The organism is Ramlibacter sp. WS9, assembly GCF_003797765.1.
Lineage (GTDB): Bacteria > Pseudomonadota > Gammaproteobacteria > Burkholderiales > Burkholderiaceae_C > Ramlibacter.
On record NZ_RKMB01000018.1, the window covers coordinates 1 to 54,641 of the forward strand.

Annotated in this window: 58 protein-coding genes and 3 pseudogenes (1 of these 61 running past the window's edge); 35 read left to right on the forward strand and 26 right to left on the reverse strand. The window is 64.1% G+C overall.

The features are described 5' to 3' along the window. Nucleotides 1-355 precede the first annotated feature (355 nt). Nucleotides 356-1,030 (reverse strand): hypothetical protein, encoded by a 675-nt coding sequence (locus EEB15_RS22750; RefSeq protein WP_141512241.1) that lies wholly within the window; start codon nt 1,028-1,030, stop codon nt 356-358. 139 nt (nt 1,031-1,169) lie between these two features. Here EEB15_RS22750 and EEB15_RS22755 point away from each other — a divergent pair, with 139 nt between their 5' ends. Next, nucleotides 1,170-1,442 carry a KTSC domain-containing protein gene (locus EEB15_RS22755; protein WP_141512242.1) on the forward strand — a complete coding sequence of 91 codons (273 nt, stop codon included), beginning with the start codon at nt 1,170-1,172 and terminating at the stop codon, nt 1,440-1,442. Between the two features lie 97 nt (nt 1,443-1,539). Continuing rightward, the gene (locus EEB15_RS22760; protein ID WP_141512243.1) at nt 1,540-2,322 is read left to right on the forward strand and encodes a matrixin family metalloprotease; all 783 of its coding nucleotides are present in this window, start codon (nt 1,540-1,542) and stop codon (nt 2,320-2,322) included. Here EEB15_RS22760 and EEB15_RS22765 read toward each other — a convergent pair whose 3' ends face one another. Further along, a complete protein-coding gene (locus EEB15_RS22765) occupies nt 2,323-3,162 on the reverse strand; it encodes a class I SAM-dependent methyltransferase (RefSeq protein WP_199236601.1) in 840 nt (279 codons plus the stop codon). A 142-nt stretch (nt 3,163-3,304) separates the two neighbouring features. Here EEB15_RS22765 and EEB15_RS22770 point away from each other — a divergent pair, with 142 nt between their 5' ends. Beyond that, complete coding sequence (locus EEB15_RS22770; RefSeq protein WP_141512244.1) at nt 3,305-6,466, forward strand: AAA family ATPase; 3,162 nt, start codon at nt 3,305-3,307, stop codon at nt 6,464-6,466. A gap of 34 nt (nt 6,467-6,500) precedes the next feature. Here the strand turns inward: EEB15_RS22770 and EEB15_RS22775 are convergent, their stop codons facing one another. From EEB15_RS22775 to EEB15_RS22785, 3 genes are all read right to left on the reverse strand, one after another. Then, entirely contained in the window at nt 6,501-7,070 is a 570-nt protein-coding gene (locus EEB15_RS22775; RefSeq protein ID WP_141512245.1) for a hypothetical protein, read from the reverse strand. Between the two features lie 14 nt (nt 7,071-7,084). Then, nucleotides 7,085-7,654: an SRPBCC family protein gene (locus EEB15_RS22780; protein ID WP_141512246.1), complete on the reverse strand. Its 570-nt coding sequence runs from the start codon at nt 7,652-7,654 to the stop codon at nt 7,085-7,087. Between the two features lie 186 nt (nt 7,655-7,840). Beyond that, complete coding sequence (locus EEB15_RS22785; RefSeq protein ID WP_158290197.1) at nt 7,841-9,019, reverse strand: Gfo/Idh/MocA family protein; 1,179 nt, start codon at nt 9,017-9,019, stop codon at nt 7,841-7,843. An 85-nt stretch (nt 9,020-9,104) separates the two neighbouring features. Between EEB15_RS22785 and EEB15_RS22790 the strand changes: the two genes are divergently transcribed. From EEB15_RS22790 to EEB15_RS22800, 3 genes are all read left to right on the forward strand, one after another. After that, the gene (locus tag EEB15_RS22790) at nt 9,105-9,386 is read left to right on the forward strand and encodes a hypothetical protein (protein ID WP_141512248.1); all 282 of its coding nucleotides are present in this window, start codon (nt 9,105-9,107) and stop codon (nt 9,384-9,386) included. Nucleotides 9,387-9,458: 72 nt separating this feature from the next. Next, complete coding sequence (locus tag EEB15_RS22795) at nt 9,459-9,932, forward strand: hypothetical protein (RefSeq protein WP_141512249.1); 474 nt, start codon at nt 9,459-9,461, stop codon at nt 9,930-9,932. 125 nt (nt 9,933-10,057) lie between these two features. Continuing rightward, on the forward strand, nt 10,058-10,237 hold the full coding sequence (locus tag EEB15_RS22800) for a hypothetical protein (protein WP_141512250.1): 180 nt from the start codon (nt 10,058-10,060) through the stop codon (nt 10,235-10,237). 55 nt (nt 10,238-10,292) lie between these two features. Here the strand turns inward: EEB15_RS22800 and EEB15_RS22805 are convergent, their stop codons facing one another. Further along, on the reverse strand, nt 10,293-10,520 hold the full coding sequence (locus tag EEB15_RS22805; protein ID WP_141512251.1) for a hypothetical protein: 228 nt from the start codon (nt 10,518-10,520) through the stop codon (nt 10,293-10,295). Between the two features lie 184 nt (nt 10,521-10,704). Between EEB15_RS22805 and EEB15_RS22810 the strand changes: the two genes are divergently transcribed. Further along, nucleotides 10,705-11,763, forward strand: coding sequence for an RNA methyltransferase (locus EEB15_RS22810; RefSeq protein ID WP_141512252.1), 1,059 nt, complete (start codon nt 10,705-10,707; stop codon nt 11,761-11,763). Between the two features lie 22 nt (nt 11,764-11,785). After that, nucleotides 11,786-12,760, forward strand: coding sequence for a tripartite tricarboxylate transporter substrate binding protein (locus EEB15_RS22815; protein ID WP_141512253.1), 975 nt, complete (start codon nt 11,786-11,788; stop codon nt 12,758-12,760). Between the two features lie 28 nt (nt 12,761-12,788). Here the strand turns inward: EEB15_RS22815 and EEB15_RS22820 are convergent, their stop codons facing one another. Next, on the reverse strand, nt 12,789-13,298 hold the full coding sequence (locus tag EEB15_RS22820; protein WP_141512254.1) for a type VI secretion system tube protein Hcp: 510 nt from the start codon (nt 13,296-13,298) through the stop codon (nt 12,789-12,791). Further along, complete coding sequence (locus EEB15_RS22825) at nt 13,270-14,118, reverse strand: nucleotidyltransferase (protein ID WP_141512255.1); 849 nt, start codon at nt 14,116-14,118, stop codon at nt 13,270-13,272. Before EEB15_RS22825 ends, EEB15_RS22820 begins: the two co-directional genes overlap by 29 nt. A gap of 130 nt (nt 14,119-14,248) precedes the next feature. On the opposite strand from EEB15_RS22825, the gene EEB15_RS22830 reads away from it, so the two are divergent. Continuing rightward, the gene (locus tag EEB15_RS22830) at nt 14,249-14,986 is read left to right on the forward strand and encodes a metallophosphoesterase (protein ID WP_141512256.1); all 738 of its coding nucleotides are present in this window, start codon (nt 14,249-14,251) and stop codon (nt 14,984-14,986) included. 17 nt (nt 14,987-15,003) lie between these two features. Here the strand turns inward: EEB15_RS22830 and EEB15_RS22835 are convergent, their stop codons facing one another. Together EEB15_RS22835 and EEB15_RS22840 are read right to left on the reverse strand one after the other, a co-directional pair. Beyond that, nucleotides 15,004-15,645, reverse strand: a complete 642-nt coding sequence (locus EEB15_RS22835) for a GDSL-type esterase/lipase family protein (protein ID WP_141512257.1) — start codon at nt 15,643-15,645, stop codon at nt 15,004-15,006. 1 nt (nt 15,646) lies between these two features. Then, a complete protein-coding gene (locus tag EEB15_RS22840; RefSeq protein WP_141512258.1) occupies nt 15,647-17,437 on the reverse strand; it encodes a peptide ABC transporter substrate-binding protein in 1,791 nt (596 codons plus the stop codon). A gap of 143 nt (nt 17,438-17,580) precedes the next feature. Between EEB15_RS22840 and EEB15_RS22845 the strand changes: the two genes are divergently transcribed. The 5 genes and pseudogenes from EEB15_RS22845 (at nt 17,581) to EEB15_RS22870 (ending at nt 23,289) form a co-directional block, all read left to right on the forward strand. Further along, nucleotides 17,581-18,615 (forward strand): hypothetical protein, encoded by a 1,035-nt coding sequence (locus tag EEB15_RS22845; RefSeq protein ID WP_141512259.1) that lies wholly within the window; start codon nt 17,581-17,583, stop codon nt 18,613-18,615. Then, complete coding sequence (locus EEB15_RS22850) at nt 18,596-19,237, forward strand: NADAR family protein (protein WP_233259585.1); 642 nt, start codon at nt 18,596-18,598, stop codon at nt 19,235-19,237. Before EEB15_RS22845 ends, EEB15_RS22850 begins: the two co-directional genes overlap by 20 nt. Before the next feature lie 371 nt (nt 19,238-19,608). Continuing rightward, a pseudogene (locus EEB15_RS22855) lies at nt 19,609-20,260 on the forward strand (transposase); the annotation flags it as partial. Nucleotides 20,261-20,785: 525 nt separating this feature from the next. After that, entirely contained in the window at nt 20,786-21,673 is an 888-nt protein-coding gene (locus EEB15_RS22865; protein ID WP_141512261.1) for a hypothetical protein, read from the forward strand. Between the two features lie 2 nt (nt 21,674-21,675). Continuing rightward, complete coding sequence (locus tag EEB15_RS22870) at nt 21,676-23,289, forward strand: peroxidase family protein (RefSeq protein ID WP_141512262.1); 1,614 nt, start codon at nt 21,676-21,678, stop codon at nt 23,287-23,289. A gap of 135 nt (nt 23,290-23,424) precedes the next feature. Here the strand turns inward: EEB15_RS22870 and EEB15_RS22875 are convergent. Then, nucleotides 23,425-23,959 (reverse strand): annotated as a pseudogene (locus EEB15_RS22875) (integrase core domain-containing protein); the annotation flags it as partial. Between the two features lie 239 nt (nt 23,960-24,198). On the opposite strand from EEB15_RS22875, the gene EEB15_RS22880 reads away from it, so the two are divergent. The 6 genes and pseudogenes from EEB15_RS22880 to EEB15_RS22900 all read left to right on the forward strand — a co-directional run bounded on the left by EEB15_RS22880 (nt 24,199) and on the right by EEB15_RS22900 (nt 30,280). After that, complete coding sequence (locus EEB15_RS22880) at nt 24,199-26,268, forward strand: peroxidase family protein (protein WP_199236602.1); 2,070 nt, start codon at nt 24,199-24,201, stop codon at nt 26,266-26,268. Nucleotides 26,269-26,280: 12 nt separating this feature from the next. After that, on the forward strand, nt 26,281-26,409 hold the full coding sequence (locus tag EEB15_RS34480; RefSeq protein ID WP_255466381.1) for a hypothetical protein: 129 nt from the start codon (nt 26,281-26,283) through the stop codon (nt 26,407-26,409). A 24-nt stretch (nt 26,410-26,433) separates the two neighbouring features. Beyond that, the gene (locus tag EEB15_RS22885; RefSeq protein ID WP_141512263.1) at nt 26,434-27,819 is read left to right on the forward strand and encodes a cytochrome c; all 1,386 of its coding nucleotides are present in this window, start codon (nt 26,434-26,436) and stop codon (nt 27,817-27,819) included. 338 nt (nt 27,820-28,157) lie between these two features. After that, nucleotides 28,158-28,391: pseudogene (locus EEB15_RS22890) on the forward strand (deaminase); the annotation flags it as partial. A gap of 89 nt (nt 28,392-28,480) precedes the next feature. Continuing rightward, nucleotides 28,481-29,437 carry a hypothetical protein gene (locus EEB15_RS22895; protein ID WP_141512265.1) on the forward strand — a complete coding sequence of 319 codons (957 nt, stop codon included), beginning with the start codon at nt 28,481-28,483 and terminating at the stop codon, nt 29,435-29,437. Between the two features lie 75 nt (nt 29,438-29,512). Further along, nucleotides 29,513-30,280, forward strand: a complete 768-nt coding sequence (locus tag EEB15_RS22900) for a right-handed parallel beta-helix repeat-containing protein (protein WP_141512266.1) — start codon at nt 29,513-29,515, stop codon at nt 30,278-30,280. 109 nt (nt 30,281-30,389) lie between these two features. Here EEB15_RS22900 and EEB15_RS22905 read toward each other — a convergent pair whose 3' ends face one another. Beyond that, nucleotides 30,390-30,728 carry a hypothetical protein gene (locus EEB15_RS22905; RefSeq protein WP_141512267.1) on the reverse strand — a complete coding sequence of 113 codons (339 nt, stop codon included), beginning with the start codon at nt 30,726-30,728 and terminating at the stop codon, nt 30,390-30,392. An 89-nt stretch (nt 30,729-30,817) separates the two neighbouring features. After that, nucleotides 30,818-31,255 (reverse strand): hypothetical protein, encoded by a 438-nt coding sequence (locus tag EEB15_RS22910; protein WP_141512268.1) that lies wholly within the window; start codon nt 31,253-31,255, stop codon nt 30,818-30,820. A 51-nt stretch (nt 31,256-31,306) separates the two neighbouring features. On the opposite strand from EEB15_RS22910, the gene EEB15_RS22915 reads away from it, so the two are divergent. The 4 genes from EEB15_RS22915 (at nt 31,307) to EEB15_RS22930 (ending at nt 33,712) form a co-directional block, all read left to right on the forward strand. After that, nucleotides 31,307-31,954 carry a glutathione S-transferase gene (locus tag EEB15_RS22915; RefSeq protein ID WP_141512269.1) on the forward strand — a complete coding sequence of 216 codons (648 nt, stop codon included), beginning with the start codon at nt 31,307-31,309 and terminating at the stop codon, nt 31,952-31,954. A gap of 175 nt (nt 31,955-32,129) precedes the next feature. After that, a complete protein-coding gene (locus tag EEB15_RS22920; protein ID WP_141512270.1) occupies nt 32,130-32,855 on the forward strand; it encodes a TerC family protein in 726 nt (241 codons plus the stop codon). A 110-nt stretch (nt 32,856-32,965) separates the two neighbouring features. Beyond that, nucleotides 32,966-33,298 (forward strand): GYD domain-containing protein, encoded by a 333-nt coding sequence (locus EEB15_RS22925; RefSeq protein ID WP_141512271.1) that lies wholly within the window; start codon nt 32,966-32,968, stop codon nt 33,296-33,298. Nucleotides 33,299-33,400: 102 nt separating this feature from the next. Then, a complete protein-coding gene (locus EEB15_RS22930; protein ID WP_233259586.1) occupies nt 33,401-33,712 on the forward strand; it encodes a VanZ family protein in 312 nt (103 codons plus the stop codon). On the opposite strand, the gene EEB15_RS22935 is transcribed toward EEB15_RS22930, so the two are convergent. From EEB15_RS22935 to EEB15_RS22970, 8 genes are all read right to left on the reverse strand, one after another. After that, nucleotides 33,709-33,867, reverse strand: coding sequence for a DUF3309 family protein (locus tag EEB15_RS22935; protein WP_141512273.1), 159 nt, complete (start codon nt 33,865-33,867; stop codon nt 33,709-33,711). The two genes, EEB15_RS22930 and EEB15_RS22935, sit on opposite strands and share 4 nt — an antisense overlap. Nucleotides 33,868-33,996: 129 nt before the next feature. Then, nucleotides 33,997-35,034, reverse strand: coding sequence for a nitronate monooxygenase family protein (locus EEB15_RS22940; RefSeq protein WP_255466383.1), 1,038 nt, complete (start codon nt 35,032-35,034; stop codon nt 33,997-33,999). Between the two features lie 6 nt (nt 35,035-35,040). Further along, the gene (locus tag EEB15_RS22945) at nt 35,041-35,382 is read right to left on the reverse strand and encodes a hypothetical protein (RefSeq protein ID WP_141512275.1); all 342 of its coding nucleotides are present in this window, start codon (nt 35,380-35,382) and stop codon (nt 35,041-35,043) included. 16 nt (nt 35,383-35,398) lie between these two features. Next, nucleotides 35,399-35,698: a BrnA antitoxin family protein gene (locus tag EEB15_RS22950; RefSeq protein WP_141512276.1), complete on the reverse strand. Its 300-nt coding sequence runs from the start codon at nt 35,696-35,698 to the stop codon at nt 35,399-35,401. After that, nucleotides 35,652-35,933 carry a BrnT family toxin gene (locus tag EEB15_RS22955; protein ID WP_141512277.1) on the reverse strand — a complete coding sequence of 94 codons (282 nt, stop codon included), beginning with the start codon at nt 35,931-35,933 and terminating at the stop codon, nt 35,652-35,654. Before EEB15_RS22955 ends, EEB15_RS22950 begins: the two co-directional genes overlap by 47 nt. Nucleotides 35,934-36,059: 126 nt before the next feature. Continuing rightward, the gene (locus EEB15_RS22960; RefSeq protein WP_141512278.1) at nt 36,060-36,398 is read right to left on the reverse strand and encodes a hypothetical protein; all 339 of its coding nucleotides are present in this window, start codon (nt 36,396-36,398) and stop codon (nt 36,060-36,062) included. 14 nt (nt 36,399-36,412) lie between these two features. Further along, complete coding sequence (locus EEB15_RS22965; RefSeq protein ID WP_141512279.1) at nt 36,413-36,625, reverse strand: hypothetical protein; 213 nt, start codon at nt 36,623-36,625, stop codon at nt 36,413-36,415. A 168-nt stretch (nt 36,626-36,793) separates the two neighbouring features. Continuing rightward, the gene (locus EEB15_RS22970) at nt 36,794-37,948 is read right to left on the reverse strand and encodes an MFS transporter (RefSeq protein WP_141512280.1); all 1,155 of its coding nucleotides are present in this window, start codon (nt 37,946-37,948) and stop codon (nt 36,794-36,796) included. 124 nt (nt 37,949-38,072) lie between these two features. On the opposite strand from EEB15_RS22970, the gene EEB15_RS33775 reads away from it, so the two are divergent. Further along, complete coding sequence (locus EEB15_RS33775; protein ID WP_158290198.1) at nt 38,073-39,536, forward strand: S9 family peptidase; 1,464 nt, start codon at nt 38,073-38,075, stop codon at nt 39,534-39,536. Between the two features lie 228 nt (nt 39,537-39,764). On the opposite strand, the gene EEB15_RS22980 is transcribed toward EEB15_RS33775, so the two are convergent. The 3 genes from EEB15_RS22980 to EEB15_RS22990 form a co-directional block, all read right to left on the reverse strand. Continuing rightward, nucleotides 39,765-40,745 carry a zinc-binding dehydrogenase gene (locus EEB15_RS22980; RefSeq protein WP_141512281.1) on the reverse strand — a complete coding sequence of 327 codons (981 nt, stop codon included), beginning with the start codon at nt 40,743-40,745 and terminating at the stop codon, nt 39,765-39,767. A 44-nt stretch (nt 40,746-40,789) separates the two neighbouring features. Then, entirely contained in the window at nt 40,790-41,374 is a 585-nt protein-coding gene (locus EEB15_RS22985; protein ID WP_141512282.1) for a dihydrofolate reductase family protein, read from the reverse strand. A 106-nt stretch (nt 41,375-41,480) separates the two neighbouring features. Continuing rightward, on the reverse strand, nt 41,481-42,506 hold the full coding sequence (locus EEB15_RS22990; RefSeq protein WP_141512283.1) for an RNA polymerase subunit sigma-70: 1,026 nt from the start codon (nt 42,504-42,506) through the stop codon (nt 41,481-41,483). A 142-nt stretch (nt 42,507-42,648) separates the two neighbouring features. Here EEB15_RS22990 and EEB15_RS22995 point away from each other — a divergent pair, with 142 nt between their 5' ends. From EEB15_RS22995 to EEB15_RS23020, 6 genes are read left to right on the forward strand one after another with little or no spacing between them, the layout of a single operon-like run. Next, complete coding sequence (locus EEB15_RS22995; RefSeq protein WP_141512284.1) at nt 42,649-43,140, forward strand: (2Fe-2S)-binding protein; 492 nt, start codon at nt 42,649-42,651, stop codon at nt 43,138-43,140. 11 nt (nt 43,141-43,151) lie between these two features. Further along, on the forward strand, nt 43,152-45,545 hold the full coding sequence (locus tag EEB15_RS23000; protein ID WP_141512285.1) for a xanthine dehydrogenase family protein molybdopterin-binding subunit: 2,394 nt from the start codon (nt 43,152-43,154) through the stop codon (nt 45,543-45,545). A gap of 18 nt (nt 45,546-45,563) precedes the next feature. After that, nucleotides 45,564-46,364: a xanthine dehydrogenase family protein subunit M gene (locus EEB15_RS23005; protein ID WP_141512286.1), complete on the forward strand. Its 801-nt coding sequence runs from the start codon at nt 45,564-45,566 to the stop codon at nt 46,362-46,364. Further along, entirely contained in the window at nt 46,361-47,290 is a 930-nt protein-coding gene (locus tag EEB15_RS23010) for a MoxR family ATPase (RefSeq protein WP_141512287.1), read from the forward strand. Before EEB15_RS23005 ends, EEB15_RS23010 begins: the two co-directional genes overlap by 4 nt. A gap of 2 nt (nt 47,291-47,292) precedes the next feature. Beyond that, nucleotides 47,293-48,486: a VWA domain-containing protein gene (locus EEB15_RS23015; RefSeq protein WP_141512288.1), complete on the forward strand. Its 1,194-nt coding sequence runs from the start codon at nt 47,293-47,295 to the stop codon at nt 48,484-48,486. A 10-nt stretch (nt 48,487-48,496) separates the two neighbouring features. Next, nucleotides 48,497-49,084 carry a CoxG family protein gene (locus tag EEB15_RS23020; RefSeq protein WP_141512289.1) on the forward strand — a complete coding sequence of 196 codons (588 nt, stop codon included), beginning with the start codon at nt 48,497-48,499 and terminating at the stop codon, nt 49,082-49,084. 2 nt (nt 49,085-49,086) lie between these two features. Here EEB15_RS23020 and EEB15_RS23025 read toward each other — a convergent pair whose 3' ends face one another. Continuing rightward, nucleotides 49,087-49,779, reverse strand: coding sequence for a beta/gamma crystallin family protein (locus tag EEB15_RS23025; RefSeq protein ID WP_158290199.1), 693 nt, complete (start codon nt 49,777-49,779; stop codon nt 49,087-49,089). Nucleotides 49,780-49,922: 143 nt separating this feature from the next. Here EEB15_RS23025 and EEB15_RS23030 point away from each other — a divergent pair, with 143 nt between their 5' ends. From EEB15_RS23030 to EEB15_RS23045, 4 genes are all read left to right on the forward strand, one after another. Continuing rightward, complete coding sequence (locus tag EEB15_RS23030) at nt 49,923-50,432, forward strand: TIGR02281 family clan AA aspartic protease (protein WP_158290200.1); 510 nt, start codon at nt 49,923-49,925, stop codon at nt 50,430-50,432. Continuing rightward, nucleotides 50,432-52,594 carry a DUF2868 domain-containing protein gene (locus EEB15_RS34290; protein WP_141512292.1) on the forward strand — a complete coding sequence of 721 codons (2,163 nt, stop codon included), beginning with the start codon at nt 50,432-50,434 and terminating at the stop codon, nt 52,592-52,594. The genes EEB15_RS23030 and EEB15_RS34290 overlap by 1 nt, the downstream gene beginning before the upstream one ends. 8 nt (nt 52,595-52,602) lie before the next feature. Then, nucleotides 52,603-52,953, forward strand: coding sequence for a DUF2200 domain-containing protein (locus EEB15_RS23040; protein ID WP_141512293.1), 351 nt, complete (start codon nt 52,603-52,605; stop codon nt 52,951-52,953). 75 nt (nt 52,954-53,028) lie between these two features. Then, a complete protein-coding gene (locus EEB15_RS23045) occupies nt 53,029-53,454 on the forward strand; it encodes a cytochrome c (RefSeq protein WP_141512294.1) in 426 nt (141 codons plus the stop codon). Between the two features lie 28 nt (nt 53,455-53,482). Here the strand turns inward: EEB15_RS23045 and EEB15_RS23050 are convergent, their stop codons facing one another. Then, nucleotides 53,483-54,641 carry the 3' portion of a hypothetical protein gene (locus EEB15_RS23050; protein WP_141512295.1) on the reverse strand. Its footprint extends 158 nt past the window's final position, so the window shows 1,159 of its 1,317 coding nt (coding positions 159-1,317); the start codon falls outside the window, past its right edge; its stop codon occupies nt 53,483-53,485.

A 54,641-nucleotide genomic window follows, 5' to 3' on the forward strand; every position in this document is an offset into this window, starting at 1 on the left:
CGGGGCACTCTGCGCTGCGAATGTCCCCCGTCGCGGCAAGCCGCTCCCTCCTCCTTTATTTCGCTGCGCAGAGCGCCCCACCACCCCGATCCGGGAGACGTTGTCGGTATTCGACCGTCGCGCGCCAACTCGGTCCCCCATGGATGCCGGGTGGCCGATGCGGCGAAATAAAGGAGGAGGGAGGCCGGAGGCCGACGGGGGACATTCGCTGCATCGGCCACCCGGCGTCCATGGCTGCGCACACGGTCGCTGTGCAGCGCTTCGATGAGATCAGACTTCGGGCAACAGTGGGCTCGACCCGCAATCCATGCCTTCGAATTCATGGATGCCGGATCAAGTCCCCGGCATGGCAGATTCAGTTCGACGCGAAGCAGTAGAAGCGCCCGGCGCCGCCGGTGCGCACCAGTGCTTCCTGGCTGCAGCCGGCCGACTGGTGCGAGAAGTTCCAGGACTTGGACCAGTTGTCGGCGTTGGGTCCCGTGCGGTCATGGTGGCCCACGACCGCCGAGCCATCGGTGCTGGACGTCCAGCCCTTGCAGGTGGTGTCGGTCTGCGGAGCGAAGGCGGTGCCGTCCTCGCGTGAACCCGTCAGCATGTCGTGCTCGTTCGGCGTGTCGCCGCGGCCCTTCACCACGTTGCCGCGCTCGTCCAGCGCCACTTCCTTGGTGATGCCGCTGCCGCTGTGCAGGTTCGCCACGTTGCTGGCCACCAGCACGCCCTTGGCATTGAACCAGGGACCCGCGCCGATGCGGTCGCGCGCGTGGACGGCGGCGGCGCCAGGCGAGGTGGCCGAGGGCAGGACGGGTGGCGTGCTCAAATACGCGCGCCAGGCCTTGCCGCCGGCGCCCGCAGCGGCTCCCAGCCGCTGGCAGATGGCGTCGGCCCCGGCGATCCCGCCCAGATCGGCGCCCTTGCCGCTGCCGGCGCTGGTGACGAAGAAACTCATCGGCCCGGTGGCCGGGGTGGTGGCACAGGCGGCCAGCAGGGCCGCGGCGGCGGCAGACGCGGCGATCAGTTTGATTTTGCGCATGGGAGCTTCCTTTTTTGTGGGCGGTGGGACGATTGCGTATTACGCTGCAGCTGTTCGCATGCCACCTCAGGGAGTTTCCCTAGGAACGCCTCGATTGCTCATCCATGGCGTGTAAGTAGACTTTGCTACGGAGCGTCTTATGCCTACGAAACAATTCACCAGCGGCCGCATCCGGAAGGCCCACTACGACGATGCCTCGCGGCAGCTGGACTTGCATTGGGACAACAAGTCCATCACGGCGTACAAGCACGTGCCGCAAGAGGTGTACCGGCGGCTGTGCGCGGCGCCGAACCCGGCGACCTATTGGGAAGACCGCATCGCCGACGAATACCCCAAGGGCACGCCGATGACGTCCACGGCCGACCCGGACGCCGCCAAAAAATTGAGCGACCTCTTCGGCGGCGAGGGCTGATCCCTCCTCAGTTTGGAGGAGGTGAGCGGCGGGGTTCGGCGGTACGCTTTAAGGCGCCACGCACGGCGTGGACAGGATGACACCCAGGAGGATCCGAATGCCCGCAAGCAAGCCCACTTACGCCAAGCAGCCCGCGCCGCCCGCCACAGGGCCGTTCCGCCAGGCCAGCGCGAAGGCGCGCGACCTGGCCAAGCAGGAACATACCCACGTCTACGGCAACTACGTGCGGTGCGCCACCGATACCAAGGGGTTTCCCACGCCGGACAATGCCGGCCGCGCGGAGATCGTCCTCGATGCGACCGAGGGGTTCATCCCGCTCTGGGCAAAGGGCATGACGCTGCGCTGGCGCTTCCAGGCCAAATCGCTGGCGCATTTCGAAGACCCGGAAGCGGCCAAGGCCGCGTTCCGCAAACTGCTGGGTGACGCGATCCTGTTGTGGGGTGATGCCGTGCCCGTCAAATTCGCCGAGCGCAAGGACGCTTGGGATTTCGAGGTGGTGGCGAAGGAATCTGACGACTGCGACATCAGCGGCTGCGTGCTGGCCAGCGCGTTCTTCCCGGACGCGGGGCGGCACGAGCTGACGTTCTATCCCCGGCTGCTCGGCGAATCGAAGAAGGAGCAGGTCGAGACCCTGGCCCATGAGATCGGCCATATCTTCGGCCTGCGCCATTTCTTCGCGAAGGTGAGCGAGAAGGATTGGCCTGCCCAGCTGTTCGGCAAGCACAAGCCCTTCTCGATCATGAACTACGGCGCGCAGAGCAAGCTTTCGGCTGCGGACAAGGCCGATCTGCGCAAGCTCTACCAGCAGGTCTGGTCGGGCGAGCTCAGCGAGATCAACGGCACACCGGTGCGGTTGATGCGGCCGTATCACCTCAGTTGACTAACCCACCTCCACCGTCACCTTCAGGTACGTCGCGGCGATCAGGCAGGTGTTCGGGTACTGGCTCTGGTTCTGGCTCTGGAACAGCGTCACCAGTTCGTTGCGCAGTTCGTCCGTGCGCCCGCTCTTCTCCGCGGCGTCGAAAGCGTTCATCGTCGGCCCGTAGAACTGCCGGAAGGTGTCGACGAATTCGGCCGGCGAGCCCTTGAAGTCGAAGACGTAGCTGTCGCGCTCCCAGCTGATCGCTTCCGATGCGATGCCCACCGCGCCGAAGCGCTCGATGATGTTCGGCGTCGAGCCCCAGCCCATCGGGCTCACGAAGCCTTCGGGCGGCGGCGGCGAATACGACGAGCTGATCTTCAGGATCTGCGCGACCAGCGTCGGGTCGTTCGGAATCCAGTTGCCCATGATGATGCGCCCGCCATGGCGCGTCACGCGCACCATCTCACGGGCCACGTCGAAGGGCTTGGGCGCGAACATCGCGCCGAACATGCTGACGACGAGGTCGAAGCTCTTGTTCTCGAGCCGCAGGTCGCACGCGTCTCCTTCCTCGAACCGGCAGTTCGCCGACAAGCCGGCCTGGGCCGCGCGACGGTTGCCTGCGGCGACCAGGTTCGCTGCGATGTCGACGCCCAGGACATCCGCGCCCAGCTTGGCGGCCGGGATGGCGGTGGTGCCGTCGCCGCAGCCCAGGTCGAGTACTTTCATGCCCGACGTGATGCCAGCCTGCCGCGCGACGTCCTCGCCGCACTCGCGCATGCTTTCGGCGATGCGCGTGAAGTCGCCTTTTTCCCAGAGTGCCTTGTTCGGGTTCATGACTTCATCTTTTGCCATATGCATGATTTGCTCCTTGAGTGTTCCGCGGATGCCATCGGTGCTGCGTCTATTCGTTGCACCCGCCAGATTCGATAGACGGCATACTCATGTTCCACACCGGGCGTTCCTGAAACGTTCCCGAGCCGTGCTGCAGCAAAGGATCGCGATGTCGCCCCCATCCAGCCCCGCATCTGCCGCCGTGTCGATCCGGCTGCTGGGGCAGTTCCGCCTCAGCGTGGAGCCGGTGGCGGGCGAACAGGCGCAGGAGCCGCCGGCTCAGCTGACGCGCCGCGCCGCCGAGCTGCTGCAGCTGCTTTGCTTGCAACCGGATCGCAGTCTCTTGAACGAGCAGGTGGTCGAGGCTCTTTGGCCGCACCTCGACCCGGACGCCGGCAGCGCCAACCTGCGCAAGGCCGCGCACCACGCGCGGCAGTTCGTCGGCCAGCCCGACGCGGTGGTGCTGCGCGGCGGCCGGGTGTTCCTGTTGCCCGACCGTCCCGTCGAATGCGACGCGCAACGTTTCGAACACGCGGCCGACGAGGCCCTGGCCAGCGGCGATGCGCAAGCCTGCAAGACGGCCGCCCAGCTCTACGGTGGCGAGCTGCTGCCGGAGGCCCGCTACGAAACCTGGACCGAGGCGCCGCGCCAGCGGCTGCGCGACAAGTTCTTACGGTTGTTGCGCCATGCGGGCGACCTTGAACGGCTGGTGCGCGAAGACCCGACTGATGAAGCGGCGCACGTGCAACTGATGCGCGAAGAGCTGGCCGCCGGCCGCCGCTCTTCCGCGCTGCGTTGGTACGGGCATTTGCGCGATCACTTGCAGCAGTCCTTGGGCGTGCGCCCCGGCCCGGCCGCTGAAGCGCTGTATCGCGAATGCGTGGCGGGCCTGGAAGGTGCCGCACCGCGCTTCGTCGGCCGCGCGCTGGAACTGGTGCGCGTGCTGTCGCTACTGCGCGCCAGCCTTGCGGGGCGCCCCGGCGGAGCGGTGGTGCGCGCGCCGGCGGGCATGGGCAAGACGGCATTCTGCCGCCGCGTCGCCGAAGAGGCACGGGGCCTCGGTTGGCAAGTGCGCTCGCTGCAGGCAAGCGACTGGTCGCGGCCCTACGGCATCGCGGCCGACCTGGTCGAACCCTTGCTGGGCGAACTGCCCGACGTGGCGCAGGCCATCGGCCTGCATGCGCAGGCCGTGCTGGCAGAGATGACCGCCAGCGACCACGCGAAGCCGTTGGTGTTGCCGCTCGGGCGTCACCAGATGGTGGGCGCGGTGCGTCGCCTGCTGCTCGCCACGGCTTCCGGCAAACCCGTGCTGCTGATCGTCGACGATGCGCACGCGGCGGACGACGCGAGTGCGGAGTTGCTGACGCAGCTGGCGGCGAGCGGCCCGCCCGTTTTCGTGCTGCTGGCCTGCCGGCCGGCGCTGCCGCCATTGCTGGAGCGGAACGTGTCGCGCATGCAGCGTGGCGGGCAGCTGGAGGCGATCGAACTTGGGCCGTTGTCTGAAGAAGAAGCCGCGTTGCTGGCGGCGCGCGTGGCCGACCAGCCATTGGCGGGCGATGCCGCCGCGGCCATTGCACGGCGCGCCGAAGGCTTGCCGTTCGCCGTGGTCGAGCTCGCGCGCGGCGCGGCCCCGGTTGCCGGTTCCGCGGGCCTGTCGCGCAGCGTGTCGGCGGCCTTGGCCGAAAGGTTGTGCGACGTGAACCCGGGTGCGATGGAGGCATTGCGCCGTCTGGCGCTTTCGGCTGAAGATTTCGATGTCGCCACCGCCGTGGCATTGGCGGCAGATGAGGGTGACGATGCGCTTGCGCGGCTCGACCAGGCGTTGGCCGCCGGTGTGCTCGTGGTGGACGACGGCCGCTATCGCTTCCGCCATGCGCTGGTGCGCGAGGCGCTGTCCGAGGGCATTCCGCCGCATCGGCGCGTGCTGCTGCATCGCGACGTGGCTGCGCGCCTCGAACAAGCCGGCGCCACGCCGGGGTTGGTCGCCCGGCACTGGCTCGCGGCGGGCGAACCCGACCGGGCCCTGCCGTGCTCGCTGGCCGCCGCCCGTCAGGCCTTTCGCCTCGGGGCTTATGAGGACGTGTTGCGACACGCCGAGCCGCTGCTCGCGCACCGGCCGGCAGAGCCCGAAGCGCTGGTGCTGCGCGCCGAGGCCCTGGACGCCCTCGGCCGCCCGGGCACGCTGGCCGCGTACGACGCGGCCGCGGAAGTCGCGCCTGAAGCGCAATCGCACGAGCTCCGTGCCAAGCGAGCGCTCGCCCAGGTGAAGATGAGCGACCCGACCGGCGCGCTCCAGTACCTGAAAGACGTGCACCCCACGACCGTGGCGGGGCGGCTTGCAGAAGCGCTCGCCTACAGCGGGGCCGCGGCCCTGGGCTTCGGCGACCCCGCCGAAGGCACGCGCCGCTCGGCCGAAGTGCGGCGCATTGCGCTGGAAACCGGCGACGAAGGCACGCTCGTCATCGCCTCCTGGTCGCAGGCCGCGGCAGCCCACGCGCGTGGCGACTTGCACGGCAGCGTATGGGCCGACCTGAAGGAGACGAGCCATCTGCCGCAACTGGCTGTGCGCGTGTTCGACGGGCACCTGTGCATCACGCAGCGCTTTCTGTACGGATCGAGGCCTTACGCGGATGTGATCTCTTTTGCCGATGCGCTGGCCACGGAGGCGCAGCGGCTGGGTGCAGCTCGCGGCCATGCTTTCGCGGTGACGCTGCGCGGCGAAGCCCGGCTGCTGAGCGGGCAACTCGACGCGGCCGAGCAAGATTTGGTGGCAGGCGGGCGCATGCATCGCGCCATCGGCGGTGCGACGGGCGAGGCGCTGTCGCTGCAACGCCGCTCCGAGCTCGCGCTGTACCGCGGCCAGCCCGACCGCGCGCGTGGTCTGCTGGACGAAGCGCTCGACGTGGCGCGGCAGTCGGACGTCGGCTTCCACTTGTTGGACCGCATCTATGGCACGCGCATCGCCATGGCAACCAATCCTGATACAGCGCTGGGCGTGCTGGAAGAGGCGGAAGCGAGCGTGCGCGGGCCGGTGGAAACCTGCCCGGGCTGTCGCATTACGTTCGCCATCCCGGCCACCATCGCGGCCGCGAGGGCGCATGCGCTCGACGTGGCGGCCGGCCACCAGCAACAGTCCGAATATCTCGCCAACGTGGTGATGAAGCTGCCGGCCTGGTACGCGTCGTTGCACGAAGCACAAGCGCACGTCGCGCTCGCCGCGGGTCGGCGTTCCGCTGCGCGGGAGGGATTCGCGGCGGCGGCGCAAGGCTTCGCCGCGTGCGGGCACGCGCTGGACCAGGCGCGCTGCGAGGCGCTCGCTCGGGGAGCCTGAGCGCTCCCCCGGCAGTCATTGCGGACGAGGGACTCTACTTGCGTGAAACGCGCTTGGCCCGCTTGGTCTTCGCTGCCGCCTTGCGGCGCGGCTTCGCCTCATCCGAAGCGAACGCATGCTGCGCGCTGCCTTCCGAAACCCGCTCCGAGCGGCGCTGTTTCGGATAGACCAGCGCGCCGGCATTGCGTCCGCCGGTCGCCGGCTTTTCACCCCATGACGCGGGCCGCAAACTGTCGCGCACCGCCTGCAGCGCATTGTCCTTGCCGGTGAGCTTGCTGGCCAGTTCCACGCCGGCGCCCGCCGACAGAATGCCGCCGATCGACGACATCCATCGCGTCCAGTTCTGCGCCGCCATGTCCCAGGCCCAGCGCTGCATGTTGGCGATGCCGTCGAAAGCCGTGGCGGCGCTGGTGTCCGCGTCGCTGGCCGTGGAGACGTCGGCAACTTCGTTGGCCTCCGCGCCCGCCACGGCGCGCGCGACACGATCGGCACCGTCGGTGAGATTCTGCGCGGAAGCGATGGTGGCCTCGGCCGCGCGCATTCCCCAGTCGGCCCACAGCAGGAAGGGATTGAAGAGGTTGGGTGTGTCCTTCTGGTCGGCCATCGGGTGCTCCTTGTTCAATGCGGTGCGACGGTGCCGCGCCACGCGCCCGTTTCCACACCACGCCGTTCGACCAGTTCCTTGAACCGCTTCAGGTTGCCCTTGGCGGCGAGCTTGACGCCGCCGACCGCATCGCCGATTTTTTCGGCCGCCGTCTCCGGGTCATAGTCCATGTGCAGCTTGACCCGCGTGCGGTTCTCGCCGATCTTGTCGAAGCTCACAGCGCCTGCGTTGGGCACGCCATCGGTGCTGCGCCATGCGATGTACTGGTCGGGAATCTGTTCGGTGATCTCGGCGTCCCATTCCTTGATCTTGCCGGCCACACTGGCGCGCCAGTGCAGGTGCGTGTCGTCGAGTTGCCGCACTTCCTCCACGCTTTCCATGAACCGCGGGAACTCCTCGAACTGCGTCCACTGGTTGTAGGCGGTGCTGACCGGGACGTTGATGTCGATCATTGCGTCGATCGATGACGAGCGCGAGCCCGGCAAGCGGCTCGTGTCGCGAGCCCTTTGCATCAGCTTCGATGCCAACAGCGCCCCCGCCGCGAGCGCGCCGAGGGTGGCGAGCGCGGCTGTTCTGGTTTTCATTTCCATCTGGTGTCCCCTGTCTGTGAAGTTGAGCCGTGAAATGCATCCGGCAGTCGATGCACAACTTCTATATCGTGCCCCCGGCAACGCGTTCGCAGGGCAACAGGGTGCAAGTCGGGTGAGCAAGCGCGTGCAGGCGCGCCAGGAATTACATGCGGATGCGTGTCGCTCAGCTTGCGCGGGCGGTCAGTGCGGCAGCGTGGCCACGTCGACCCAGCCGCCTTTTGCTTGTGACGCCATGCAAGCCTCGATGAACGCCATGGTGTGTGCGCCGTCCTCAATGCGCGGATACGGAAAATCAGGAACGGATTGGTTCAGCTCGCGCGCCATCCGTTCCTGCGCCACTTCGGCGTAGATGTTGGCGAATGCCTCGCGCAGGCCCTCGGGATGGCCGCGCGGCGTGCGGCCCAGCGCGACGATCTCCGGCGGCAGCGAAGGGTCGCCGCGGCCGATGGTGCGCACCGGCTCGCCGTGCATCGCCAGCTTGAGGTAGCTCGCTTCGCGGTGCGACCAGTCGAGCATGCCGGCCTCGCCGTACACGCGCAGGCGGATGTCGTTCTCGGCGCCGGCCGCGGCCTGCGTGACAGTGAAGGTGCCGCGCGCGCCATTGCCGAACTCCAGCAGCGCCGAGACGTGGTCGATCACCTTGCGGCCCGGCCGCAGCGTGCCGGCATCGGCAGCAACCCGTGCGACCGGCGAGCCGGCCACGAAGCACGCAAGATGCTGCGCGTGGCAGCCGATCGCGCCCATCACCAGTGCCTGCCCGCTGCGTGCCGGGTCGAGCAGCCAGCGCAGCCGGTTGTTGATCGGCCCGTCTTCGATGCGCGTGGCCATGCCGCCCTGGATGTATTCGACCTGCACCAGCCGCACGGCGCCGATGGCCCCGCTTTGCACCAGGTGCCGCGCGTACCGCGTCATCGGGTAGGCCGAGTAGCCGTGGGCGACGGCGAAGATTCTTTGCTGCGCGCGTGCGCGTTGCACGAGGTCGCAGGCCTGCGCGAAGTCGTGCGTCACGGGCTTGTCACTCACCACGTCGAGCCGCGCGTCGAGTGCCGCGGCTGCGTAGCCGTAATGGGTGTCGTTGGGCGTCATGATCGCCACCGCATCGATGCCGTCCGAGCGCGCACGTTCGGAAGCGAGCATCTCGGCAACATCGCCGTAGCTTCGCTCCGCGTCGAGGCCGAGCGTCACGCCCGCACTGCGCGAGCGACCCGCGTCGCTCGAGAAAACGCCCGCCGTCACGCGGAACCAGCCGTCCATCTCGGCTGCGCCGCGGTGCATGCCGCCGATCCACGAATCCGGCCCGCCGCCGATCACACCCAGCCGCAGCGGCCGCCCGAATTTCTGTCGCAATGCCATGGTCATGCGCGGGATCATAGACATAGAACCAAAGGCTAGCTGCGCCTTGGCCGCGAGTGCTGTATGCTCGTACAGCATTGGAGAAGTTGCAGTGAAGGGCTACTACACGGTCAAGTTGACGGGCGGCGATGTGCCCATGGCCGAGCGCATCGCGCTGGAAACGCGCTATGTGCAAGCGCTGGAGGCCGCGCTGGGCGGGGCCGAACGGGTGAGAGACCTGTGCCTGGCAGCAGCCTGCACGCAGCCGCCCGCGCTCGGGCCGGAGCTGCGCGGCGCGTGCGAGCGCGCCCAGGCGATTGCGTGGGGCGCGCAGGGCGCGATTGAAGGCGCACGCTTTCACGTCTCCGCCTGGACAGCGGACGATCTTGCCTAGGCCGGCACCAATGGTTACGATGCAATGATCGAGCATCTGGCCCAGAAAGGAAGCCGCCCCCGCGGAACCCGTGTGGTCTTCAAGAATCTGTTTCGCCAGCCCGCTGCCGACACGCAGATGGAATTCGGATCGTCCAAGCTCGACACGTCCGTGCGCTCCGAATATATGGAGCAAGTCCTCGCGCAGCTGAAGCGCTTCGGTATCCCCCCCGACATGGCGATGGTGGAGATCGGCGAAGCCGGCATGTCCGAGCAGGGGCATCCCATCTTCCACGCCATGCTGCGCATCGTGGCCTGGCAGCGCAAACCCGGTGTGCGTCTGCTGCTGGGCCTGCCTTTGCTGGAGCACAACATCCGCAAGGCGCTGGAAGCCACATGGACGGCCGAAGTCAGTGATTTCGGCGGCGTGTGGCTGCAGCCTTCCGGGCTGCTCGAAGACGGCGCGGCCGCGGCCGAGATCCGCGGGATGATCCATGCGCTGGAGGCCATCGGCTCCGCGCCGCCGCCGGCGGCAGCCAAGGCGCCAGACTCGTCCGCTCGAGATTGACCGGCCGATCGGACTGGTGGCCCCACGTCGGGCAACTCTCCTACAGTGAAAGCGGGGACAAACCACTTTGTGGTGCGGGGCCGTAGCGTCCATCCTGTCTGCATTGACCGTACAGGAGACATGCCATGGCAACCACTCACTCACAGCAGCAAGATTCACAGCAGCAAGACGAAGAAGCGGGCGGCGATCAAGTCGAGGGCCAACCCCCGCCCACGCCCGATGAAGACGGGCCCCACGACGTGCCGGACGATCAGGTGATAGAAAAAACATTGCCCACCGGTCCGGTGGGCAATGTGGGGAGTTGAGGCACTGGCCCGCTCGCGCAAGCGGCGGGCCGTTCCTTGGCGCGTTCCTTGACGCTTAATGCCAGCGCGGGTCGTACGGGTAGCGGTCCACAGCGTTGCTGTAGCCGTCGCCGTCGCTGTCGATCACGGCGGGGCCGGCGCCCAGAACGACCGTGTTCGGCGGCGCCACATAGGCAGTCGTCGCGGGCGCTGCCACGTACGCCACGGCCGGCGTTGCGTGATATGCGCAGCCGCTCATCAACAGGGCGGCGCCCAGGGGGGCAAGAAGGTAGGTCACTTTCATGGTTGCTCCTAGCCGCGCTTGAAACTGCGCGGATGTGAAGCCAGTGTGGCTTTTCCTGCCGGGCAGGGGCATCGGCAAGTGCCGGATAGTGGCGCAAGGCCTTACCTACAGCCCGATTCTTGCTGCGGCTCGGCAATGGCGGCGACGAACACAGGCGTTAAGCTTGCGCGGTGAGAACCCCCCGATGAGCCAGATTCACCAGTTGAGAGAACGATTGCGCGCCGCCGGCGCGAAGCCCAGCCACGAGCGGCGGGTGCTGCGCCTGTGGGTGCAGGCTCTGCCGCAGGACAGCGGGCGCCGCGTGCTGGATGACTTCATGCCCCGGCAGTTGCGTGACGCACTTCCACAGATCACCGCCGAGTTCGATGGTATTGCGCGCATCGCGTCGCAGCATCCCGGTGAGGACGGCTCGATGCGCTTGCTGGTGCAACTGGCCGACGGGCAGACCTGCGAGTCGGTCCTGTTGCCGCGCGACGGGCTGTGCATCTCGAGCCAGATCGGCTGCGCCGTGGGTTGCAAGTTCTGCATGACGGGGCGCGATGGATTGCTGCGCCAGATGGGCAGCGCCGAGATCGTCGCTCAGGTCGCGTTGGCGCGCACGTTGCGGCCGGTGAAGAAGGTGGTGTTCATGGGCATGGGTGAGCCCGCGCACAACCTCGCGAACGTCATGGACGCGATCGACTTTCTCGGAACGGCCGGCAACATCGGGCACAAGAACCTGGTGTTCTCCACGGTGGGCGATGAGCGCGTGTTCGAAAGGTTGCCGCAGGGGCCTGTGAAGCCGGCGCTGGCGTTGTCGCTGCACAGCACGCGCGCCGACGTGCGTGCGGACCTGCTGCCGCGCGCACCGCGCATCTCGCCCGACGACCTGGTGGAAGCAGGGCACCAGTACGCGCGCGCCAGCGGCTACCCGATGCAGGTGCAGTGGACGCTGCTCGATGGTGTCAACGACACGGCGGAAGAAGTCGAAGGCCTGGTGCGGCTGCTGAAGGGCCGGTACGCGGTGCTCAACATGATCCCGTACAACAGCGTGCCGGACCTGCCGTATCGCCGCCCCGCGTGGGACAAGGCCGCCGCGCTGGCGCGCGAGCTGCACCGCAAGGGCGTGCTCACCAAACTGCGGCAGTCGGCGGGGCAAGACGTGGACGCCGGTTGCGGCCAGTTGCGCGCGCGCAGCCTGCCGACTACTTCCGTTGTCCGGGTCATTCCCGGTTCGCGCGATCCCGGGGTGCAAGCAAGATAAGGTCTCCATACAGGAGACATCGATGCAACGTCGCTTCCTTCTTGCCGCTGTGGCGGTGGCCCTTGGCGCCACGGGCACGGCCCTGTACGCGCAGGACAAGTGGCCGTCCAAGCCGATCACCTACATCGTGCCCTTCGGCCCCGGCGGCACCACCGACGTGCTGGCGCGGCTGGTGACACTGAAGGCCGGCCCGGCACTCGGCACCACGTTCGTCATCGAGAACAAGCCCGGCGCCGGTGGCGGCACGGGCTCGGACATCACCGCCAAGGCCCCGCCAGACGGCTACACCATCCAGGGCGGCACCATCAGCTCGCACGCGATCAACGTCAGCCTCTACCCGAAGCTGCCGTATGACCCGGTCAAGAATTTCCAGCCGATCACGCTGATCGGTTCCATGCCCAACGTTCTCGTGGTGCGCGCGGACAGTCCGTACAAGACGCTCCAGGACGTGATCGCCGCGGCCAAGAGCAAGCCCGGTTCGATCAACTATGCGTCGTCCGGCAACGGAACGTCACAGCACCTGTCGGGCGTGTTCTTCGAACAATTGACCGGCGGCAAGATGGTGCACGTGCCGTACAAGAGCAGCGCCGAATCGCTGAACGCCATCCTCGGTGGGCAGGGCGCGGACGTCATCTTCGAGAACCTCGCGCCGGCGCTGCCGCACATCAAGGCGGGCAAGCTGCGCGCGCTGGGCGTCACGTCGGACAAGCGCTCTTCGACGGTGCCCGAAGTCCCCGCCATCGCCGAAACACTGCCAGGGTTCGCCATCGTCTCGTGGCAGGGCATCTTCGCGCCCGCCGGCGTGCCTCAGCCCATCGTCGATCGGCTGGCCACCGAGATGATCAAGGCCGTGAACGATCCCGAGATCAAGTCCAAGCTCGTGGCCCAGGGCATCGAGCCGTCGGGCATCACGCCCGCCGAATTCTCGGCCTTCCAGAAGGCCGAGATCGACAAGTGGGCGCGCGTGATCAAGGCCGGGAACATCAAGGTCGACTGAGCTTTACTGCGGTGCTGATGTTGATCGGTCAGGTGAACTGCGCGATCGGCCGGTTGCGCGCCAGACTCCAGCCGCTGGTGGGGCCGGCTTCGTAGCGCCAAACGATTTCAGTGAAGTTGAGCTTGAATTGCTCGGTCGGCATGTCGTCCGGATGCGTCTGCAGCTGGATCTCGCTGACCAGCGCGTCGCGCAACGCAAAGGTCATGATGGGGACCGTCTTGTCACCGGACGTGCGCAGAATGTAGATGTGCGTCACGTCCTTGTCCTTGCCGATCGGCTGCGCGCGCAGGCAATAGTCATACAGCTTCACCGACACCTTGTCGACGTACTTGACGCAGGTGAACTCCGTGATGACGGGTCGGCCCGACGTGCGCGCGCTGTTGCTCACATCGGTGGTGACCTGCTGCTTCATGCCCTGTTGCAGGGACACCAGTTCGATGCACAGTCCCGCATTGGGGAGGCCGGAGTGGCCCGCGTCGGCATCACTGCCGCTCGGGAACAGTGTCTGGTCACCCGGCTGAAGGAGTATGAGGTCCATTCCCCTTTATAGCATCCGTCCACACCGCAACGTCTTCCGGCGTCATGGTGCTGGCCGGGGTGAGTCGGCCGTCCACATAGCCGAGGCGTTCGACGTCGTGCAGGTACTGCTCGCGCGAGAGCAGTGTGCCGGCGCACACGTGCGGGTCGTCCAGCGGCGGCTGGCGGGTTTCGGCCGCGAGCCGCGACATCAGCGTCTCCATCACCCACGTGGGAACGCGATCGCGCTCGCCCGGATAGATAAAGCCGAACAGCGTGAGGTGGGCCAGCAGCACGCGCCAGTGCGTACCGAAGCGCTCGATCAGCGCCTGCCAGTCGAGATGTTCCGCATTGGCCTGGATCGTGTGGGCCACGTCGGCGCCGTCGTAGCGCTCGCGCTCCATGATGAACGCCTTGGACAAGAGACCGTCTTCCATGTTGGCGATCTGCACCGGCACGCCCAGCACCTCGGCCTGCCGGTTGCCGGTGAACCAGCGCTCGTCCACCGGCGTCACGCCGTTGCCCGAGTTGAAGATGAGGTCGATGAAGTCGGCGCCCGCGTAGACCTTGGCGAGCCAGTGCGGATACGTCATCTCCGCGCGCCACCCTTCGGCCTGCATCAGCGCCGCGACGCGGTCGTAGTCTTCGCGGCGGATGAACAGGTCCAGGTCTTTCGTCGCGCGGCGAATCCCGGTGAAGCATGCGTGCGCGAACGCGCCGCCTACCAGGAATGGTACTTGCGCATCGGTCAACACCCGCAGTGCCCGCCGGAAGAATGCGGCGGTATCCGGGGCGACTTCTTCCTCGAGCGAAGGAGCGAGCGGGGCGGGGGCGGTGACCATGGGACTGAGGCTAACCTCGGCCGCGCCTGCTGGGCGGGTACAAGTAACCTCATGCAGCGTCGGCCTCGGCCTACAGCCGGCGGCGACGGATGGGCAGCACGGACGAGGCGTTGCGCGGCATCATGGCCGCATGGGTAAATCCGCCACCTCCATTCGCTTTGCCGCCGTCGGCGACATCCACGTCAACAAGGATTCAGCCGGGACGCTGCGCAGCTTCTTCGCGCAGGCCGCCGAAGCCGCCGACGCGCTGTTGCTGTGCGGCGACCTCACCGACTACGGGACGGCCGAAGAGGCACACATCCTGGCCGAAGAGCTAGGCGCGTGCTCGGTGCCCATCGTCGCCGTGCTGGGCAACCACGATTACGAGTCGGGCACGCCGGAGATCGTCGTGGAGACGCTCACGCGCGCCGGTGTGCGCGTGCTCGACGGCGAGGCGTGCGAGATCGAGGGCGTGGGTATCGCGGGGGTGAAAGGATTTGCCGGCGGCTTCGGCCGTGGCTCGCTCGGCGCCTGGGGCGAACCGGCGATCAAGCTGTTCGTGAAGGAGGCGTTGAACGAGGCCATGAAGCTCGAGTCGGCGCTGGCCAAGCTGCGCATGCCTCGGCGCATCGCGATGCTGCATTACTCGCCCATCGACGGCACCGTGGAAGGCGAGCCGCTGGAGATCTATCCCTTCCTCGGCTCGAGCCGGCTGGAGGAGCCGCTGCTGCGCTACCCGGTCGATGCGATCTTTCACGGCCACGCGCATCGCGGCACGCTCGAGGCCAAGACCATCAGCGGTGTGCCCGTGTACAACGTGGCCAGGCCACTGCTGCTGCGCAGCAGGCCGGACATGCCGCCCTTCAGGGTGGTCGAACTGCCGCGCTAACGCGTCGCATGGCAGAGCTACTGCGGCTGGAAGAAGCCGATGTCTTGAACGGTCTTTACCAGGCCCTGGGCAAAGAGGGCGTAGCCGCGCTCGTTGGCATGGATGGGGTCGGCACGCAACGCCGGGTCGCTCAGCACCGCCGCCCATCCTTTCGCGTGGACGGGCACCTTCAGCTCGTTGCCGAGCTCTTCGAACATCGCATGGTCATTGAGCGAACCGGTCACAGCCGCGACCGCGCTGAATGCCGGAATGGCCACCAGCAAAACCTGGGCACCGCCAGCCGCGGCCAATTGGCAGATGCGTCGCACGTTGTCGCGCGTCTGGTCCAACGGCATGCGCCGCAGGAAGTCGTTGCCGCCGATGCTGACCAGCACCAGGCGGGGCGAATGCTCTTGCAGCAAGCCGGCCAGCCTGGCCAGCGCGCCGGCCGAGGTGTCGCCGGAGATGCCGGCGTTGACGATCTGCCACCCGGTCAGCTTCGCGAGCACCGCCGGATAGCTCGTCTCCGGCGTCGCGCCGACGCCGAAGGTGATGGAGTCGCCCAACGCCAGCACGGTTGAACCGGCAGGCACGGCCGCCAGCTTGGGCTTGCGGCCGCACGCCGCGAGGGCTGCGGCTGAAAGCGTGGCAAGCAGCAGGCGACGGCGCGCGACGCGCATTTCAGGCCTCGCGGTACCAGTTGTGCAACTGAGAGAAGTCCAGGTCCCAGCCTGTCAGCACGGGCACCAGCTTGTTCGCGGCGCCGATGACGCGCGTGCGGTTGATGAGGGGAACGGCGGCAACCTCGCGAACCACCAGGTCGTTCATCGCGATGAAGAGCGCGGCGCGCTTCACCGGGTCCAACTCCGTCTCGGACGCCTTGTACAGCTTGTCGTATTCGGCGCTGACCCAGCGGTTGAGGTTGCGGCCCTGCCACTTGTTGGCCTTGGTCGCCACCTCCGCGGTGGTGAAGCGGTTCATGTACAGAGTGGGGTCGGGCGAGCCGGAGAGGGCGGTGAACATCTGCATGTCGCACCAGAACTTGGTGTTGGTGTCGGGGTTGCCCACGTCGGAAGAGAAGAACACCGAAGCGCTCACCGACTTCAGCTCCACGTCGATGCCCGCCTTCTGGCAGGCTTGCTTGACCACCGCCTGCTCCTTCTGGCGGATGCCGTTGACGGAAGTCTGGAAGACGAACTTCATCTTCTTGCCGCCTTTTTCGCGGATGCCGTCGGCGCCTTTCTTCCAGCCCGCCGCATCGAGCATCGCACTGGCCTTCTCGACGTTGAACTCGTAGCGCGTATTGGTGGAGCGGTAGCGCGAAGGCGCGTTGAGGTAGTTGGGCGTGGCGAAGCCGGTGCGGCCGTAGATGAAGTCCTGGATGCCCTTGCGGTCCATCAGCAACGCCATCGCCTGGCGCACGGCCAGGTCGCTGAAGGCGAAGTGCTTGCTCTTGGCGTGGGCACGTTCGCCTTCCACCTCGTTCCACGGGTCCGTCATGTTCAGCTGCACGAACTCGATGTCGCCCGCCGCCACGATGTAGGCCTTGCCTTTGCCGCCCGACTCCATGCGCTTGAGCACTTCGTCTTCCACCTGCAGGTTCCACGCGTAGTCGTACTCGCCCGTCTGCAGCACCGCGCGGGCTGCGGACGTGGCGTCGCCACCGCCCTTCACTTCGATGGCGTCGAAGTGCGGACGATTGGCGATGTGATAGCTCGTGTTGATGGCACCGCGCACCATGTCGCCCGGCTTGAAGTCCACGAACTTGTACGGGCCCGTGCCCACCGGGCTCAGGTTGCCCGGCGCCTCACGCGACTTGGCGCCGACGTATGCGCCGAAGATGTGCTTGGGGATCAGCAAGGCGCTGCACAGCGCCGTCTCCCATGACGGCGCGGGCTTGTCGAAGACGAGGCGCACGGTGTGCGAATCGACCTTCTCGGCCTTGAAGCCCGTGAACTGGCCGACCGTCGTGGCTGCGGTGGCGGGGTTGCGCGCGTAGTCCCAGTTGAAAACAGCGTCGTCCGCGGTGAACGGCTTGCCGTCGTGCCACGTCACATCGCGCTTGAGCTTCCATACCACCGTCTTACCGTCCGCCGACACGCCGCCGTTGGCGCGTGTGGGAATCTCCGCAGCCAGCACCGGCACCATGTTGCCGTCCGCGTCGAAGACGACCAGCGGCTCATAGAAGATGCGCGCCGCCTCCTGGTCTTTGTTGCCGCTGGCGAAGTGCGGGTTGAGCAAGGTGGCGCCTTGCCACCACAAAGCCCGCAGCGCGCCGCCGCCGCCGCGTTTGGTGGGTTTGTAGGCGGGCGTTGTGGTTGATTGGGCGACAGCGATGCCGGAGTGCGTGAGGAGCTGGGCCGCCATGGGGGCGGTGAGGCCGAGGGAGACCAAGCGGGAGATAAAGGCGCGGCGGGGGAGGGTGCCGGCGCGGACCTGGTCGATGAGGTGGCGGAGGGTGGGTTCTTGCATGGGGGCCCTTTCTGCGAATAGGATCATAGGGCTGGACGCATGTATTCGCTTTGCAGTTGATACGCGGCAAATCCCAGCTGCGGGCTCTGCGCAAACTTGCTAGGCGCTCGGATTGACGAGACAACCAACGAAGGAGGGATCGGATGAGTGAACGAGACGAACTGCTGGAGTCAGTCGCCAAGGAAATCTCGTCGTACCGGGCAGGTGAAATTGTCAAGCCCGACGTTGCGCACGTTGCGCGCTGGCTCGACCAGTTTACTCCGGAAGCGCAACTCCCCTTTCTGAGAGAGTTCAACCACGTGCTGGACCAATCGTTCATTGCAGAGGAAGGAGTCTTAGGCTTTCTTGAGGGAATTCTTACGAATGAAAAACTCACTGGTGGCGCTCATTGCGACTACTGGCGCAAGGCAAATCTGCTAAAAATTCAGCAAGACGGCCAGAGTCAGCGGTCCATGTTGAAGCATTTGGATAAGGCGCTTCAAGACACGTGCGGCATAGCGCTAAAAGATTGCGGGTCGCCTGACGGGGACATTGTCTACATCGACGATATTATTTTCAGTGGGGGCCGAGTTGGAACCGATCTAGACAAATGGATCCGCGAAGCCGCACCGCAAAAGGCTGTGGTGAAAGTGATAGTCATTGCATATCACAAGCTTGGGATTTGGCAGCTCGAAAATCGACTTAAGAAGGCTGCGGCTGAAGCGAAGAAGGACATCGGCTTTACTTTCTGGCGTTTGCTCGAGGTTGAGAATCGCAAGACCTACCGTTGGTCATCTCAGGTTCTGTGGCCAACGGAGCTGCCACAAGTTGACGTGGTGCAAGCCTACGTTGCGGGGCTGCAGAAGTTTCCGTTTGAGGCGAGAGCTGCTGGAGGGCCACTCGGGATCTTCAGCTCAGAGGCCGGCCGACAAATACTCGAACGGGAGTTCCTGATCGCCGGGGCCCGTATTCACTCCCAAGGCAATGTAAGTGCAGTGAACCGTCCGCTTGGACATGGGTACTTCGGACTCGGATTCGGCTCCACGTTGGTGACACATCGGAATTGCCCAAACAACTGCCCCTTGGCTTTGTGGTGGGGCGATCCGACTGCGACGTCCGGCGCATTGAAGTGGTACCCGCTTCTTCCACGCAAGAACTACTCGTCTGCGGAGAACGTCTTTGGCAAGTTCTTTGATTGAGGAAGAAATTGCGGGACTGTCGCGGCGCTACTTGCGCAGCGAGGTAATTGTCGTGCATAAGACGAGAGACATGTTCGGTGGTCTCTCCAATATGGCTGCTGGGTACCCGCTGCACGTGAATGGCGTGAGAATACTCACCTCGGAGGCCTTGTATCAAGCTTGCCGGTTTCCGCATTTGCCCGAGGTCCAAGCTCTCATCATTGCCCAGCAAAGCCCTATGACAGCTAAGATGCGGTCAAAGCCGCATCGCACTGAAACCAGAAGAGATTGGGATGAGATTCGGTTCAAAGTTATGCGTTGGTGCCTCCGTGTCAAGCTCGCTCAGAATTTCGACGAATTTGGCCGGTTGCTACTCGCAACTCGTGAGCAGCAAATTGTCGAACGGTCGGCCAAGGATGATTACTGGGGCGCTAAGCCAAGTGCAGATGGCGAGACACTTGTCGGGCAAAATGTACTCGGGCGCTTACTGATGGAACTTCGTGAGCGGCTCCTCCAACAGAACGTCGATAGCCTTAAGGTGGTGAAACCGCTGCCCATAGAGAACTTCACTTTGCTGGGCCACCCCATTGAATCAGTCACGGCCCGACTTTCTACTAGAACCCCGCAGAAACCTCTGCTCTGAACTGCAGGAGACAAGCATCTTGTCTGCATAGTCTTTCAAATTCGTGGTTGAGTGGCCACAGGTGAACGTGTGTGGAACGCTCAGTCGGATTTACTGCCGATGATTGGGGAGCGCCAGTTTGTATGCCTGCTCGGGATGGCTGGGATTCTCCGGATACTTGGCAATGATCCGGCCCTCGTCGAGAAGGGGCTTGAAGTGTTTCGCCCGTATGAGCTCGGGGGTTCGCTCTACTGCCTCAGCTACAAGGCGAATTGAGACGAACTCGCCTGCTAGGAGCTCCAAGATGAGGTCCCTCGTCGCACTGTCGTCGAGCCGGCCCGGCACGCCGTTGGGGTACTTGGTCGCCGCCCTGGCCCGAAGTTCCGCTATTGGGGGTGGACGTCGTGTTCAAGCAAAACGGCTCGCGCATCACCGACTTCAGGCGCGGCTGGCAGCTCGATACGCGCGATCTCATCGTGTTCTGGCCCAAGCCGGCGCGTCCCGAGTGGATGACGCCCGAGCAGTACGCTCGCATGCCAGAGGAGCTGATGCTGCGCGAAGCCAAGGCAGGTCACAAGGTGCTGGTGACCACAATGCTGAGTGCGCGAGAGCTCAGCAAGGCCGAGCTGTCGCAACTCTATGCACGCCGCTGGAACGTCGAGCTGGACCTGCGCAACCTCAATACCACCACGGGCATGGATGCTTAGCTGCCAGACGCCGCAGATGAACGACAAGCAGCTGTGGGTGCACCTGCTGGCCTACAACATGGTCCGCTTGCTGATGGCGCAGGCCGCTTCCAAAGCCGGCGTGGATCCGCGTGGCCTGAGCTTCAAGCACACGGTGCAACTTTGGACCGAGTGGACAACGCGCGGCCTTTGCCAGCGGCTGTCCGTGTTGATCGCTCAATCCAAGGTCGGCCACAGGCCCGGGCGCATCGAGCCGCGAATGCGAAAGCGATGACCCAAGCCATACCCGTGGCTCAAGCAGCCGCGCTCCCAAGCCCGCCAACACGTCCACAAGCACGGTCATCCGTGTCGGGCAAAGCAAGTGCCATTCCGCTTAACGGTCTCGGTTAAGGGGTGCGTCAAACAGGGGCAAGGTCAGTATCTGGTGAGCCAACCGTAATCCACGCGCTGAGTTGGCAGGAGTTGTTCGGCATGGAAGGGGCAGTGCGCGTGTCTCCGCTCCACTGTCACACGTTCGCCGACGTCGATCGCTTTCTGGAGGTGACGCGGGAGATTTGCATGGCTTTCGGCGGGTAGCTCGGGCGCCCGTTCGTGCATACATTCGGCCGCATGGGAGGGTGACAGACCGTTTACATCGAGCCAACTTTGTCACACAATGCGCGGCATATCAGGGAGGAGAGGATGCTTGTGGTCAATGCGCTAAAGATATGCCCATCACTGGCGTTCTCCGTGCGAATGCGTACCTTGCTGCGAACATTTGACGACCCAGTGCTTACCCAACACCAAGTTTTCGAGCCGTCCTTGCGGCCGCTCGAGGTATGGGTGCGCACGTCATCGGGTAACGAGGCATGAAAATTCATCTGCGCGTCCTTGCCGGCACGCTATGACGCGCCCCGTCCTCCGTCTTCTTGCCTGGGGAGTGTTGGGCGCGGTCGCGCTGGTCGGTGCCGCAGCTACGCTTTACGTCGCTACAGCAACGCCGCCGAGTCCCTATACGCGCACTCAGGTTTCCGACCTAGTCGATCGCCTCAATTATGAGGCGGCAATCCAGTCGCCCCATATGTCGCTTGGGAAATCCACGCGGGCTGCGCATCTAAGCGTCTTTCAGGCGGTTGAGAGTGGCAGGCCCTTGGTTGAAGCGCAAAGCTTTGAGTACCGACAAGCCTACCAGTCGATCCTGCGAGACAAGCAGTGGTACCTGTCGCTGTTCGATCGCAACTTGACCGTGGTGCACGATCACGGAATGACCGATAACAACAACGTGGGGGGCAAAGGCATTGCTGGCGACCATGATCATCACGATTTCTCGGCCAGGAGCAACGTCGAGGCGCTGCGGGCGTCGCTCGCGCGAATCGAGGATCCGGCGGCCTCGGGGCTCTCCAAGGTCTTTCATGCGGCCCGCGCACACAAAGACCTGACGGACATAATCCTGCACTTGGCCACAGCGCCGCAAACAAAGTCGACGCCGTACCAAGAAGGAAACGACGTGGACGAGCTGGGGCTGCAATTTGCCAAGGTGATGCGTAGCTACAAGGCGGCCCAGTTCAATCCAGTAAATTCACCCGACTACGCGCGCAACCTGCACGCGGCGCTTGCCGCGTACGACGACTTGGTACTGCACGTTCAGATGCGCGTGACGAAGCATCTGTCCGGTTGGCAGCGCGTGGTTGCCGGACGCTGGCTGGGATGGCAGTCGTTCGGCCCGGATCTCGATGACGCAATCCCGGGCCCCCTGGGACGGAACACTCAACTCGCGAAGAAGGGGAATTGATCATGCTCGACAAGCTGCCCGCGTTCTTGACCAACATTGTGGCCGGCGTGGCCGCAAACTGGAGATGGTTTGACCGCAAGGTCAATCGCATCGCCATCAACGCGACCGTCAATGTCGCCCGCAATCGACCGCACCCCTTGAGCACCGCGCACGACTACGTGTCATGGGTGACGCTGAGCGACCGCCGCTGGAGCGGCCGGCATCTGTCCCCGACGCAGACGCCACCAACCGCTGATCCAAAGGCCGTCGTGGAACTGTTCAGGCGGCCTCCAACTGGGCAAAAGCTCTCGAAACGCTCGACATGCCTGTTCCCGGCGTTCGCGCAATATCTGACTGACGGTTTTATCCGCACCCGTATGAATGACAGCAGCGCGGGTGAGCCTGACAGCCTGCGCCTTCAAAACACATCCAACCACGAGATAGACATGTGCCCGCTTTACGGTCGCACGATCGAGCAGACGGACGCTCTGCGCCTTAAATCGCAGCAGCCAGGAAAGAAAGGGCGATTGAAGTCCCAAATGGTGGGCAAGGAAGAGTACGCCCCTTACCTATTGGACAACGGCGTCATCAAGAAAGAGTTCGAGAAGCTCGATCCGCCCCTAGGCCTGTCCACACTATTGCAGGATCGGCCGCAGATCGCCAAATTCATCTTCGCGTTTGGCGGTGACCGGACCAACGCGTCGCCGCAAGTGGCAATGATCAATACGCTGTTCCTGCGTGAGCACAACCGGCTGGCCGGGACCATCGAAGCTGCGAATCCCACCTGGGATGACGAGCACGTGTTTCAGGTCGCCCGCAACACGGTCATCGTGCTCTTCATCAAGATCGTAGTGGAGGAATACATCAACCACATCTCGGCGTCCGTCCGGTTCCATGTGGACCCCGAAGTCGCATGGGACGCCAAGTGGAACCGCCCCAACTGGATCACGACGGAATTCAGCCTTCTCTACCGCTGGCATCCACTCGTGCCAGACGTGATGCGCTGGCGCGGCCAAGCGATCCCAGTGTTCGTTACCTTGATGAACAACGAGCTGCTCCTGTCTGTCGGGCTGAGACGCGCATTCGAGGAACAGAGTGCCCAGGCTGCTGGTGAACTCTGCGCGATGAACACGGCCGATGCGCTTTTGGAACGGGAAATACGCGCCATCGAGCAAGGGCGTCTATGCAAATTGCCAACGTACGCCGCCTACCGCAAATATGTAACCCTCCCCGAGCCGAAGCGCTTCGAGGACATCTCTTCCAACAAGGAGGTCGTGGCTCTCCTGAAGAAAGCGTACGCGCGGGTCGAGGACGTGGAGTTCTATCCCGGCCTCTTTGCAGAAGACAACGACTCGGACTCGCCACTGCCGCCGATGATGCGCAAACTCGTCGCACTTGATGCGTTCTCCCAGGCGCTTACCAATCCCCTGCTGTCGGAGCATGTGTACGAGATGGCGACCTTCTCTCGGCCGGGTTGGGATGCTATCAACGACACGCGCGAGCTGCGCGACATCGTCGTGCGCAATTCAGCCGGTGGCTCCCAGACACGCCCGATCGGAATGACCTTCACGCCCCAGCACCAACCGACTGTGTTGGCACCACTGCAGGACGAACCGGAACCCCAACAAGTGTTCTAAGGATATCGCGCGCCGCAGCCATCCCATTGACACGGAGGATCACTCGGTGCTGTCTGCAACTTCAACGTCAACAACCTCTTCGTCCGTTACAAGTTTGGGAAGAAGTGTTTTTTCCTCTGTACTCCCGGACACGCCCTATACGCAGTTTAGCGCCGACTTTTCATCCTGAGCGCGGCGCTGGAGCTCGATCTGCTGCCGCCTGAATTCGCGCGGCGATTTCATTCTCAAACTGGAATGCGGGTGCAACTTGTTGAAGTGCTCGAAGGCGCCCGGCAACTGCCGCAACACGGTGTGCGCGTCGCTGAGGTCCAATGCGCGTGACGTAGTCGCGCTTGAACGTGTTCACGAAGCTTTCGGTCATCCCGTTGTTCTGCGGCGAACGCACCGGCGTGTGGATCGGCGTCAAGCCCAACGAACGAGCCACCGCGTGGGTATCCTGCGCAATGTAAGCCCCGCCGTTGTCGCTCAGGAATTCCAGAAGCCAGCACTCTGGGACGGCCTCCACGGCGCCAAAGCGTTTCTCTACGGCCTCGATCAGCATCTCGCGCACCGGCTCGCCTGGCAGGCCCCCGCCGGCCCAACCGCGGTGCGCAATCGCCTCGCGGTCGCAGCAATCCTTGACGAACGCGACCGTCACGGTTTCGCCCGAGTCGCACCCAATCCTCCTGCCTGGCCACCAGCAACACGCTCATGCCCGACCCATACGTGCGCCGCTCCAGTTAGACAACTTCGATCGTCTCTGCATGCCTAGTTATGCACACAGTCTTCTCCTGCCAGTAAAGATAGGCGATAGACCGTGTCAGGAGATTCAGGGGGGCTAACTCACTGTTGACATGAACGCATCATCGGTGCGACATTTAGATACCAGGAGCCAAGCAGCTGGACACCAGCCATTGGGAGGAGAGAATGATGCAATCGCAAACCGCATCACCAACGGGTGATGCCTTGGCCCTCGACCCGGCCCCGAGCTTCGATCCCGCTCCCACCAATGCCCCTGTGCGGCACGCGGATCGGGTGAACGTGGTCAGCCAGCAATTCAAGGACCGCCTGCTCAACGTCATCTGCGCGCTGGTCGGCGCCATGATGCTGTACAGAAGCGTGAGCGACTCCTTCTATCCGGGCTACATCCAGCGCCAGCTGATGGCGCCGATCTTCCTGGGTGGCGCATTCGGCATCTACCTGATGTACCTCCGCTACAGGATCGGGTTTTGGATCTTTACGGCCCTCAACTTTCTGGTGGGGTATTGGTTTATCTTCGTGCTCGAGGACATTTGGTATCACCATGTCCTGCCGCACGTCGTGTTCTCGGCACTCTTCCTGCCGTTCTATACGGACATGAAGTCGCTAGGGCTCCTTCCGCGAATCAAGGAGTGGCTCGGTGACGTGGGCATGAAGCTGCTTGAAGCGGCATGGCTCGTGCGGCTGCTCGCCGAGTTTCCGTTGCTGGAGCGTTGGGTGAACCGCCAGGTGATCGACGGAGCCGTGAGCCGCGTGCGCACCCGGCCGCATCCGTGGAGCAACGTCTATCCCTATGTGTCCTGGCGCGGCCTGATGGACCGAACGTGGAGCGCGCGGCACCTTCCGGCATGGACCCCGCCACCCGGCTATGCGCCGCCAGAGCCCGCAAAGGTGGCCGAGCTGTTCGTGCGCCCAACTGGAAAGCAATCCCTCTGCAAGAAGTCCACCTGCCTCTTTCCCGCGTTCGCGCAATACCTCACGGATGGCTTCATCCGCACGAGCTCGGACCAGGCAGACCCGAACCGACAGCGGCGCAACACGTCGAACCACGGCATCGACCTTTGTCAGCTCTATGGCCTCAATGACGCCCAGACCCGGTTGCTGCGCGTGGTACCTGGCGCTCCCGAGACACGGGGATTGCTGAAGTCGCAGGTCGAAGGTGAGGAATACGCTCCCTATCTCTATGCGGGCGATGTGCTCGATCCCCAGTTCATCGGGCTCGACATGCCGATCGGCCTTGATGACCTGAACAAGCAATGCGAGGCTCCCGATTCGCAAACACGCGAGGACGCGCGCGCCAGGCGGGCCGCGTTGTTCGCATTTGGCGGCGACCGCGCCAATTCGGTGCCGCAGACGGCCATGATGAACACCCTTTTTCTGCGCGAACACAATCGCATCGCGCGCAAGCTTGGCGAGCTGAACGCCGGTTGGGATGACGACCGGGTGTTCGAAACGACACGCATGGTTGTGATCGTCGAGTTCATCAAGATCGTGGTGGAAGACTACATCAACCACATCACGCCCCTGGCGTTCAAGATCCGTGCCGACCCGTCCATCGCCTGGAACGCGGGCTGGAACAAGCCGAACTGGATCACGACCGAGTTCGGGCTGCTGTACCGGTGGCATTCCCTCATCCCCGATCACATCACCTGGAGCGGGATCAGCCACCCGGTGGGCCGCACCTTCTTTGATAACCGATTGCTCGTCAGGGGAGGCCTGCGCCGCGCATTCGAAGACATGAGCGGCCAGCCGGCCGGAGCGCTCGGGGCCCTCAATACCGCCGATAGCCTACACCGCGTCGAGATCGCTTCCATCCTGCAGGGGCGCATCTGCGAGCTCGCCCCGCTCGCAGACTATCAGGAGTACGTCCGGATGAAGCGGCCAAAGACATTCGAAGACATCTCGAGTTCACCGGACATCGTCGCGGTCCTGAAGGCGAGGTATTCCTCGCCCGAACTGGTCGAGTTCTTCCCGGGACTCTTTTCGGAGGACCGTGTGAAGAATTCCCCGCTTCCGCAAACGATCCTGCGCATGGTTGCCGTAGACGCCTTCTCTCAGGCGCTGACGAATCCGCTGCTGTCCGAGCACGTATTTAACGCTTCGACGTTTTCCGAGTACGGTCTGCAGCAGATCGAGCAGACATCCACCCTCTCGGACCTGTTGCGCAGGGTGCTTGCGCCCCGTGAGGCACAGGCACTAGGCTACGTCGGCATGACGCGCAGCGACTGGCGGCGCGAGTAGAAGGGGCCTGCCATGACTCGGTTCCAGCTCCTGTTTGTCTCCACGTTGCTGCTGCTGGCGATGCTGCTGACGTTCACCGACCTAGGCGTCCCCGATTACGTGCGGGATATCTGCCGCACGCCGCTGAATTTCATCAAGTAACGCCTAACGCCACGAGGGACGCCCATGACCCGCATTGTGTTGTTCATCGCCTTTGGACTCCTTGCCGCCGCGCTATCTCTGGAATATAAGCGCCTCAGCCTGAAGCCCTGGCCCCCCGAATCCTTCGATGACCAGGAGATGCACTTCAAGTACGGGTCGATCGGTGCCGAGGTCAACGGATTCCCTTACCTCATCTGGCGGGAGCTGCCTTCGATCTTCCCGGAGAAGATCCCCCGCGGCTATTCCGGATTCGGCCTCATCAGCGAGCCCGATCGCGAGCTGCCCATTGGCATCAGTGTTCGCCGCTATGGCGTGTTGCGGGTCGGCTTCAATTGCGCCACCTGCCACACTAGCGTCATCGACGCGGGGAACAAGCCGCATCTCGTGCTGGGTGGGCCGGCGGAGCAGCTGGACCTGCAGGGGTACATCCGGTTCCTGATCGCGGCGGGTAGTGATCCAAGGCTGACTGCCGGCGCGGTGATCGAAAGTGCCGAGAAGAACCAGCGGCCGATCGGCTTTTTTGACAAGGCCTTACTGCAGTTTGTCGTTTTCGGCAAGCTGAAGGAGGAGATCGCATCGCTGAAGACTTCTCTTGCCTGGATGGAGCGGCGTCCTGGCCACGGTCCGGGACGCACCGACGCCGGAAATTTCTGGCGCTCGCGATGGGGACTCAATCCGGAGCTCGATGACGCAGTCGGTACGGTCGATTTTCCCTCTGTCTGGAACCAGCGGCCTCGCCTCGTCGGCACGTTCCATTGGGACGGCAACAATTCCTCGCTCGACGAACGCAACATCTCCGCGGCGCTGGCTGGAGGCACGGCGGACTGGTTGCTGGACCGGCACAGCATAGGCCGGGTGTCTGCCTGGCTCCTCGATCATAAGGCGCCTGCCTTTCCACTGTCGGTTGACGCCGCGCGCGCCGCCGTCGGTAAGGCGGTGTACGAGCGTTCCGGTTGCGCAACCTGCCACGCTCCCGACGGCCGGGACGTTGGAAAGGTCAGCCCGGTTCAGGTTTTGCGGACGGACTCTGAAAGGAACACGCTCTTTTCCGAAACGATGGTCGCCAACTTCGACAAGGTCGGCAAGGGATATTCGTGGCAGTTCTCCCATTACAGAACAACGGCTGGCTACGTCAACATGCCCCTGGACGGCATCTGGGCGCGCGGGCCTTACCTGCACAACGGGTCGATCCCGACGCTGAGGGACCTCCTGGCGCCCGCCTCGGAGCGGCCGAAGTCGTTCCGGCGTGGATGCACGACCTTCGATCCCATTGATGTGGGGTTCAAGTGTGAAACGGGATTCAAGTTCGACACGACGCTGCGGGGCAACAGCAATGCCGGCCACGAGTACGGGACAACCCTGTCCGCACCGGAGAAAGATGCCCTCCTCGAATTCCTGAAAACGCAGTGAGAGCCTGGCATGGAAGCAGCGAACGCTGATGCGATGATCGCCCGCATCAGCGCAATGAACCTCAAGACTCTGTCGGTGAGGAACGGCGTGACCCGCCGCGGGCAGCATCCGAAGCATCATGCCTGCGTTGTCGCGGAGTTCGAGGCTTCACCCCTGAAGTCGAATTACTGGAGCGCCACACCCCACATACTCGGCGTCAAGCCAGTGAAGTACATGGCGCGGCCCGATACCGCTATCGACGAAGGAGCCGTGAAGACCGCTGACGGCCTGGGCGCTGCCTTGCGCGAGGAACTCGGGCGGTCGGCCGCGACGTTTACCTTCGGCATTCATCCGCAAACGTCGTGGGCGAGGGCCCCAGCCGCGTACGCCAGCGGAACGACCCGAACGCGCATGCCGAACGCGAAGCGATCCGCGATGCCCAGGAGCGCTTCGGTGCGCAAGTGCTCAAGGGTGCGGTGCTCTACTCGACCTCGCGGCCGTGTGCCCTGTGCGAAGCGGCCGCCGCGCAGGCAGGCATTGCGCGCATGATCCACGGGGAAGACTTGAGGGATGCCGGCGCGCCCGTGCCGTGAACGCCTGCTCTCTGCCGGGAAAGCTGCCGCTCGTCACAGGCGGACTCCCGGCACTTCCGTATGATTGCCGGCACTATATGCGTAATCCCTTGAGCAAAGCGCTGTGGTCGATCTGCCTGGCCGTGTTGGGAGCCGGGCTGGTTCTGCTTGCCTATGCTTTTCACGTCGAGGCCGGCAACACAATCACTGCCATTCTCGCTATCGTCGGCATGACCTTGGCCGTGATCTTCCCCTTCACTTTTCTGTGGGCGCTCTTTTCGGCCATCGGTTACGCACACCTGATGTCGGGCAAGGACTTGATCGCCCGCTGGCACGTCACCGCCGGCGATTGGGACCGCTTCCGCGCCTTCGACGAGATTCGCGCCGCCGAGCACCCAACGCTGCGAAACGACATGCGCATCCGAACACAAACACCACCGCAGGGCGTGGATGTCATCGTCGGCAGCGGCAACATCATTGTCGATGGCTCATACCATAGCATCGCGGGCCTGGACCGTCACGGTCGTGAGATCAACTGGCTCAACGCTCCAGTCGATCCCGAATGCATCGAATTTCCCAAGTCCTATTCCAGGAAAGGCGGCGCGCTGAAGCTGACCCTGCGCGTGCCGGTGCCCGCTTCCGCGCGCGCCGAAGGCGTGCGCGTATTCGAGCACTATCACCCCAAGGAAAATCCGATCCTCAACCCCACCCCGGCCAGTGTGCGCCGCGATGGCGTCGTCACACTCGTGCTCAGCCTGTTCGTCGTCGCGGCTACGGGCGCATTGCTTGCGTTGCTGCTGGGCGCTCCCTTTCCAGCGTTTCTCATGCCGGACTCCATGCGCATCGTGAAATCGCCCGATGGCGAAGAGGCGTCCCTCACAGGGAGTTTTGTTTTGGTTGGATTTTTCATGTTCTTCGGCCTTGTCGGTTCAATCGCGGGACTATGGCTGATTCTTTCCCGCAAGCGCCATATGATGTTGACAAAGATCATGTGGGCCATGCTTTGGCTTTTCTTTATCGGTGGAACCCTGCTTCAACTCGTCTATCTATGGATCGAACCAGCGTAGCGCGGGGCTGAGGGCGAGCGGAGTCACCGTAATTTCGGCAGCTGGAATGCAGCCCGGTTTCAAAGGGAGACGAAGATGCGTGATGCTCTGTGGCAATTCCTGGGCGCTCTGGCCGCCGCGTCGATCCTGTCGGCCTCCCCCGCGATGGGCCAGACAGCGCAGACATGGGTTTCCAGTACTGGGACCCCTAACGGCTTGTGTTCGCGCACACAGCCGTGCCGGACGTTTAGCCAAGCCTATGGCGCGACCTTGAACGGGGGCCAGATCCAGGTGCTCGACAGCGGCAGTTTCGGGGGGCAGCTCGACATCAAGAAATCGATCACGATCAAGGCCGTAGGCGCGCTCGGCAGCATTGTTGTGACCGGCTACAACGGGCTCGTCATCGACGCCCCTGCCGACGCTCGCATCGTCATCGAAGGTCTCGACATCGACGGAGGCCGCGACGGAGCTGTCGGCATCCTGATCCTGGGAGGGGGTCAGGTGGTGGTGCGCAATACGACCATCCGCAATTTTTCATCGGCCGGAATTTACATCAATAACTTGGTTGGAAGGGGCCGGATCTTTCTGACCGTCGACAATGCGCGGATCAACAATGCCGAGAAGGGTATCTGGGTGAGCACGCTCGGCGACGCCAGTACGGCCTATGTGTGGAATTCCGTGATCGTCGGTAGCGGCATGACCGGAATCCAGGCCGTTGGCCCGCAAAGCCGGGTCGAGATTTCCGGCAATGTGATCAATCGAACGCCCCAATCGCTCCACTTCTACGACGGCGCCGCCATCGCCTCCTATGGCGACAATGTCCTGTCGGACGGGGACGCGCCAAGCTCTGTTTTAAAAAAATGATCTGGTGATCCGCTCCATCCATGCACCGCGATCACTGCATCGAATGCCGCCTCCATGGCAAGGGCCTCCGCGGCCTTCCGCTGCTGCGCGGGTGGCATGCGGCCTGGATCTACCGTTCGCGAACGGTCATCGTTTGAACAACCCACCCGCTCCCGGTCTTCTGCAACTTCGCGGTGCCGGCGATGCCTTCAACAGCATAGACAAAGGCCACCTGTGCACTGTCAGCCGACACAGTAAGTTCCCCGATCTCGAGAGCGATGCCGCCGGGCGCATCGGCCGGGACAAATACAACGGCTTTGCCAAACTTCTGCACCTGCATGTCGTCTTCGTACCAAGGACCTTTGACGATCCGAAGCGGGCTTCTCTCGGGGCGCTTGTCCGCATGAAAGTACTTGTCGAGTTGCGGCGCATCGACAACCGCTTGCAGAACGGCCGACTTAGTGTTCATTTGCTTCGCCTCCAAGAGATGTGACGACGACAACCCGATAGCCGCAATAGCGACCAGCAAAGCGCATGCGCGACGTCGCGTAGCGTTGATCAATTGATCACCAACCCGTAAACACGAGTCTCGAACTCTTCGCCTTCCTCACCTTCGCGATCAATCCCATCCTGATCGTCGCCCCAATGTGTGAGTTCGTGCAGCAGCGTTACGCCGGCAAGTGCCACTTTTTTGCCGCTCTTCGTCCGGCGCCAGCCTCGGCCAGCTTCAAAGTCCGCGACGACCTTCGTGTCGATCCGAATTTCGTTGGAGTTCTCGTCCGGGGTGAATTCGCCGTAGGCGTCAACGAGCCCTACGATCTTGATGTCGGGTCCACATCCCCACTCCAGTGCTCGCTTCAAGGTCGGCCCGTCGAGTTGACCAATCTCCAGGAGCGCCTTCGCAATGATCTTGTTGGTTGCTACCTTCGGCAACTCGTTCTTGACGTAGCTGGCGAATTTCTTGTAGACCACAATGTCTGCGTGAACCATTTTCATGTTCGCTCCAAGTCTCCAACCTAGGCCATGACGGCGTCATTATGCTGGCGAATGTCTGAACAAGTCCACCACCATCCACTTCTCTACACCTACCGCCGCTGTCCTTACGCCATGCGCGCGCGCATGGCACTTCTTCAAGCATCGGTTGGGTTCGATGCGTATGAAGTCGTGCTGAGGGACAAGCCACGCGAGATGCTGGAGATTTCACCGAAGGGAACTGTGCCGGTTCTGGTGTTGCCCGATGGCCGGGTCGTCGACGAAAGCCTGGACATCATGCGTTGGGCCTTCCAGGGTGGGAATCAAGAGGATGAGGGCTGGTGGCAAAGATCGGACACACCGGCCAACCGGACATTGATTGAGCTCAACGATGGGCCGTTCAAGCAGCACCTCGATCTTTACAAGTACACACAACGTGTCGCAGAAACCGACCCGGCTTTTCATCGTGATGAGGCCGTGAGTTGCCTGCTCAGGGTGCTCGAGCAGCAGTTGGCGATAGAGCCTTATCTGGGCGGGCGTGAACCCTGTGCAGCCGATCTCGCCATATTCCCCTTCGTGCGACAGTTTCGCGCAGTCGATCCCGGCTGGTTCGATGCGCTGCCCTTGAAAGCAACTCAGCAATGGTTGCAGGGCTGGCTCGACAGTGAACTGTTCGAAGCCTGCATGAAGAAGGTGCCGAGCGGCCTTCGCGTGCAATTCTAAAAAGCCGCGCTCAGCGCGCCGGCTAGACCACCAGCATCCACCCTCCCAGAACCAGCAGCCCGACAAAGAAGCAGCGGCGAAACAGCGGGCGGCAACACTGTTCGATGCGTTCACAACGCAATGGAGTGCGCTGGAAGCAAGCTTCGTTGCGTGAGACAGCCAGGGAGTGGGCGCGATGGTGGAACTGCTGACCGATCCTCAGGCGTGGATCGCCCTGCTGACGCTCACAGCGCTGGAACTGGTGCTGGGAATCGACAACATCGTGTTCATCTCCATCCTGGTGGACAAGCTGCCACCAGAACGGCGGGAGACGGCCCGGCGGCTTGGGCTGTTCATGGCCATGTTCATGCGGCTCGGCCTGTTGATGCTCCTGGCCTGGATCATCGGCCTGACGGCGCCACTGTTCAAGCTGCCGTTGGTGGGCCAGGAGATTTCCGGCCGCGACCTCATCCTGATCGCGGGCGGGTTGTTCCTCATCTGGAAGAGCACAGGCGAGATCCATGGGACGCTCGTCGGCGACGAGCACTACCAGGATTCAAAGGCGCGGGCCACCTTCGGCGCGGTGATCGTCCAGATCATGCTGGTCGACATGGTGTTCTCGCTCGATTCGATCATCACGGCCGTCGGCATGGTGGATGAATTGGCCGTGATGGTGGCCGCCGTGATCCTCTCGGTCGGCATGATGATGCTGTTCGCCGGCGCGATCGGGCGTTTTGTCTCTGCCAATCCGACGATCAAGATGCTCGCCTTGTCGTTTCTCATCATGGTCGGAATGGTGCTGGTGGCCGACGGCCTGGAGTTCCACGTGCCGAAGGGGTATGTCTACTTCGCGATGGCGTTCTCCGTGGCCGTCGAGATGCTCAACCTGAGGCTGCGCAGGCGCCCCATGGCGCGCCCGTAGGCGGGCCGGCCGCCGGTCGGGCCGCTTTGCGGCAAAAAGGGAGCGAGCGCAGAATCATCAATTCTGCGCCAGCACTTTTGCCCGGCAGGAAGCCAGTGAAGGAGACCTCGATGCCGCTCTACCTGACCCGCTTCAGCTACGCGCCCGCCACGTGGGCGAAACTCATCAAGAACCCGGAGGACCGCCGGGACGCCGCGAGGCAGTACATCGAATCCGTCGGCGGCAAGCTGCACGGTTTTTGGTATGCCTTCGGCGAGCATGACGGCTACAACTTATGGGAAGCGCCCGACAACGTCGCGATGGCGGCCGCCGCGCTGGCCATCAACGCGGGCGGCGCCTTGAACTCGGTTCAAACAACCGTCCTGCTGTCTGTCGAGGAAACCATGACAGCGCTGCAAAAAGCCTCGTCCATCAAGTACCGGCCGCCAGGGGAAAAAGAATAGGCCGGCGGCGGGGGATTTCCGCAAGGCGGCGCTTCACTCTGATGAAGGTGAGATTCCGTGGGCTGGCGAAGAACACCGCGCACGTCGTCACGGGTTTGCGCGGTGGCCATCCTTTACCTCGCGCTATCGCCCACTCCGCCCATTCCACTGTCCAACTGGGACAAGGCGAATCACGTCTTCGCCTTCGCCGTTCTTGGCGCTCTGGGATGGACCGCATGGCCGGAGCAGCGCTGGAACCTGGCCGCATGTCTTGTCGCCTACGGATGCGCGATCGAGCTGATGCAAATGCTGACCGCGACACGCCAGGCGGACTGGCATGACGTCGCGGCCGATGTTGTCGGGTTGTTCGTGGCCGCAGCAATCCGGGGTGGGATTGCGCGACGTTTCGTTCACTCGCGGATCGAGCGAGACTAGATCTTGCCCATCAAAAGCAGCACCAGCAGGATGAGCAGCACCAGCCCCAAACCGCCGACCGGACGGTAGCCCCAGTTGCGGCTGTGTCCCCAAGTCGGCAGAGCGCCGACCAGAAGCAGGATGAGAACAATGATAAGGATGAGGGAGAGTGACATGATCGTTTCCTAGGTAGGGGGAAAAATCATCCTCGCACCCACAGGGAAACGACTGGGCAGGACGAAGCCTACGGTTGAGGTAGGAAAGGGTGACTCAAGGCGCGGCTATCAACACCAAGTCATGCCCGCTCAAGAAGTCCCCTTCGGCCTTGATTTGAGCGCCGCCGTTGTCTCTGTCATCAGCCTGGCGACGATCGCTCCCGCGGGCAGAACGTCCCTGATCAAACCTGAAGCTTCCCCGGCAATCACGGCTGCTACGTCGTAGTCGCCCGCGGCGCGCGCGGAGGCATAGCGTTCGGCCTCTTGCGCGGCGTTCTGCAGCAGTTCCACTTCGCGGCCCAGCCAACGCTGCGTGTGTGAATTCTTCAAGCAACGGCCGGTGAACGGTGCGGGCCAGACGTTGCGGCGCGAGATGTCGAACACGATGCTGCGCACCGTGTCGTCGCCGCTCGCGCGGCAGACGCGCTCTTTCGCCGACGCGGGCGTGGCCGCTTCTTCGGAGGCATAGAACCGCGTGCCCATCAGCACGCCCGAGGCCCCGAGCATCAGCGCGGCCGCCACGCCCCGCCCGTCGGCAATGCCGCCGGCCGCGACGACGGGCGTCTTGCCGCCATCGATATCGACGAGTTCCGGCAGCAGCGTGAACAGCCCGCGGGATGCGCCGTGCCCTCCGGCTTCGGTTCCCTGCGCCACCAGCACATCGGCTCCCGCGGCGATGGCATCGAGCGCCATCGCGAGCGTCTGGACTTGGCAAATGGCGAGTGAACCGGTGGCATGAATTTTCTGAATGAGACGGTCGGGCTCGCCGAACGAAAGCATCACGGCGGCGGGGCGGTATTCGAGCGCGAGGTCGAGCAGCTCGGGCTGTTTTTGCAGCGCCCAGGTGATGAAGCCCACACCGAACCGCTGCCCCGAGCTGGAGAGCAAGTCCAGCTCGCGGGTGAGCCACTCGCGATTGCCATAGCCACCGCCGAGGATGCCGAGGCCACCGGCCGCGCTGACGGCAGCGCTGAGCCGTGCATCGGCCACTACGTCCATGGGGGCCAGGAGAATCGGGTTGTCGATCTTCAACAACTCGGTCAGGCGGGTGTCCAACGTCATGGCGGTCTTTCGAAAATGGCGCCGGGGCGGGAAAGCCGCCTTCTGCTGTGGTGGGTCCGTGTCGATTGAGTGTTAACCATGCGCGCGCCTCCTGCCGCCTGCCTCGATGATCGCAGCACGGCGACCCAGCTTCTTCTCGATGCTCTTCGCCAGTGACCTGTCTGGGCTCTTCTTCCAGGAGCGAGGTGGGTGCGCAACCGTGCGGAGCTGCACTTCGGCAAGCTCGTCTTGCGCTGCTGTAAGCGTGCGTGACGCAAGGGGCGCGTTCTCCATGCGACGAATCCGTCGCAAGTCCTTCGCCTTATGCCTGGCGATCGCGAAACGGGAATTCGCTCCTCGCTCACCGTAACTGTTGCGACGATCACGTTCGAGGCTGAGCGCCTTCTTCCGTTGCGGTGTGCGACGAACTTTCATTGCGCCGAACGTTAAGTTAAGCCGCCGCGCGTTTACGCGTTGTCGGCCTTTGACGACCAGTTAAATTTCGATTCACTGCCTTGCGAAGAGTGTCATTGATGCGAGACTGATAACCCGTGCCCTGAGACTTGAAGTAGTCCAGTACGTCGGCATCCAGACGTATGGAAGTCAACACTTTCGTCGGTGCAGCTTGCGGCCCGCGGCCACGCCGTACCACAGGAGCTCCGAGCATGTCTTCGGTCCATGCAGGGTTGTCCGGGTCAGACACCTTAGCCGAGGTCTTCTTTGGCAACTTGGCGGTAGTAGCGTGCTTCATGCTTTTCTGCCCTTCGTAGGGAGATAACGTGCGGCCCCTTCGAGCGCTCCGTATAGACCATCACAACCACTTCGTTGTACAGGATGCCGAAACAAACCTGGCGCGCCTCGCCATAGTCCTCTCGTATGTCCTCACGGGTAACCGTGAAGTGGTCCCAAATTGCATCGCATCCGGCGAAGTCCAGCCCGTGCTTCTTGATGTTGAGCTTGCGCTTGGCCTCATCCCATGTGAGCATGGAATATTGTATCTACAAAATAACAAGCGTGCCGGAAGAAATTTAACGAAGATGACCGGATCGCCAACATGAGCGGCGGAGCCGCAGCCTGCTGTTGTGGGTCGGTGTCGATTGGAAAGTTGGAGCTCATTTTGGCGACACCAACCGAACAACCTTGAGCCCAAAACGCGACCAGCTACCTTTTGGGTAGGCACAGACAAAGGCGTCTTGTCTCTCGCACAACGAGAAGCGACGCGAGTACAAGATCGACCACGCGGCGACGCCAATTGCGCATGACACTAGCGCCAGACTCAGCACGACAAAACCAACGGCGAAGCTTGCCAGGATATGAAAGCGACCAAGAAGCAGCGTGTCGTGAAAATAGGACCACCAAGTTGTCGACGCCAGTTTAGCCAACGTCGCCATCGCCCCAAACATGCACGAGAAAACGGACAGCTTTAAATGCAACACCGCACGAGAGCTCATGGAACTCTGTAGCTCTAACGTGATGCATACCGCAAACTCTGCGGATTAAATCGACCGTCACTCATCAATCCAGTCCCATCAATCGTCGCGACTGCTTGATCCAAAAGACTTTTCATTTCTTCGACGCGCATCAATCCGGTATAAAAATTCCGGACACGTCCGACACGCGCCGCTTTATTTCGAAAAACCTGCGAAATAAGCTGGCCGCTGCGCATTAAGCTGGACATGGAATCCTCCTGGGCACCGCACCTGCATTGGGTTCTCGGCATTGAGACGCTCGTTTATACAGGCACAAATCAATCCTTCAAACCCGAATGATCGTGGTCCCACCCGTCAACAATGGAGATGGTCAAGGCCACGCTCGCCAGGGTCGGCAGCGGCGCGCTGCCGCGGCGTCAGGCAAGGTGGCGGCGCAGCGCCTTCGCAAAAGCCCAGCCCGCCAGCGGCAACCCCACCACCGGCGGCAGCAGCAACCAGGCCGGGCCGCCGTGGTCGAAGGCCAGCCCGCTCAGCATCACACCCACTGCCTGACCCGTGAAGAGGCAGAACGCGAACATCGCCACGGCGCTGCCGCGGACAGTCGGGGCCATCTGCGTGGCATGCGTCTGCAGCGTGTTGTGAAACAGGTAAGTGCCGATGCCGACCACGAGTGCGACGGGGCCGGCCGTCCAACCCCACGGCGAAAGCAGGAAGGCCAAGTAGCCCGCACCTACAAAGGCGCAGCCGACCAGCACCATGCGGCGTTGGCCCAGGCGCGCGACGATCATCTTGGCCGTCATCGCGTAGATCAGGCCACCCACGGCGTTCAATGCCAGCAGCGCCGACACCACAGTGAGTGAGAGCCCGAAGCGCTGGTGCAAGTAAGCGGGCAAGTACGCGGCCGGGCCCAGCAGCAGCACACCTTCGGCGAATGCCGCGGCGAGTACCCACCAGGCCCATCGCGTGCTGACCACCACGCGCAGGCCGTCGAGGAAGTGCCCCGTGGACGCGGGAGCTGCGACGGCCACCGCTGCGCGCAAGTGCCTGACGAGCAGCACCGTCACCACGGCGTAGCCGACAGCGAGCGTGACGAACGCGCCGCGCCAGCCCCAAGCCAGATCGGCAAAGACGCCGCCGGCCAGCTGCCCCATCATCATCCCGGACAAGGTGCCCAGCAGAAGCCTGGCCAACGTGGGCTGCCGCTCTTCGAACGCAACGGCGTCGCCGATCCAGGCCATGGCTAGGGGGACGATGCCCGCCGCGGCCATGCCCCACGCGACACGCGCCAGCAACAAGGTGTCGAAGTCCGGCGCGGCGGCTGACGCCAACGACAAAACGCAGCAGCCACCGACGGCCACAGTGACCATGCGTGCCTTGCCGAAGCGGTCTGCGAGTGGCCCGAACACCAGTTGCATGAGGCCGTATGCGATCGCGAACACGATGACCGCACTGCCGGCCTGGCCGGTGGTGAGTTGGAAGTCTTGCGCCAAACGGGGGATGAGCCCATCGCAAACCCGCAGCGCCGCGCCGCTGAAGAATGACGCGAGGGCGAGCAGGGTGACAAATTGCATGAGGACTCGCCGACTCTAGCATTGGCGGCAAGGTGAGGAATCCTGGGCAGAACTGTTGCACCTCGCATTGCGCGGTGCGTAAAGCTGGGCTTTACGGGGCCATGGGTCGTTAGACTTTGTTTCCATGAATTGCCCAAGGTATCTCTGCGTCCTGTCGTTCGTCGCATTTCTGGGCGCCTGCGGGGGCGGAGGGGGCGGCGGCGCACCGGCCAACACCAACACCCCGCCGGTCGCGAATGCGGTCGCCGCTCAAACTGTCACCGTCAATGCCGCTGTGGCCCTCGATGGCAGCGGTAGCTCGGACGCCAATGGCGACACCCTGAGCTACGCCTGGACGCTCACCGGGAAGCCGGCCGGCAGCACCGCGATCGTTGGGAGCGCCAGTTTCGCGAAAGCGACTTTCGTCGCCGATGTGGCGGGCGTCTACACCGCGATGCTGGTGGTCAACGACGGAAAGCAGAACGGATCCAGCACCACCTCGGTCAGCATCACGGCCGCCGCGGTCAACGTGGTGGGCCCGGGCCAGTTCGTGGACGCGGTGCACCTCAAGACGATCAGCCCCGCCGAAGTCGGCGCCGCGCTTGCGCTCGACGGGGAAGCGGCCTTTCTCGCCACCCCCAAGTACGCCGTTCAGGCCTGGCGCCTGACCTACCTCACCGTCGATGGCCAGGGCCAGCAGATCCTGGCGTCCGGCCTGGTTGCCGTTCCGGACAAGGCGACCAACGCCCTCAGCCCGGTTCTGAGCTATCAACATGCCACCATCAAGCGCCAGGCCGATGCGCCGAGCAGCCTCACGAAACTCGGGGATCCGCCGGTGGTGCTGGCGTCTCTGGGCTACATCGCGCAGGCGGCGGACTATGTGGGCTACGGCGTGTCTGCAGCGGCGCCGCACCCTTACTTGTTGTCGGGTCCGTCCGCGTCTGCCGTGATCGATTTCCTGACGGCTGCAAAGTACTGGCGGCAAACCCGGCAAGTGCCCGACAACAAGCAGCTTTTTCTCACGGGCTACTCGGAGGGCGGCTATGTGACGATGGCCACCCACAAGGCGCTGCAGGCTGGCACGTCGGCCCATCGCAACGAACTTGTCCGCGTCGTCGCGGGTGCCGGGCCGTACAACGTCGGCGCCACCATGGACCAGCTTCTGGCCATCATTCGCGAGACTTACCCTCCACTGGGCCAGTTGCTCAACCCGGGGATCCTGAAATTTCTGAGCGATGACGACCGGCGCCATGCGCGTGATCTGCTGATGGGCCTGTCGCTGGGGATCGATGCGGAAGTCACCTTCATGCCGACCGTGATCGACAACTACCTGGCCGACAACCGCACGGCCATCGAAACCTTCAGCGACGTGTTCGACTGGGCACCGCAAATCCCCGTGAGCCTCTTTCACGGCCGTGACGACCGCACCGTCCCGTACCTGAGCGCGACCAGCACCTTGCAGGCGATGCAAGCGCGAGGCGCGGGCGATCGGGTCTCGTTGACGGAGTGTGTGGCCCCGGCGGGCGAACCGGCGGGACACAAGGAATGCGTGCTGCCGTATTGGCGGTTCGTGCTGGATCAGTTCAGCAAGGCCGCCAAGGATCTTTGATTCGGGCGCCGGGGCGCATCAGTTGCCGTGGTGCAGCTGCCGCTCCCATTCGCGCTTCTGCTGCCGAGTGACAACGGCAGCGATCGCAAGCAGGACAAGGAACATACCTATGCCGGCAAGAAGAGAGGTTTCCATAGTGTGGTTTGGATGATGTCTTCATTCCAAGCTACACCCCTCGAACGCCCGCACTTGTGGGACTAAGGATGGGCAGGCCGTAGGACCCGGCGTTCACGAGCCCCTCAGCAGGACTTTCCCGGTGCGCCCTACGTGTTCGGCGGCCGTCATGGCAGCGGCGGCATCGGCCAGGCCGAATACACCGCCCACCGGCAGCTTCAGCAAGCCGCTTGCAACCTGCCCGGCCAACTCGCCGATCATGCGGCCCAGCTCGGCCGGCGGTGTGGCCGCGAGGCGCTTGCTGGCCCAATAGCCTCTGACGACCGCCTGCTTGAAGATCAGATCGCCGCCACTGATCACCAAAGGCTTGAAGGTCAGCGACCCGAACGAGATCAGCTCGCCGTTCTCTGCCAACAGCCCCATGATCTGCTGCGCCGCCTCGCCGCCGATGGATTCGATGGCCCGCACGATTGGGGCACCGCCGGTCAATGCCTTTACGCGGTCTTGCCAGCCCGTGACGTCAGTCGACACCCCGTGGGCGATGCCCGCCGCGGCCAGGTCGGCCAGGGCCGATTCGCGCCGCACCAGGTTCACCACCCCGATGCCGCGCGCCGCGGCCAGCGTGGCCAGGACTTTGCCGACGGCGCCGTTGGCGGCGTTCTGAACGATCCACTGGCCGGGCTGGAGCTTCATGTCTTCCAGCAGCATCAGAGCGCTCAAGGGCATGGCCAGCAGTTGGCACGCGGCTTCGTCGGGCAGCGCATCGGGAACCGGCACCAGCTTGGCGGCCGGGCTGATGAAGCACTCGGCCCACGCGGCTTGCGCCGATGCGCTGGCCACGCGCTGTCCCAGCTGCACGTTCTTGACGCCTTCGCCCACGGCGTCGACGACGCCCAGCGCCTCGGTGCCCGGCACCGCCGGCAGGGCAGGCTTGTAGCCGTAGACACCGCGCACGATCGCAAGGTCGTGGTTGTGGATCGGCGACAGGACCATTCGAACGCGGGCCTCGCCTGGGCCCGGCACGGGCAGCGGGCGCTCGCCCGGGTGGACAACATCGGCAGGTTCGCCGAAACGGTCGATCACGACACTTTGCATACGAACGATCCTTTATGTGGTTGCCAATTGTCTTCCAGCTGCGATCATGGCCGGCAGTCATAGTGCAACGCCACGGTGTCCGACTCTGGTAAGCGCTTCTGACCCAGCAGCGTCCAGTTCTGCGCCAGGCCGGCTTCGAAAGTGCGGACGCCTTCACCGAGCAGCACGTTGCCGATCAAAAGGTGCATTTCGTCGAAGAGCCCGTGCGCCAAGAGGCTGTTGTAGAGCAGGTGGCTGCCGTAGATCAGCAGGTCGGGGCCGGGCGCGGCCTTGAGTTGGGCGATGCGCACCCGGGCGTTGGCGCGTGAAATCACTTCGGTGTCGGCGGCCCACGGAGAATCGGGGCGCACACGCAGGTTGTCACTGACGAGCACTTTACGTGCCGCCGCCACACGCTCGGCGATCTCGCGCTGCACCGGGTCGCTGCCGGGGCCGCGGTCCACATTGGGCCAGTAGGCTTCGAACATAGGAAAGGTGGTCGCGCCGAAGAGCAAGGTGCCGGCGTGGCGCATGCAATCGAGGTTGTGGACGCTGAAAGCGGCATCCATTGGCAGGCCGGCGAGCGAGCCGCCGGGGCCGGCGCAGTAGCCGTCGAGTGAACTGAGGATGCTGACGATGAGCTTGGCCATGAATTGGTTCTCCTGGGGTTGAGCCACGCGGCCGGTCCATCCGGGGCGTGTCATCTCTTTGGAGACAGGGCGAGGGGCAAACTCATCGGTCCGGGCAGCGATTTCCTCAAATAAGTTCGTCGGGCATGCCGAAGCGCCGGCAGACGGCCGGGTCGATGAAGCTGTCGATCGAAGCAATCAGCCCATCGCGAAGGCGCAAAAGCACCACGCCGCCCGGCGTGAAGCGGTCGGCACCGGGGTGCTTCATGTAGCAGGCGAAGCCCGGTTGGCCGTTGCCGCGCAGGGGCTGCAGCCGCCACGGCGTCTCGAACACGCGCTCGGCGAAGAACATCAGGGCGAAGCGGCGGCCGTCGAACCAGGCGGGCAGCGGCGGCATGGTGAAGCGCGCGTCCTCGGCAAGGAGGCTGGCCATGGCGTCGATGTCGCAGCTTTCCCAGGCGCTGACGAAGCGCTGCAGCAGGCCGTCGGCGTGATGCTCGCCGAGCCACTGCTGCCCGCCTGGTTCGACGGCCGCCGGTGTGCGCTCTTTCATCGTTTTCTGCGCGCGCTGCAGCGCGCTGTTGACCGAAGCGACCGAGGTGTCGAGCATCTCGGCCGCTTCGGCCGCCGAATACTCCAGCACTTCGCGCAGCAGCAGCACGGCGCGCTGTGTGGCGGGCAGGTGCTGCAGCGCGGCGACGAAAGCGAGTGCGACCGACTCACGGCGCTGCAGTGTGGTGGACGGGTCTTCATGCGTGCCGACCCACTCTGCATCGGGCAACGGCTCCAACCACACCGGCCCGGCCACCGGCTCACCCAATTCGGCCGTGGCCTGCAGCGGCGCGCCGTGGTCGGGCGAAGTGATGCGCCGCGGGCGCTGCGAGATCAGCCGCAGGCACACATGGGTGGCGATTCGATAAAGCCAGGTGCCGAGCGCGCTTCGCCCTTCGAACGAGGCGATGCCTCGCCACGCGGCCAGCAGCGTCTCCTGCAGCGCGTCGTCCGCATCGAAGGGCGAGCCCAACATGCGGTAGCAGTGCGCGTGCAGCTGGCGGCGCCGGGGAGCCACCAGCCGGTCGAAGGCAGCGTTGTCGCCGGCACGCGCGCGGGCCAGCCAATCAGCTTCGTCAACAAGGTCGGGCAGTTGAGGCATTGCGCATTCTGGCGCAGCGGATGAGCTGTTGTTCCGTTTTGAGAATTTCGCATGTCGCCATCGGCGGGACTAGGGTTTTGCCTAGTGAGTGACCCAAGGGCAGGTTCAACAATGATCCGCGCCAACTCACAGGAGACAAGCCATGCAGGTGCAATTCAAAGTCAACGGCAAAGCCGTGAACCTCGACGTTCCTCCCAACACCCTGCTGGTCCATGCGCTGCGCGAGCACCTGCAGCTGACGGGCACGCACGTCGGCTGCGACACGGCCCAATGCGGCGCCTGCACCGTGCTGCTCAACGGTCGCGCCATCAAGTCATGCAATACCCTCGCGGTTCAGCACCAGGGCGCGGAAGTCACCACCATCGAGGGAATTGCGGCTGCCGACGGCACGATGCACCCGATGCAAGCCGCATTCAAGGAATGCCACGGCCTGCAATGCGGGTTCTGCACGCCCGGCATGGTGATGAGCGCCATCGACCTGTGCACTTCGCACCCCAGCGCGAGCGAGACCGAAGTGCGCGAACTGCTGGACGGCAACATGTGCCGCTGCACCGGCTACCAGAACATCGTCAAGGCGATCCAGATGGGCGGCCAATCGATGGCCGCCCCGGCCAAATCCAACGCTACCGCCTAAAGGAGAACACCATGGGCGCACCCGATTTCGCAAAGCTGCCGCACATTGGCGAAGGCATCCGCCGCAAGGAAGACTACCGGTTCCTCACCGGCGCCGGGCAGTACACCGACGACGTGACCCTGGCCAACCAGGCGCACGCCGTGTTCGTGCGCTCGCCGCACGCGCACGCCAAACTCAACTCGGTGGACACGGCCGCAGCCCTGCAGATGCCGGGCGTGGTGGGCATCATCACCGGCAAGGACATCGAGGGCAAGATGGGCGGCCTGCCATGCGGCTGGCTCATCAACAACCCGGATGGAACGCCGATGAAGGAGCCGATGCATCCCATCCTGGCGATTCACAAGGTGCGCTATGTGGGCGATCACGTGGCGATGGTCGTGGCTGAAACCGTGGAGCAGGCGCGCAACGCCGCCGAGGCGGTGGTTGTCGACTACGACGTGCTGCCGGCGGTGGTGAGCGTGGCCGACGCCGCGAAGAAGCAGAGCGGCGTCACCTTGCACGACGAAGCGCCTGACAACCAGTGCTACAAGTGGGCGCTGGGCGACAAGGCGGCGGTGGACGCGGCGTTCGCCAATGCGGCGCACGTCACGAAGCTGGATCTGGTGAACAACCGGCTGGTGCCCAACCCGATGGAGCCGCGTGTGGCCATCGGCAGCTACAGCCGTGGCACCGAAGAATACGTGCTGTACGTGGCCAACCAGAACCCGCACGTGGAGCGGCTCCTGATGACCGCCTTCGTGCTCGGCCTGCCCGAACACAAGGTGCGGGTGATCGCGCCCGACGTGGGCGGCGGCTTCGGCTCCAAGATCTTTCTGTACGCCGAGGATGTGTGCCTTACTTGGGGCGCCAAGCACCTGAACCGCTCCATCAAGTGGACGGGCGATCGCTCGGAATGCTTCCTGTCGGACGCGCATGGCCGGGATCACGTGAGCCATGCCGAGATGGCGCTGGACAAGGACGGCAAGTTCCTGGCGCTCAAGGTGCACACCGACGCCAACCTGGGCGCCTACCTGTCAACCTTCTCGACCGCCGTGCCCACCATCCTGTACGCGACGCTGCTCGCCGGCCAGTACACCACGCCCCAGATCTACGTGGAAGTGGACGCCTGGTTCACCAACACCGCGCCGGTCGATGCTTATCGAGGCGCCGGCCGCCCCGAGGCCACCTACTTGCTGGAGCGGCTGGTATCGCGTTGCGCGTGGGAACTGGGGATCGGGCAGGATGAGATCCGCAAGCGCAACTTCATCACGCAGTTCCCCTACCAGACACCGGTAGCGCTGCAGTACGACACGGGCGACTTCCACGCCTGCATGGACAAGTCGAAGGCACTGGCCGAAGTCGACGGTTTCGCGGCGCGCAAAAGCGCCACCGAAGCCAAGGGCAAACTGCGCGGCATCGGCTACTCGAGCTATATCGAAGCGTGCGGCATCGCGCCGTCCAACATCGCCGGCGCACTGGGCGCGCGCGCAGGCCTCTTCGAGTGCGGCGAGATCCGCGTGCATCCCACGGGCAGCGTCACGGTCTTCACCGGTTCCCACAGCCATGGCCAGGGCCACGAGACCACGTTCGCGCAAGTCGTCGCCGCGCGCCTGGGCATTCCGGTGGAGAACGTCGATGTTGTGCACGGCGACACGGGTCGCGTGCCGTTCGGCATGGGCACCTATGGTTCACGTTCCATCTCGGTGGGCGGCGCGGCGATCATGAAAGCGCTGGACAAGATCGAGACCAAGGCGAAGAAGATCGCGGCGCACCTGATGGAGGCGAGCGATGCGGACATCGAGTTCGCCAATGGCGAGTTCACTGTGAAGGGCACTGACAAGAAGATCCCGTTCGGCCAGGTGGCGCTGACGGCCTATGTGCCGCACAACTACCCGCTGGACAAGCTGGAGCCCGGCCTGAACGAAACCGCGTTTTACGACCCGACCAACTTCACTTTCCCGGGCGGCACGTACATCTGCGAAGTCGAGATCGACAAGCAGACCGGCGAAGTGAAGATCGACCGCTTCACGGCGGTGGACGACTTCGGCACCATCATCAACCCGATGATTGTGGCCGGCCAGGTGCATGGCGGCCTGGTGCAAGGCATCGGCCAGGCGCTGATGGAAAACTGCGTGTACGACAACGAAAGCGGTCAGCTGCTCACCGGCAGCTTCATGGACTACGCCATGCCGCGGGCCGAGGACTTCCCGATGTTCAAGCTCGACACGGTTTGCACGCCCTGCACGCACAACCCGCTGGGCACCAAGGGCTGCGGCGAGGCCGGCGCCATCGGCTCGCCGCCCGCGGTGATCAATGCCGTGCTCGATGCGCTCGCGCCCTTGGGCGTGAAAGACTTCGACATGCCGGCCACGCCGCACCGCGTATGGGAAGCCATGCGCAAAGGCAGCGTGAGCAAGACCAACTGATCCCGGAAGGAACACATCATGTACGCCTTCAACTATTCCCGTCCCGCCTCTGTGGCCGATGCAGCCAAGCTCGCGGGCGCCGGCGCCAAACCCCTGGCCGGCGGCCAGACGCTGCTGGCTTCGATGAAGCTGCGCCTTTCGCAGCCCGAACAGCTAGCCGATCTCGGCGGCATCAAGGAACTCTCCACCATCCGCAAGGAAGGCGACGCCCTGGTCATCGGCGCGATGGCTCGCCACGCCGACGTCGGCAGCAACGCCGATGTGAAAGCCACGTACCCGGCGCTGGCCTACCTGGCCTCGCACATCGGCGACCGGCAGGTGAGGGCGATGGGCACCATCGGCGGCTCCGTCGCCAACAACGATCCCTCGGCCTGCTACCCCAGTGCCGTGCTGGCCTCGGGTGCGACCATCGTCACCAACAAGCGCGAGATTGCGGCGGACGATTACTTCCAGGGCATGTTCGCCACCGCGCTGGAAGACGGCGAGCTGATCACCGCGATCCGCTTTCCCGTGCCCAAGCGCGCGGCCTACGAGAAGCTGCGCCAGAAGGCGAGCAACTTCCCCTTGATCGGCGTCTTCGTGGCGCAGTTCGACAGCGGGCAAGTTCGCGTGGCCGTCACCGGCGGCGGCAACGGCGTGTTCCGGCACACGGGGCTGGAAGGCGCGCTCACCCGCAGTTTCACGGCCGCGGCGGCCGAAGCCGTGAAGATCGAGAGCGGTGATCTATCGAGCGATCTGCATGCGACGGCCGAGTACCGCGCGAACCTGATCGGCGTGATGGCGCAACGCGCGGTGGCCAAGGCTTTGGCCTCGGGGTGACCACGCATCCCGCGTTCGCTTCCATCGACGCGCTGACCGAAGCGTTGGCAGCGGTCGGCTACTTCGCGGACCGCCGGCTTGCGACTTCGGTCTTCCTGGCCCTCAAGTTGAAGCGCCCGCTGCTCCTGGAGGGCGAGCCCGGCGTGGGCAAGACCGAACTGGCGAAGGCGCTCGCATCGGCTTTGCAACGCGCGTTGCTGCGCCTGCAGTGCTATGACGGCATGGAACTGCGCGAGGCGCTGTACGAGTGGAACTATGCCGCGCAGCTGCTGCACATGCGCGCGGCGGAACTGGATGCGGACGAAGGGCGCCGCCACCTCGATGCAGGCGAAGTGGAGCGCGAGGTCTACCAGGAGCGCTACCTCATCCGCCGCCCTTTGCTTCAGGCGTTGCAAACGCCGGAGCCGGGCGCGGTGCTCCTCATCGACGAGGTCGATCGTGCCGATGAACCGTTCGAGGCTTTCCTGCTGGAATATCTGGGCGAGTACCAGGTGAGCATTCCGGAGATCGGTACGGTGCGCGCGCAGGCGACGCCCATCACCATCCTCACCAGCAACCGCACGCGCGAGCTGCACGATGCCGTGAAGCGCCGATGCCTCTACCACTGGCTGGATTACCCCGAACGGGAACGTGAACTCGCGATCGTGCGCGCGCAGGTGCCGGAAGCCGGCGATGCGCTGTCGCTGCAAGTCGCCACGTTCGTGGGCCGCCTGCGCAGCCAGCCGTTCGCCAACGGCTTCCAGCGCGCGCCGGGCATTGCCGAAAGCGTCGAATGGGCGCGCGCACTGGTGGCGCTCGACACGCTGGTGGTGGACCCGGAAGTGGTGGGAGACACGGCGGGCATCCTGTTCAAGCAGCGCGAAGACGTGGCGGCACTTTCACGCGAGCTGGTGGCCGACCTGTTGAAGCCCGAAGAAGTGGGCTGAGCATGCAGCTCGGCGACGCGCGCAGGGGCAAGCTGGCCGGCAACATCACGGGGTTCGGCCGCGTGCTGAGGCGCGCTGGCGTTCGCATGGACAGTGCGCGGATCGCCCTGGCGCAGCAGGCCGCACAGATCGTCGGCATCGATAGCAAAGAGGATTTCGGCGCGGCGCTGGAAGCCGTGCTCGTCAGCCGCGAGCAGGACCGAATCGTTTTTCGCGAGTTGTTCGACGCGTATTTTCGGGACCCGGAAGTGGCGAATAAGCTGCTGGCGCAATTGCTTCCCAGCGCTGAAGGCAAAGCCGAGCCCAGCAAGCGCAGGCCGCGCGTGCGCGAGGCGCTTTCACCGCAGCGGGGGCTCGGGAAGAATGCGGCGCCCAAGCCCGACAAGGAAGTGGATTTCGATGCGGCCATGACGGCCAGCGAATTGCAAGTCCTCAAGCACGCCGACTTCAGCACCTTGGGCGCGACCGAGTACCACCTGGTGCAACGGCTCGCGCGCGATGTCGCATTGCCGGTACCGCGCGTGAGCGGCCGCCGCACGCGGCCAGGGTGGCGCGGCCCGCGCTTGCATTGGGCCGGGGTGATGCAGCGGGCCGCGCGCACAGGGGGCGAATTGCTGGAGCTGCGCCGGCTGCAAAGGCGCGACGAACCGCTGCCTTTGCTGGTGTTGGTGGATGTGTCCGGCTCCATGGAGCGGTATGCGCGGCTGTTGCTGGCATTCCTTCACGCCGCCACCCGCGACCTGTATGGCCGCCGGGCGCGCCTGGACGTCTTCGCCTTCGGCACGCACCTCACGGACTTGACGCCGGCGTTCCGCCTTGCCGACACGGACGACATGCTCACCGCCGCGAGTGCGGCCATCGACGACTTCGCGGGCGGCACGCGTTTGGGGGATTCATTGGCCACGCTGCGTTTGCTGCACGCCCGGCGCCTGGTCGGCGGCCGCAGCCTGGTGCTGTTGATCACGGACGGTCTCGACACCGGCGAGCCCGAGGCGCTGTCGCGGGAACTGGATTGGGTTCGGCTGCACAGCCGCCGCCTGCTGTGGCTCAACCCGTTGCTGCGTTTCAGCGGCTATGCGCCGGTGGCGCGCGGCGCCGCGGTGCTGCACCGGCAGGCCCATGGCATGCTGGCGGTGCACAACCTCAGCAAGTTGCAAGACCTGGCCGCCAGCCTGGCGGAGGTCATCAAACACTAGGACAAGAAAAATGGAAATGCAAGGCAGCCGCGTGCTCGCGGTCACGCAGCAACAGGCGTGGGAAGCGCTCAACGATCCGGAAGTGCTCAAGGCCAGCATCCCCGGCTGTGACAAGGTCGAATCGACGGGTGAGAACCAATACGCGGTCGGCGTGGCGGTGAAGATCGGCCCGGTGGCGGCGAAGTTCCAGGGCAAGATCACGTTGACCGACGTGCAGCCGCCCGAGAGCTACACCTTGAGTTTCGACGGACAGGGCGGCGCGGCGGGGTTCGGCAAGGGCCAGGCCCAGGTGAAGCTCACACCCCAGGGCACGGGTTGTGAGCTCGCGTACAGCGCTCGTGCGCAGGTGGGCGGAAAGATCGCGCAGCTCGGCCAGCGGCTGATCGATGGCGTGGCGCGCTCGATGGCGGAGGATTTCTTCAAGCGATTCGACGAAGAAATGCAGCGGCGCTATCCGCAGGCGTATGCCATGGCCGCTGCCGAAGCGGCGGCGCAGCCACAGCCGCCGAGCGCGGCGCCCCCCACGGCCGGCGTGCCGGTGTGGGTATGGATCGCGGCCGCGGTGGTGCTCGGCGTTGTGGTGTGGTTGATGCGCTAAACCTACATGCGCGGCTCGCCGCGTTGGTTCACGACAATCTTGTTGTTCGCCGGCGGCGCGGCCATCTGCACCGTGCGGGGTGAGCCGCGGAAGTTGTAGGTCACTTCGTAGTGCGCAGGTGCGCCCTGGACTTCACGGCAACGCTGCACGGTTTGCGGAGCCGGGCCGACCTGGTAACCGAGGATGCCTGCGATCAACGCGGCAGCCGGATCCGCCGGGGCGGGTGCCGCCTGCCGGTCCACCCAGCAGCGCTGGTTCGGTGGGCCCATGATGGCGCGCACGGAAGTCACCGGCACCTCGCTCGTCCGCTCACTGGCGCGGCGGCGGTATTGGTAGTCGTCGCCGGCGGCGGCTTGCGGCTCGTTGTCGTATCTGCGGCCTTCGCTGGCCTTACGGATCGACGAGATGTTCGACGTGAATCCTGCACCCTGCAGCGTGGGGTAATTGCCACGGCGCAGCACGGCGCAACGGCCCTGGAAGCGCGGTTCGTCGCAGACTTCCCAACGGCCTCGCTCCACCACGATCGATTTCGCCGAGTCGCCCATGCCCCGACGGTCCAGGTTGCGCATGTCTTTGTCGACCACTACCGAACGGCCACGAAAGCCTTCACGTTCATAGATGACGATCTGGGCCATGGCTTGCGTGCCGAGCACGAGCGTGCACGCGGCGATGGCTGTCTTGATGAGAGTTTTCATGTTTGTCTCCTGATTGGCGCCCGCTCCATCGCGGGCAACCTTCAGCATCGCCGCGGACGAGCTCGAAGCGTGTAGTCCTCTGCCGCTGAGCTATGTCGGCCAACAGCAGGCATTCGAGGCCAAGGCTCCCTAGAATGCTCAGCATGACAAGCTCTGCGCCAAGCGCCGCTCCAGTTGCTAGCCGCATCGGCCACATCTACGTGCTGCTCTTCTGGGCGGTTGTCATGGGGGTGGTGTGGTTTGCGATGGAGCGGGTCATGGCGCCAAAGCGGGCGGTTGTCACAGCTCAGGGCGAATTGGTGATCCCCCGCCATCGCGATGGGCACTTCTACGTCGACGGCACCATCAATGGCAAACCCCTGCGCTTCATGGTTGATACCGGCGCGTCGGGCGTGGTGGTGAGCGAAGCCTTCGCGAAAGACGCGGGCTTGCCGCGCGGCGAACCGACGACCTTTCAAACAGCCAACGGCACACTGGCCGGCCGCACGGTGCGCGGCATCGCGGTGACCGCGGGGCCGCTGTCGGTGTCGTCCACCAGCGTCGGCGTCGGGCTCGTGGGCGGGAAGCAGGGCGTCGGCTTGCTGGGCCAGAGCTTCCTCTCGAAGTTCAACATGTCGATGACGCGCGAAGAAATGGTGCTTCGGCCGCAGTGATGCAAACCTCGATGGCCTATTTCGACGAGCCGGATGCGCGGCGCATCGTGCTCATCCAGGCCATCGAAGCGATCGATACGCACGGCAAACTGATCAGCGATGCCGAGAAGGATCTGGCCGAGCGTACGGTGCTCGCCCAGTGCAGCGGCGGGCGAAACGAGCGGCCTGAACCGGCCTGGTTCATGCGCGCACGCGCGGTTGAACTTCTCAACACGGTCGAATCGCGCAGTCCCGAGCTGGCCCGGCTGGAAGCGCGCGACCCGTGGTGGGATCGCCTGGGCTGGCTGTTGCCGCTCGCCGCGCTCGCCGCCGGGTTCACATCGGACCGCCTGTTCAACTGGAGCCGTACCGACTTGCTGTCGATACCGCTGATCGGCGTGATCGTGTGGAACGTGGTGGTTTACTTATTGCTGTTCGCCGCCGCGGTTCGCAAGCGCCACGACTCGCGCTTCGTCCGCGGAATCTTCGAATTCCCTTCGTGGTTCTCTCGGCGTGTCGCCGCGCGCGTGGCCGCATCGGCGGGTCTGCAGTTCCGTGTCTTGTGGTGGCGCGCCGCCGGTGCCATGGAGGCGGGGCGATTGCACAAGCTGCTGCACCTGAGCGCGGCAGCCTGGGCGATCGGTGTCGTGCTTTCGATCGTTGTGACCGGGCTTGCCACGCAGTTTCGAGTCGGATGGGAGAGCACGTGGCTGAGCGCGACCGCGGTGCATGCCGTCCTCGAAGTGATGGCGCTGCCGGCGCGCGCCCTCGGCCTGGAAGGCTTTGCCATTGAGCAGGTGCGTGCTCTCGAATTCGGCCGCGGCACCGAGCCGGGGCAGGCCGAAGCCCAGCGCTGGGCGCTCATCTACGTCGCGTTCATCACGGCGATGGTGATCCTGCCGCGATGTCTCTTGTGGGCGATCGCCGCCTACCGCGTGCGAGCCGCGGGCCGCAAGGTCGCGCTCGACCTGGGCGCTGACTACTTTGCGGGTGTGCTCGCGCGCGTGAGTCCCGCGCGCGTGGTGATCGGCGTTGCCGCCGATGACGCGCGCCTGAAGCAGGCGGTGCTGAACATGCTGGCCCAGGCGGGCGAAGGTGGCCGCACCGCGGCGCAGGGGCTCCTGGCGACGGAGCAGGGCGACCGCCTCGAAGTGGCCGCGCCTGGCGCGCCCGCCGACATGGTGTGGCTCGTCGTCGAAGGCGGCGCGGCGCGCGACGACGTCGAACGGCGCTTCCTCGCAGTCTCGCCCGGGAGCCAGAAGGTCATCGTCCTGTGCGAACGCACGGAAGACGCCGTTGCGCTCGGAAAGCAGTTCGCAGTCGACGTGATGTCACTCGGCGATTGCGCGGCCTGTTGGGCGCTGGAGCGGCCGCTGCACACATGGCTGCTGCAAAACGTCGCCGCACCGAAGCGGCCGGGCATGGAGCGCCTGGTCGGCGCGTGGTCTGCGCATCACGCCAACCGGTTCGCCACCGCCTTGGCGTTGATGGGGACGACATTGGCGGAGTCGGTACGCGACAGCGAACAGGTGCACGGCATGCTGGCGGGCGCGAAGGAACGCGCTGCGGCGACATCGTTGCTGCTGGGCCGCATCCAGGCACGGCTCGACGCCTTGCACGCGGAGCTGGTTCGGCTGCACTCGGTGCCCGCGTCCGCATTCAATCAAGTCATAGGGAAAGACAGCGGCCGGATGCAGGTCATGGGCCAGGCAGGAGCGGGCGCTGCGGGCGCCCTGGCCGGTGCGCTGGCCGGCGCGAAGATCGACTTGCTGACGGGTGGCCTCAGCATGGGCGCCGGCATCGCGATGGGGGCGATCCTTGGCGGGACCGGTGTGTTCACCGCCGCGCGCTACTGGCTGCTGGGCGGCACCGTGCGCTTGAGTGACGAGCAGGTGCTGAGCCTTGCCGAGCTGCTCGTCATGCAATACCTCGCCACCATTCACTCGGGTCGCGTGGGCGACCTGCAGGATGGCCAGCTGCCCGCCAACTGGATGAGCGAAACCGTGGCGGCTGTGGGCGCCGATGCGGAGGACTACAAGCGCGAGACGAAGCGCGCCCGCAACGCGCAAGCCGACACGTCGAGCGACATGGCGACCTTGCTCAGGCGCAGCAGTTGGCGTGTGTTGGGGGCGCTTTACGGGAGCGGCAAGCTGTATTGCCGCGGGGATTCTGGCAAAGGCTGAGGAATGAAATGGCAGAACACAAAATCTTCGCGATGCCCTTCGCCAAGGTGTACCCGCTGTACGTGCAGAAGGTAGAACGCAAGGGCCGCACCAAGGCGGAAGTCGACCAGGTCATCTGCTGGCTCACGGGCTACGGCGCCGCGGGGCTGCAAAGGCAGATCGACAAAGCCAACGACTTCAGGACTTTTTTCGCCGAGGCGCCGGCGATGCATCCGAACACGTCGCTGATCACGGGCCTGGTGTGCGGCGTTCGCGTCGAGGCGGTTGAAGACCCGCTGATGCAGAAGATTCGCTGGATGGACAAGTTGGTCGATGAGCTGGCGCAGGGAAAGAAGATCGAGAAGATCTTGCGACAATAGCGCGGCCCATCCACCGCACCCGCGGAGCCGATCCTGTCCATTCACCTGCGTTCGATCATTCCCCTCGCCCTGGCGATGGCAGCCGCGCTTTCGGCCTGCGACCGCACGCCCGACAGCCCGCACCGCCTGCGCCCGGACGACACGGCAGTGCTGGTTCAAGGCAAGCGCGTCTATGAAGCGCACTGCGCGGCGTGCCATGGCGCGCAGCTGCAAGGCCAGCCGAACTGGCGCCTCCGCGATGCCGCCGGCCGGCTCCCGGCACCGCCGCACGATGCGAGCGGCCACACCTGGCACCACCCGGACGAGGTTCTGTTCCGCATCACCAAATTCGGCGTGGCCAAGGCCGCGAACCTGAAGGACTACGACTCCGCGATGCCGGTCTATGAAGGCGTGCTGACGGACGAAGAGATCGTCGCGGTGCTGTCGTTCATCAAGGCGAACTGGCCGGCGGGGATCCGGGCCAAGCATGATGAAGTGAACAAGCCGGCGCAGTCGCAGTAGTCACGCCGACGAGAGATCGGGGAATTGATCAGAATGGGATGTCGTCCTCCTGAGGCTCAGACATGGTCTGCGCAAAGAGCGATAGGCCATGCTCTGCCAGCAGCGCCGAAAATTCCTCACTGCTAAGTACATCCCGTGCACGCAGTTCACTACGCAGTTCACCAAGGAATGGTCCGAGCTGTGGGCTCTTCATCGCAAATGCGTTCTTGGCCAAACCTGCTACAAGATCTCTGATTTGAGTGACGTTCAGATCCATTGAGTTTTGTCTCAGGAACAGCAATAGATCTTCTGCATCGCGATCGGAAGTGGAGTTCGAAAGCAGGCCTATCATGCGGTCGCCCACTTTCGTGGGAATCTCAAGGTAAAACTGACCAATCAACTCTGATTTCTCCGCGACAGATACTCTTCCCTCCGCCGCACGCCTTAGCGGCTCGAATCCCAACATAAACTCGAAGTCCAATCCCAGGTTTGGCGGCAGTTTCTGGACAAATGCTTGAAGGCGGACTCTGACATCGTCTCTCAGATATCGCCAACTGTCTGGCGCAACTTCCAGAAAAACGATAGCCCTGTGCAGTTCGCTATCGTCCAATTGACGGAACATTGTTTGCAATTTGGTTTGAAGAGCGGCCGCATATAGAAGAGGATGCATTTCGCTGACGGCATTGAGCGCGGCCGTCGCGCGAAACTTTGGTTTTCCACTGATGCCGTCCTGTAGGAATCGCTTCACCAGCACCAGAACGAAGTTTCGGACCAACGATTCACGCGGGCGATGCAGCGGACCCGAGGAAAATGCTTTGATCGCGAGCGTTTTTTCCGTAGGGAAGTATTCGGAATCGATTTCGCGCACCAGGCGCTCAAGTGCATACTTGCCTTGTGCGGGCGCATGCTGGAGCAAATTGACAACTGCCGCGTGAATGTGCGCACGGGCCAGCTCGGCCGGCGGGGTGTACGCCTGTTCGTCAGGCAGCAGGGACGGATGTGCGCATCGGTTTCGGTCCTCTTGAAGGCGCTGTAGATCAATTGCTTCAAGATGCGAAATGAACTCAAACTTCCCACACGCCAGAGTCAGAATTTCCTTTTCAAATCTCAGCGCTCTAACTGGGTCAGCGGCCTTCCGTATGGCTTCCAACTCCTCGACCTGCTTTTCCGCCTCGGCGTCTCCAGAGAGGGCGAGCTCGCGCAGTTTC

What these genes read in the sequence shown, in the direction of transcription:
- EEB15_RS22885 (WP_141512263.1), top strand. Translation starts at nt 26,434, where the DNA reads ATGACCCGCATTGTGTTGTTCATCGCCTTTGGACTCCTTGCCGCCGCG.
- EEB15_RS22755 (WP_141512242.1), top strand. Translation starts at nt 1,170, where the DNA reads ATGCCTACGAAACAATTCACCAGCGGCCGCATCCGGAAGGCCCACTAC.
- EEB15_RS22945 (WP_141512275.1), bottom strand. Translation starts at nt 35,382, where the DNA reads ATGAAAGTTCGTCGCACACCGCAACGGAAGAAGGCGCTCAGCCTCGAA.
- EEB15_RS23045 (WP_141512294.1), top strand. Translation starts at nt 53,029, where the DNA reads ATGGCAGCCGCGCTTTCGGCCTGCGACCGCACGCCCGACAGCCCGCAC.
- EEB15_RS22980 (WP_141512281.1), bottom strand. Translation starts at nt 40,745, where the DNA reads ATGCAAAGTGTCGTGATCGACCGTTTCGGCGAACCTGCCGATGTTGTC.
- EEB15_RS22825 (WP_141512255.1), bottom strand. Translation starts at nt 14,118, where the DNA reads ATGGTCACCGCCCCCGCCCCGCTCGCTCCTTCGCTCGAGGAAGAAGTC.
- EEB15_RS22995 (WP_141512284.1), top strand. Translation starts at nt 42,649, where the DNA reads ATGCAGGTGCAATTCAAAGTCAACGGCAAAGCCGTGAACCTCGACGTT.
- EEB15_RS22750 (WP_141512241.1), bottom strand. Translation starts at nt 1,030, where the DNA reads ATGCGCAAAATCAAACTGATCGCCGCGTCTGCCGCCGCCGCGGCCCTG.
- EEB15_RS34290 (WP_141512292.1), top strand. Translation starts at nt 50,432, where the DNA reads ATGCAAACCTCGATGGCCTATTTCGACGAGCCGGATGCGCGGCGCATC.
- EEB15_RS22770 (WP_141512244.1), top strand. Translation starts at nt 3,305, where the DNA reads ATGTCGCCCCCATCCAGCCCCGCATCTGCCGCCGTGTCGATCCGGCTG.
- EEB15_RS22775 (WP_141512245.1), bottom strand. Translation starts at nt 7,070, where the DNA reads ATGGCCGACCAGAAGGACACACCCAACCTCTTCAATCCCTTCCTGCTG.
- EEB15_RS34480 (WP_255466381.1), top strand. Translation starts at nt 26,281, where the DNA reads ATGACTCGGTTCCAGCTCCTGTTTGTCTCCACGTTGCTGCTGCTGGCG.
- EEB15_RS33775 (WP_158290198.1), top strand. Translation starts at nt 38,073, where the DNA reads ATGAATTGCCCAAGGTATCTCTGCGTCCTGTCGTTCGTCGCATTTCTG.
- EEB15_RS22765 (WP_199236601.1), bottom strand. Translation starts at nt 3,162, where the DNA reads ATGCATATGGCAAAAGATGAAGTCATGAACCCGAACAAGGCACTCTGG.
- EEB15_RS22970 (WP_141512280.1), bottom strand. Translation starts at nt 37,948, where the DNA reads ATGCAATTTGTCACCCTGCTCGCCCTCGCGTCATTCTTCAGCGGCGCG.
- EEB15_RS23000 (WP_141512285.1), top strand. Translation starts at nt 43,152, where the DNA reads ATGGGCGCACCCGATTTCGCAAAGCTGCCGCACATTGGCGAAGGCATC.
- EEB15_RS22915 (WP_141512269.1), top strand. Translation starts at nt 31,307, where the DNA reads ATGTCTGAACAAGTCCACCACCATCCACTTCTCTACACCTACCGCCGC.
- EEB15_RS22810 (WP_141512252.1), top strand. Translation starts at nt 10,705, where the DNA reads ATGAGCCAGATTCACCAGTTGAGAGAACGATTGCGCGCCGCCGGCGCG.
- EEB15_RS22865 (WP_141512261.1), top strand. Translation starts at nt 20,786, where the DNA reads ATGACGCGCCCCGTCCTCCGTCTTCTTGCCTGGGGAGTGTTGGGCGCG.
- EEB15_RS22965 (WP_141512279.1), bottom strand. Translation starts at nt 36,625, where the DNA reads ATGTCCAGCTTAATGCGCAGCGGCCAGCTTATTTCGCAGGTTTTTCGA.
- EEB15_RS22910 (WP_141512268.1), bottom strand. Translation starts at nt 31,255, where the DNA reads ATGAAAATGGTTCACGCAGACATTGTGGTCTACAAGAAATTCGCCAGC.
- EEB15_RS22900 (WP_141512266.1), top strand. Translation starts at nt 29,513, where the DNA reads ATGCGTGATGCTCTGTGGCAATTCCTGGGCGCTCTGGCCGCCGCGTCG.
- EEB15_RS22760 (WP_141512243.1), top strand. Translation starts at nt 1,540, where the DNA reads ATGCCCGCAAGCAAGCCCACTTACGCCAAGCAGCCCGCGCCGCCCGCC.
- EEB15_RS22820 (WP_141512254.1), bottom strand. Translation starts at nt 13,298, where the DNA reads ATGGACCTCATACTCCTTCAGCCGGGTGACCAGACACTGTTCCCGAGC.
- EEB15_RS22990 (WP_141512283.1), bottom strand. Translation starts at nt 42,506, where the DNA reads ATGCCTCAACTGCCCGACCTTGTTGACGAAGCTGATTGGCTGGCCCGC.
- EEB15_RS22920 (WP_141512270.1), top strand. Translation starts at nt 32,130, where the DNA reads ATGGTGGAACTGCTGACCGATCCTCAGGCGTGGATCGCCCTGCTGACG.
- EEB15_RS22835 (WP_141512257.1), bottom strand. Translation starts at nt 15,645, where the DNA reads ATGCGCGTCGCGCGCCGTCGCCTGCTGCTTGCCACGCTTTCAGCCGCA.
- EEB15_RS22830 (WP_141512256.1), top strand. Translation starts at nt 14,249, where the DNA reads ATGGGTAAATCCGCCACCTCCATTCGCTTTGCCGCCGTCGGCGACATC.
- EEB15_RS22840 (WP_141512258.1), bottom strand. Translation starts at nt 17,437, where the DNA reads ATGCAAGAACCCACCCTCCGCCACCTCATCGACCAGGTCCGCGCCGGC.
- EEB15_RS22815 (WP_141512253.1), top strand. Translation starts at nt 11,786, where the DNA reads ATGCAACGTCGCTTCCTTCTTGCCGCTGTGGCGGTGGCCCTTGGCGCC.
- EEB15_RS22780 (WP_141512246.1), bottom strand. Translation starts at nt 7,654, where the DNA reads ATGAAAACCAGAACAGCCGCGCTCGCCACCCTCGGCGCGCTCGCGGCG.
- EEB15_RS23005 (WP_141512286.1), top strand. Translation starts at nt 45,564, where the DNA reads ATGTACGCCTTCAACTATTCCCGTCCCGCCTCTGTGGCCGATGCAGCC.
- EEB15_RS22845 (WP_141512259.1), top strand. Translation starts at nt 17,581, where the DNA reads ATGAGTGAACGAGACGAACTGCTGGAGTCAGTCGCCAAGGAAATCTCG.
- EEB15_RS23025 (WP_158290199.1), bottom strand. Translation starts at nt 49,779, where the DNA reads ATGAAAACTCTCATCAAGACAGCCATCGCCGCGTGCACGCTCGTGCTC.
- EEB15_RS22950 (WP_141512276.1), bottom strand. Translation starts at nt 35,698, where the DNA reads ATGAAGCACGCTACTACCGCCAAGTTGCCAAAGAAGACCTCGGCTAAG.
- EEB15_RS22880 (WP_199236602.1), top strand. Translation starts at nt 24,199, where the DNA reads ATGCAATCGCAAACCGCATCACCAACGGGTGATGCCTTGGCCCTCGAC.
- EEB15_RS22955 (WP_141512277.1), bottom strand. Translation starts at nt 35,933, where the DNA reads ATGCTCACATGGGATGAGGCCAAGCGCAAGCTCAACATCAAGAAGCAC.
- EEB15_RS23020 (WP_141512289.1), top strand. Translation starts at nt 48,497, where the DNA reads ATGGAAATGCAAGGCAGCCGCGTGCTCGCGGTCACGCAGCAACAGGCG.
- EEB15_RS22905 (WP_141512267.1), bottom strand. Translation starts at nt 30,728, where the DNA reads ATGAACACTAAGTCGGCCGTTCTGCAAGCGGTTGTCGATGCGCCGCAA.
- EEB15_RS22800 (WP_141512250.1), top strand. Translation starts at nt 10,058, where the DNA reads ATGGCAACCACTCACTCACAGCAGCAAGATTCACAGCAGCAAGACGAA.
- EEB15_RS22985 (WP_141512282.1), bottom strand. Translation starts at nt 41,374, where the DNA reads ATGGCCAAGCTCATCGTCAGCATCCTCAGTTCACTCGACGGCTACTGC.
- EEB15_RS22935 (WP_141512273.1), bottom strand. Translation starts at nt 33,867, where the DNA reads ATGTCACTCTCCCTCATCCTTATCATTGTTCTCATCCTGCTTCTGGTC.
- EEB15_RS23030 (WP_158290200.1), top strand. Translation starts at nt 49,923, where the DNA reads ATGACAAGCTCTGCGCCAAGCGCCGCTCCAGTTGCTAGCCGCATCGGC.
- EEB15_RS22870 (WP_141512262.1), top strand. Translation starts at nt 21,676, where the DNA reads ATGCTCGACAAGCTGCCCGCGTTCTTGACCAACATTGTGGCCGGCGTG.
- EEB15_RS22805 (WP_141512251.1), bottom strand. Translation starts at nt 10,520, where the DNA reads ATGAAAGTGACCTACCTTCTTGCCCCCCTGGGCGCCGCCCTGTTGATG.
- EEB15_RS22925 (WP_141512271.1), top strand. Translation starts at nt 32,966, where the DNA reads ATGCCGCTCTACCTGACCCGCTTCAGCTACGCGCCCGCCACGTGGGCG.
- EEB15_RS22785 (WP_158290197.1), bottom strand. Translation starts at nt 9,019, where the DNA reads ATGACCATGGCATTGCGACAGAAATTCGGGCGGCCGCTGCGGCTGGGT.
- EEB15_RS23015 (WP_141512288.1), top strand. Translation starts at nt 47,293, where the DNA reads ATGCAGCTCGGCGACGCGCGCAGGGGCAAGCTGGCCGGCAACATCACG.
- EEB15_RS23040 (WP_141512293.1), top strand. Translation starts at nt 52,603, where the DNA reads ATGGCAGAACACAAAATCTTCGCGATGCCCTTCGCCAAGGTGTACCCG.
- EEB15_RS22960 (WP_141512278.1), bottom strand. Translation starts at nt 36,398, where the DNA reads ATGAGCTCTCGTGCGGTGTTGCATTTAAAGCTGTCCGTTTTCTCGTGC.